Origin of the sequence: Aquamicrobium segne (assembly GCF_042656785.1) — a bacterium.
In the GTDB taxonomy this organism is placed as follows: Bacteria; Pseudomonadota; Alphaproteobacteria; order Rhizobiales; family Rhizobiaceae; genus Mesorhizobium; species Mesorhizobium segne.
Map to the genome: position 1 here is coordinate 1 of NZ_JBHSLL010000011.1, position 57,006 is coordinate 57,006.

The window sequence follows — 57,006 nt, forward strand, 5'->3', positions numbered from 1 at the left end:
TGACGACAATTTCCTCGCTTCAGTCCAACTCGCCGCAATCCGAATATGGATCAAAGAAAATGAGTCGGTGGCCTAGAGCGCCGCGCGTCCTGTCGGACGCACAAAGGACGCTCTAACTCTTTGAATGAGCATCGGAATTATCCAAAAACCGATTCCACTTTTTGGTCCGATGCTCTAACCCGGCGGCCTTTTATCGTCTGCAAAATGCTATGCGGACTTATACAGCCAGACTCCGCAGCACATATTGCAAGATGCCGCCATTCTTGTAGTAGTCCAGCTCATCAAGCGTATCGATGCGGCACAGAATCGGCACCTCCTTGACCGAGCCATCGGCATAAGTCACCTTCGCCACCATTTTCTGACGCGGTTTGATATTTTCCACACCATCGATTTCGACCGTTTCGTCGCCCTTGAGATTGAGCGTGGCCCAGGAAGCGCCATCCTCGAAGACGAAGGGGATAACCCCCATGCCAACCAGATTGGAGCGATGGATCCGCTCGAATGACTGGGCAATCACGGCCCGGATGCCCAGAAGATTGGTGCCCTTGGCCGCCCAGTCACGCGATGAGCCATTGCCATATTCAACACCGGCAAAGACCACCAGTGGCACATTCTCCTTCTTATACTCCATGGCCGCGTCATAAATCGACATCTCTTCCTTGGAAGGATAGTGGATCGTGTAGCCCCCTTCCCTGCCGTTCTCGCCCAGCATGTGGTTGCGCAGGCGGATATTGGCGAATGTGCCGCGCATCATCACCTCATGATTGCCGCGGCGTGTGCCATACTGGTTGAAATCAGCCGCCTTGACGCCATGATCCATCAGATATTTGCCCGCAGGTGAAGCAGCCTTGATCGATCCGGCTGGCGAAATATGGTCGGTGGTGATCTTGTCGCCAAACAGACCCAGGACACGCGCGCCCTTGATGTCCGAAATGGCGCCGGCCTTCTTGCCCATCCCGGCAAAGTAGGGCGGGTTTTGCACATAGGTCGAGCTGTTGTCCCAGGTATAGGTCTGGCTGCTGGGCGCCTGCACCTTCTGCCAGTTTTCATCGCCCTTGAAGACATCCGCATATTTACGGGCGAAAAGCTCGCGGGTGACGTTCTTTTCGATGAACTCCTGAATCTCGGCCGAAGTCGGCCAGATATCACGCAGATAGACCGGATTTCCATCACGGTCCTCACCCAGCGGTTCCGTAGTCAGGTCCTTTGTTACCGTTCCGGCCAGCGCATGGGCAACCACCAGCGGCGGCGAGGCCAGATAGTTTGCCTGCGTATCCGGCGATACGCGCCCCTCAAAGTTGCGATTGCCGGAAAGCACTGCCGCAGCAATCAGATCCTTGTCATTGATGGTCTTGGAAACCGGGGCAGGCAGCGGGCCGGAATTGCCGATACAGGTGGTGCAGCCAAACCCGACCAGATTGAAGCCAACCTGATCCAGTTCCTTTTGCAGGCTTGCTTTTTCCAGATATTCAGCAACCACTTGCGAGCCCGGAGCCAGCGATGTCTTGACCCATGGCTTCGGCTTCAGGCCAAGGCGGTTGGCATTGCGGGCCAGAAGACCAGCGCCAATCAGCACTGACGGGTTGGAGGTGTTGGTGCACGAGGTGATGGCTGCAATCACCACATCGCCATGGCCAAGGTCATAATCTTCGCCCTCAACCGCGTAGCGTTTGGAAAGATCGGCAACCTTCTTGTATTCGGTCTCCATCGCCTGCGCAAAACCGGCAGGAATTTCTTCCAGCGCAACACGGCCTTCAGGGCGCTTGGGGCCGGCCATGGACGGCACAACCGTGCTCAGATCCAGTTCCAGCGTATCGGTAAACACCGGCTCGGCCGAATCAGTATCGCGCCACATGCCCTGCGCCTTGGAATAGGCCTCAACCAGCGCAATACGATCTTCATTGCGGCCGGATATGGTCAGATAGCGCAGCGTTTCGTCATCGACAGGGAAGAAGCCGCAGGTTGCGCCATATTCAGGAGCCATATTGCCAATGGTGGCGCGGTCGGCCAGCGTCATGTTGGAAAGGCCGGGGCCATAAAATTCAACGAACTTGCCGACAACGCCCTTCTTGCGCAGCATCTGGGTGACGGTGAGCACAAGGTCGGTGGCGGTGACGCCTTCCTTCACCTTGCCGGTCAGGCGAAAGCCGATCACTTCGGGCAAAAGCATGGAAACAGGCTGGCCAAGCATGGCGGCTTCAGCCTCAATGCCACCCACGCCCCAGCCCAGAACGCCAAGACCATTGATCATGGTGGTATGGGAATCGGTGCCCACGCATGTGTCGGGATAGGCCGTAGTTGTGCCATCCTCGTCCTTCGTCCAGACCACCTGCCCCAGATATTCAAGATTCACCTGATGGCAGATGCCGGTGCCCGGCGGCACGACGCGGAAATTGTCAAATGCCTGCTGGCCCCATTTCAGGAATTTGTAGCGCTCTTCATTGCGCTCATATTCCAGCTCGACATTGCGGGCAAAAGCCATCGGCGTACCGAATTCGTCAACAATGACCGAGTGGTCGATGACCAGATCAACCGGCACCAGCGGATTGATCTTTTGCGGATCGCCACCAAGTGCTACCAGACCATCGCGCATGGCAGCCAAATCGACCACGGCTGGCACACCGGTAAAATCCTGCATCAGAACACGCGCCGGACGATAAGCAATTTCCACACCGGCAGTGCCCTTGTCAGTCAGCCAGGCAGCAACAGCCTTGATCGACTCCTTGGTGACAGAGCGGCCATCCTCGTTGCGCAGCAGATTTTCCAGCAGCACTTTCATCGAGTAGGGAAGTCGGGAAATACCGGCAAGGCCGTTCTTTTCGGCCTCGGTCAGATCATAATAAACATATTCAGCGCCAGCAGCGGTCAAGGTGCGGCGACAATTGAAACTATCGAGAGATTTGGACACGTGCGACCCCATCTTAAAATCAGTTCAGCCGAGTGGGCAGCGAACTCCGATGGCATGCTCATCACGCGCAAAGGTGCGGGTACGGCCATTTCCGCTGTCCGCTCCCAAGCGCTCGGGCCGTTCAAGGCGGCTCGCGCACCGATCCGGCGCAATATGGTTTCCTTCCCCGACCGCTGGGGTTGGTAAGCTGCATATAGAGATTATTGTAGAATAGTTCTAGACGACATTCAGGTATTTTTGCCACAGCGGAACCTAACGCAATGCAACGAACCACAAAAACCGGGCCCATGCGGCTGATTGGCGATAATCTGAGCGCAGAGCGTGGCGGTGACCCCATCTTTGCTCAAATCAGCTTTACAGTGGAAAGCGGTCAGGCACTGGTCATCACCGGCCCGAACGGTTCTGGAAAATCCACCTTGTTGCGTGTGATTGCCGGTCTCCTGCCTGCCATGGAAGGCCAGATGCGGCTGGAAGGCGCGGGCGACAACTGGCCGACACCGGCAGCAGCCTGCCACTATGTCGGCCATCTCAACGCCATGAAAACAGCGCTGAGCGTGAATGAGAATCTTCAATTCTGGCAGCATTTCATGGGAGAACCCGCTCTTGGCATCGCCGAGGCGCTGGACGAGGTGGAGCTTGGCCATGTCGGACATCTGCCGTTTGGCTATCTGTCCACCGGCCAGAAGCGGCGCGCCGCCCTTGCCCGGTTGCTGACCAGCCACCGGCCCGTCTGGCTGCTTGACGAACCGACCGCCGGTCTCGACAAAGCCTCCGAGACACGGCTGGCTGCCCTGATGAAGCGGCATCTTGATACTTCAGGCATCATCCTTGCCGCAACGCATCTGCCGCTTGGTATCAAGGCTGAGGAACTGCGCATGGGAGATACATGGCGTGGCTGAGACAGTTGCCGATTTCAACAGGAGAACAAGATAATGTGGGCGCTTTTCCTGCGTGACCTGCGCCTTTCCCTGCGCGTTGGCGGCGGTGCGCTGACCGGCATCATCTTCTTTCTTGCCGTCATCGCCACTATTCCTTTCGGTGTCGGGCCAGACCTCAATCTGCTGGCGCGCATCGGCCCGGCATTTCTGTGGATCGGTGCCCTGCTGGCATCGCTACTCGGCCTTGATCGCCTGTTTCAGGCCGACCGTGAAGACGGCTCTCTCGACCTTCTGGTTCTGGAGGCCGACCGCCACATGCTGGCGCTGACCGTATTGATCAAATGCCTGGCCCATTGGGCCGGATCAGTGCTGCCACTGGTCATTGCCTCGCCCCTGCTTGGCCTGTTCATGAATATGGAGCCGCTGGCGATCGGCGCAACCGCCCTGACCCTGCTTGTCGGCACCCCGGCCATCACCTTTATCGGTGCGGTGGGGGCGGCTGTTGCTGTTGCCCTGCCTCGTGGCGGCCTGCTGATCTCGATCCTTGTGCTGCCACTGACCATTCCGGCCCTGATCTTTGGCGTTTCGGCAAGCTATGGCGCCACGCAAGACCCTGCGCCCTTCCTTCAGCCTTTTTTGATCCTTGTCGCGCTGACCCTGTTTCTGGCTGTCATCGGGCCACTGGGGGCTGCGCTGGCGTTACGCCGCAGCAGCGACTGATTGCATGGGACGCTGCCCCAGTCTAAGAAAAACAAACCATGCTGAATGTTCTTAAATCAGAACCAGATTGCAGAAAGACACCTCAGGTGCGACCATGACCACGCATGATCTTTATGTCGCCGCCGCCTATGGCATCACCTTTCTGGTGCTGGCAGGTCTGATCGGATGGGTCTTGCTGGACCAGCACGCGCGCCGTCGCGAACTTGCACAACTGGAAGCAGCAGGCATTCGTCGCCGCTCTGCCAGGAAGGCTGAAAAATCATGAGTCGGCAGCCCCCCCAGACGCGCTCACGGCGGCTGATTTTTCTGCTGCCGCTGGGTGTTTTTTTGACCTTGAGCGGCATCTTCCTGATGCAACTCATGTCAGGGCGCGATATTTCCGAACTTCCCTCGGCCCTGATTGGCGAACCGGCGCCCGAAACTCAACTACCGCCGCTTTCCGGCTCCAATCTGCCTGGCCTTGATTCAAAAGAATTTGAGGGCCAGGTAACTCTGGTCAATGTATTTGCCTCATGGTGCGTGCCCTGCCGCGACGAACACCCGATGATGATGGAACTGGGGCGCGACGGACGTTTTGTCGTGACCGGCCTTAACTATAAGGACAAGCCCGCCAATGCGTTGCAGTTTCTGACCGAGCTTGGCAATCCTTACAGCGCCATCGGCGCGGATGAAAATGGCCGGGCCGGTATTTATTGGGGCGTTTATGGCGTGCCGGAAACTTTTGTTCTCGGCAAGGACGGGCGCATTTCCTACAAGCATGTCGGTCCGCTGACACCTGCCTCCTTGCGTGACAGGCTCATGCCCGAAATCGAAAAGGCGCTGGCGGCGTCTTAACGCAGGTCGCGATCTTTCAGATTCATACGACCTGCTTTAGGTCCTTGTTTTTACGCATGTCTTTATCCTGAAATTGGTTCCCAATTCAGGAGACAGGCTCTAATCTATTTCTTCTTCGCAGCAGGCTCGTCGAGCGAATGGCGCATGATCAGCGGCATCTGGCTCATGGTAAAGGCAATGGTGATCGGCATGGTGCCCCACACCTTGAACGCCACCCAGAAATCGGTTGAAAACAACCGCCAGACCACCTCGTTGAGCAGCGCCAGAAACAGGAAAAACAAGCCCCAGCGCCAGGTCAGCTTGCGCCAGCCCTCAGCATCCAGCCTGAAGGCAGAATCAAACACATAGCCAAGCAGCGATTTGCCAAAAGCCAGCCCGCCCAGCAGCACAGCGCCAAACAGCACATTGACGATTGTGGGCTTCATCTTGATGAAAAGCTCATCCTGCAAATAAAGCGTCAGCGCGCCAAACACCATCACCACCACACCTGAGACCAGCGGCATGATCGGCAAGGTACGGGTCAGCAACCAGGAAATGGCCAGCGCCAGCACGGTCGCGGCCATGAACAGGCCCGTGGCAATAAAAAGCGGCCCGCCAAATTCAGCCAGCGCCGGAATTTTTTCCACCAGCCAATCGCTGCGCGAATTGGCAAAGAAAAAAACCATGAGCGGTCCCAGCTCCAACGCCAGCTTGAGCACGGGGTTGAGGCCTTCCTTTGCCCCCTTGCGCGCTTCAGAAGAAGGATCAGGCTCGAATAAGGGCTGGTTCATTGGCTTGCTGCTACCTGAAAAATTGCGTTTAACATATCGGGTCCGTTAAAGCGTGTCGCAATCTTTCAGATTCACGAAACCCGCTTTAAGCATTTGTTTTTACGCATGATTTTATCCAAAAAGTCTGCAACTTTTTTTTAAAATCATGCTCTAGCCGGTTCCGGCGATGGCTCTGGCAAATTCATTGGCCGAAAATGGTTCCAGATCATCCACACCTTCACCGACACCGATGAAATAAACCGGCAATTTGTGCCTGGCCGCAATGGCCACAAGAATACCGCCGCGCGCCGTACCATCCAGCTTGGTCATCACCAGCCCGTTGACACCGGCAACATTGCGAAAAATCTCCACCTGATTAAGCGCATTCTGGCCGGTGGTGGCATCAACCGTCTGCAACACGGTGTGCGGTGCTTCCGGGTCGAGCTTGCCAAGAACGCGCACGATCTTTTCAAGCTCGGCCATCAGTTCAGCGCTGTTTTGCAACCGGCCAGCCGTATCGATAATCAGCACATCCGAACCTGCCGCCTTTGCCTGTTTAAAGGCATCATAGGCAAGACCGGCAGCATCGGCGCCGAGTTTTGTTGCAATCACCGGCGAGCGGGTGCGCTCGCCCCAGATTTTAAGCTGCTCGATTGCGGCGGCCCGAAACGTATCACCTGCTGCCAGCATCACCGAAAGCCCGCCTTCGGTCAGCTTGGCCGCCAGCTTGCCAATGGTAGTGGTCTTGCCGGTGCCATTGACACCGACCACGAGAATGACATGCGGCTTATGGGCAAGGTCAAGCTCCAGCGGCCTGGCGACAGGGCCTAAAACCTTTTCCACTTCCGCCGCCATTACGGCGCGCACATCCTCATCGGAGACATCCTTGCCATAGCGGCTGGCGGCCAGCGCATCGGTTACGCGCAGCGCTGTCTCAATCCCAAGATCGGCGCGGATCAGCACATCTTCCAGATCCTGCAGCGTGTCGTCATCAAGCTTGCGCCGGGTAAAGACACCGGCAATATTGCCCGAAAGTTCGCGTGAGGAGCGCGACAACCCCTCGCGCATGCGCTGGAACCATGGTTTTTTAGGCGCTTCTACAGGTGCGGCCTGTTCAAGCACCTTTTCTTCCACCTTTTTTGCCACCGTCACTTTTTTGATGACGGGTTTCAGCTCTGGCTCTGGCTCTGGCTCTGGCTCTGGCTCTGGCTCTTCGAGACCAACAATTTCCGGTTCGGCAGGAAAGGCCTCTGTCACGATTTCAGGCAAAGTCTCTGGCGCAAGCACAGCCTCTGCTTCAGGAACCGGTTCCTGCGCTTGTTCCGCCTGCTTGTTGCCGAAGGAAAAAACCTTCTTGATGAAGTTGAACGCCATGAATTTCCTCGACCTCAGGCCGCATATGCGGCACGCGGCACCGCCTGAAGCTGTGCGCCATCATGGCCCGTCACCACCGCTTCGATAATCTCGCCGGGCTGACCTGCCCCGATAGCAGCCAGCGTAAATCCTTCCGTGCGGCCAAGCCCTTCGCGCTCAATCAATATTGACTGAGACGTTCCGGCAAGCAAATCCAGATGGTGGCGATAGGCAGCATCGCCCACCGCCCGCAGCCGTGCTGCCCGCTCCTTCACCACCTCGCGGGCGACCTGCGGCATACGCGCTGCCGGTGTTCCTTCACGCGGGCTGAAGGGAAAGACATGCAGATGGGTCAGGCCACACTCCTCGACAATATCCAGCGAACGCTGGAACATGTCCTCGGTTTCGGTGGGAAACCCGGCAATAATATCTGCACCAAACACAATGTCGGGCCGCAGCTTGCGCACCTGCTCGCAAAAACGGATGGAATCAGCGCGCAAATGCCGGCGCTTCATGCGCTTCAGGGTCAGATCGTCACCTGCCTGCAAGGACAGGTGCAGATGCGGCATCAACCGCTTTTGTGTGGCAATCGCGTCGAGAAGCTCGTCATCGGCCTCAATCGAATCAATCGATGACAGCCGCAACCGCTTCACATCAGGCACTTGCGTCAGAATGGTCTTCACCAGCCGCCCCAGCTTTGGCGCACCCGGCAGGTCAGCGCCATAGCTGGTCATATCAACCCCCGACAGCACCACTTCGGCATAGCCATTGCCCGCCAGCCGCTTCACCTGCTCCACCACGCCCCCCATCGGTACCGAGCGTGAATTGCCCCGCCCATAGGGAATGATGCAGAAGGTGCAGCGATGGTCACAGCCATTTTGCACCTGCACGAAGGCTCTGGCGCGCCCTTCAATGGCATCGACCATATGAAACGCCGTCTCACGCACCGAGAATATGTCGTTGACGCGGGCTTTTTCAAACTGATTGACACCAAAATCCGGCAAGGCGCGATAGGAATGGCTGTGCAGCTTTTCCTCATTGCCCAGAACAAGATCAACCTCATCCATGGCCACAAATTCCTGCGGCCCGGTTTGAGCCGCGCAGCCGGTGACGATAATGCGCGCCTGCGGATTTTCACGCCGGGCCTTGCGGATCGACTGCCGCGCCTGGCGCACCGCTTCTGCGGTCACCGCACAGGTGTTGAAGATGATGGCCCCGCCCTCCAGTTCGCCAAGCCCGGCAGCACTGGCCTCCCGGCGCATCACCTCTGATTCATAGGTGTTCAACCGGCAGCCGAAAGTGACGACCTCTATGCCCTTTGCGTCCTCACCCATCAGGCCAGACCTTCTCCATTGCGCGACCATTTGCCGGTTTCGGGTTCAAAATAGCCGGTAAATTCCATTTCCACCGCACCTGTCAGCACAACATGGTCATCCTCGCGCCAGTCAACCTGAAGCGCTCCACCGGGTGCGGTTAACGACACGCTGCGGCCGGTGCGGCGGGTGCGCGCGGCCGACACGGCGGCAGCACAGGCTGCCGTTCCACAGGCTTTTGTCAGCCCCGCCCCCCGCTCCCAGGTGCGGATTATCAGATGATCAGGCCCGCTCAACTGCGCAATGGTGATATTAACGCGCTCGGGAAACAGCGGATGATGCTCCAGCATCGGCCCGAAGCGGTCGAGTTCATAAGACCACACATCTTCATCCACCCAGAAGATGACATGCGGATTGCCCATTGAAACGGCAGATGGAGAATGCAGCACCGGAGCATCGATCGGCCCGACCTGCAATTCGATCATACGTGTGTCACGAAACTCTTCTGCAAGCGGGATTTCCTGCCAGTCAAAACGGGGTTTTCCCATATCAACCGAAATCGAACCATCTTCGTTACTATGCGCATTGAGAATGCCGGCAATTGTCTCAAAGGTAAAAGCGCTTTTGCCCGTCGCCAGCGCCAGCATCTGCACCACGCAGCGTGTGCCATTGCCACAGGCTTGCGCAAAAGACCCATCCTGATTGAGAATTTCAATGAAATAATCGGTGCCCGGTATGCGCGCATCATAAACGGCCATAATCTGATCGAAATGCATGACAGGATCAGCCGCCAACACCAGTGCGGCCTGCGGTAAGATGCGGTCGGCACGGCCACGCATATCGGCAACAATAATCTTGTTGCCGATGCCGTTCATTCTGGCAAAAGGGGCTAAGCCTGCCATTGGCGTTTTACTTCCAGTCATTTTTATTTTGTGCATGTCTTTATGCCTCAACCTGACCCGGTTTTCGGCCAGCATGGCTTTGCGCGTTATATGGCGGAAATCAGCACCAATTACCAGTGCGCAGCCCCTTGCAAAGGCAACATGGGCACCATGAAGCCATGCCTGCGACATGTAAAAGAGGTCGGACAATTGCCTTTGTGTGCCTCCGTGCGATGATGTAAAAATACAACAGTTGTAAATACAAACCGAATTTTAACCATATGGCGTTGAAATTCTGCCACCTTCACCGGATTGGGTAAGGCTTGAGTTTGGTAACGGGCCTGCGGGCCTGCGGAGGTGGTTATGGCATTTCTAAGAGTAAGCGCAGTTGCGGCAATCGGTGCGGCTCTTTTGGCAAGCGGCTGCACAAGTTCGCGCTTTTCTTCCATGGATACGCGGCCCGAACCGCTTCAGGCTTCCCCCTCCGGCACCGTTTCGTCCGCTCAGCTTCCGCCACCCAGTGGCCCGCAAGCCTCCTATGACCCCTCACAATTTCCCGCCGCTCCCCAGCCAGACCCGCAAATGGCCTCACTGACACCCGGTGGCGGCGCACCTGAAGGAGCCGCAGACCTGACGCCTTCAAGCGTTGCCGGTGTCTGGACCGTCAATCTCAGCGGCCAGAGCTGCAAGGTGGCAACCCCGCAAACCAAATTCGGACAAGGATACCGGGCAGGCCCGCTGCGCTGCCCGGCCCCGGTTGATAATGTGAAATCGTGGAATGTGTCCGGCAAGCAACTGACCCTTTATGATCAGGATGGCGGCGCCCTTGCCCAGCTTTATTCCTCCGGCGGCCGCTTTGATGGCCAGACCACCAATGGCCTGCCCATTTCACTAACCCGCTAAATCAATCTCCCGGAACTGACGGGCAACCTACGGCAAGCATAATATGCGTCTGCAAGACGGTCTCCAGATCCGCGCAACCGTCAGGAAAAATTACCTGCACCGCGTCGAAACCGGGGCGGTTCGCCGTGACGAGGCGCAACTTGTCATTGCCGACCGGCTCGACCGGCTCATTGACGAAATTGCGCAGAAACGGCTGACCCGAAAATCCAGCGCGCTTGGCTGGCTGTTTGCCAAAAGACAAGAGAAAAAAGCCACAATCCGTGGCCTCTACATCCATGGCGGCGTCGGGCGCGGCAAGACCATGTTAATGGATATGTTCTTTGACATGGTGCCAGCACGCAAAAAGCGCCGCGCTCATTTCAATGACTTCATGGCCGATGTGCAAGACCGCATCCAGAAGCACCGGCAGGCGCGCTTGGCTGGCAGCACGTCAGAAGACGACCCCATCGCGCCTGTGGCGCGCGCATTGGCTGAAGAAGCCTGGGTCTTGTGTTTCGATGAATTTGCCGTGACCGATATTGCTGACGCCATGATCCTGTCACGGCTGTTTTCCGCCCTGTTCGAGCAGGGCGTGGTGCTGGTGGCCACCTCCAATGTTGCCCCGCAAAATCTCTACCATAATGGCCTGAACCGCCAGCTTTTCCTGCCCTTCATTGCCATTCTGGAACGCCATGCCGAAGTGTTGAGCCTCGACATCGGCACCGACTACCGGCTGGAAAAACTAAACAGCCTGCCGGTTTACATCACCCCCGCCGATGCAAGCGCCGACGCTGCACTTGATAGCGCCTGGGAGATGATGACCGAAGGCCAGATCAGCCAACCGGCCAGCATTGCTCTCAAGGGCCGCAGCATAAAAATTCCGTGCGCTGCGGGCGATGCCGCTCGCTTCAATTTTGCCGATCTGTGCGAAAAGCCATTGGGCGCGCGCGATTATCTGGCCATTGCCACGCATTATTCCACGATCTTCATCGACCATGTTCCGGTGCTCGATGAAACCCGGCGCAATGAGGCCAAACGTTTTATCCTGCTGATTGACGTGATTTACGATCAGAAATTACGCCTGGTGCTGAGTGCTGCGGCCCCGCCAACCCGCCTTTATACAGGCCGCAACGGCACCGAAGCGTTTGAATTTGACCGCACCATTTCGCGCCTCATCGAAATGCAAAGCCATGACTGGCGCGACATGTGGGCAAACCGCAAAACAACACCGGAAAAGAATGCGGACAAAAATCCTTGAGCCGTCCGCCATTATTTGGCGACAATTTTTGGCTCATAGCTGCTGGACAATAATTAAAACTTCAAAAAATATTGACGTTAACGTAACTCAAACCTGTTCTAAACGATTGAAATTTCAGACTTCAAATTAACCGTTTGAATTTTTTTGGGGTCAGCGCTATGGGTGCAGCGAAATTTTATGGCGCCATCCATGATCCGGTTGCCATTTTGCGCCATCGCGGCGCGCTCACAGCACAAGGAACCGTCCTGATATGGCACGCAAGAAAATTGCACTGATTGGCTCCGGCATGATCGGCGGCACGCTCGCCCATCTGATCGGATTGAAAGAGCTGGGCGATGTTATCTTATTCGACATTGCCGAGGGCATTCCGCAGGGCAAAGGTCTCGATATTGCCGAATCTTCACCGGTTGAAGGCATTGACGCCCGCTATACCGGCGTCAATGACTATGCTGGCATTGAAGGTGCCGATGTGTGCATCGTCACTGCCGGTGTGCCGCGCAAGCCCGGCATGAGCCGCGACGATCTTTTAGGTATCAATCTGAAAGTGATGGAACAGGTTGGCGCAGGTATTGCCAAATATGCGCCGAACGCCTTTGTCATCTGCATCACCAACCCGCTCGACGCCATGGTCTGGGCGTTGCAAAAGTTCTCCGGCCTGCCCAGAAATCAGGTTGTGGGCATGGCAGGCGTTCTTGATTCCGCCCGTTTCCGCTATTTTCTTGCCGAAGAATTCAATGTCTCGGTCGAGGATGTTTCAGCCATGACGCTGGGCGGCCATGGTGACGACATGGTGCCGATGGTTCGCTATTCCACCGTTGCCGGTGTGCCGCTGCCTGATCTGGTCAAGATGGGCTGGACCTCACAGGAAAAACTGGACGCCATTGTCGAGCGCACCCGCAAGGGTGGCGGCGAGATTGTCGGCCTGCTCAAGACCGGCTCGGCCTATTATGCTCCGGCAGCCTCTGCCATCGCCATGGCCGAGAGCTATCTGAAAGACAAGAAGCGCGTGCTGCCTTGTGCTGCGCATCTCAATGGCCAATATGGTGTGAAAGACACCTATGTCGGTGTTCCCGTGGTGATTGGCGCAGGCGGCGTGGAGCGCATTATCGAACTGGAATTCAATGGTCAGGAACAGGCCATGTTCGACAAGTCACTTGCTGCCGTCCAGAGCCTCACCGAGGCGTGTCTGGGCATTGCACCGCAACTTGCCCAAAAATAATCAAGAGAGGCTTGTAAATGAATATCCATGAATATCAGGGCAAGCAGCTCCTGAAAGCCTATGGCGCACCTGTCGCTGACGGTGTTGCCATTCTGTCGGCCTCTGAAGCCGAAGCTGCCGCAAAATCGCTTCCGGGTCCGCTTTATGTGGTCAAGAGCCAGATCCATGCCGGTGGTCGCGGCAAGGGCAGGTTCAAGGAATTGCCGCCCGACGCCAAGGGCGGTGTGCGCCTGGCCAAATCGGTTGAAGAAGTTGTCGCCAATGCCAACGAGATGCTGGGCAACACGCTGGTGACCAAGCAGACCGGCGATGCCGGCAAGCAGGTCAACCGCCTCTATATCGAAGATGGCGCCGATATTGACCGCGAGCTTTATCTGTCGCTGCTGGTTGATCGCACTGTCGGCCGTGTTGCTTTTGTCGTCTCGACCGAGGGCGGCATGGACATTGAGGCGGTTGCCGAAGCCACGCCTGAAAAGATCATCACAATTGCCATCGACCCTGAAACCGGGGTGAGCGACGCCGACGTGAATGCGCTCAATGCAGCGCTGAAACTGTCGGGCGAAGCCGCAGAAGACGGCAAGAAGCTGTTTCCGCTTCTCTACAGGGCTTTTACCGAAAAGGACATGAGCCTTCTGGAAATCAACCCGCTGATCGTCATGGAAAATGGTCGCCTGCGCGTTCTCGACGCCAAGGTTTCCTTCGACGGCAATGCCCTGTTCCGCCATGATGATGTGAAGGAATTGCGCGACGAGACCGAGGAGGATTCCAAGGAAATCGAGGCCTCGAAATGGGACCTTGCCTATGTTGCGCTCGATGGCAATATCGGCTGCATGGTCAATGGCGCGGGCCTTGCCATGGCCACCATGGACATCATCAAGCTCTACGGGGCCGAGCCTGCCAATTTCTGTGATGTGGGCGGCGGTGCTGGCAAGGAAAAAGTTGCCGCGGCATTCAAGATCATCACGGCCGACCCGCGCGTTGAAGGCATTCTGGTCAATATTTTCGGCGGCATCATGAAATGCGATGTCATTGCCGAAGGTGTTGTGGCGGCCGTCAGGGAAGTGGGCCTGAAAGTACCGCTGGTGGTGCGCCTTGAAGGCACCAATGTCGAACTGGGCAAGAAGATCATCAATGAGAGCGGGCTCAATGTCATCTCCGCCGATGATCTGGATGATGCCGCCCAGAAGATCGTCAAGGCCGTTAAGGGAAACTGAACCACGATGTCCATTCTCATCAATAAAGACACAAAAATTCTGGTTCAGGGCCTGACCGGCAAGACCGGTACTTTCCACACGGAACAGGCGCTGGCCTATCATGGCACGCAGATGGTTGGCGGCATTCACCCCAAGAAGGGCGGCGAAAGCTGGACCGGCGCTGCGGGCGACACGCTGCCGATTTTTTCTTCCGTCGCTGAAGGGCGTGAAAAGACCGGCGCCACGGCTTCAGTCGTCTATGTGCCCCCGGCAGGGGCAGCTGCCGCCATTCTTGAGGCCATTGAGGCTGAAATGGAACTGATCGTGTGCATTACCGAGGGCATCCCGGTCATGGATATGGTCAAGGTCAAGGCCCGGCTTGAAAAGTCGAAATCACGCCTGATCGGTCCCAACTGCCCCGGCATCGTCACCCCCGACGAATGCAAGATCGGCATCATGCCCGGCAATATCTTCCGCAAGGGTTCGGTTGGCGTTGTCTCACGCTCCGGCACGCTGACTTATGAAGCCGTGTTCCAGACCACCAATGAAGGTCTTGGCCAATCCACTGCCGTCGGTATTGGCGGTGATCCGGTCAAGGGCACTGAATTCATCGACATGCTGGAAATGTTCCTTGCCGATGAGGCCACGCAATCGATCATCATGATCGGCGAAATCGGTGGCTCGGCTGAAGAAGAGGCTGCACAATTCATCATCGATGAAGCCAGGCGCGGCCGCAAAAAGCCGATGGCTGGCTTTATTGCCGGACGCACCGCCCCTCCGGGCCGCACCATGGGCCATGCCGGTGCTGTCATTTCCGGCGGCAAGGGCGGAGCCGAAGACAAGATTGCCGCCATGGAAGCAGCCGGCATCCGGGTTTCGCCCTCACCGGCACGACTGGGAACAACGCTGGTTGAAGCCATCAAGGGCTAGTGGAATGAATTTGACATTCGACACCTGCTTGATGTCGGCCTCGAGATCGAATGTCAAATTTAGAAATTCCACTAGAATCATAGGCTTGCTAGTGGTTCTGTTGTTTCCAACATTTGCCCCGCGTCCGATACAAATGGGATGCAAATGTTGGAAACGAACCACTAGAGCATGATCCCAAAAAGTTGCAGACTTTTTGGATAAGATCATGCGCACAAATAAAGGCTTGGAGTATGGTAGCGATCTAAGAAAAGCCATCATCCTCCAGGCACTTGCCGGGCGGTCCTCCTGCCCGGCAAATGGCTCCATATAAGGGGCCTAAGGAGGGGACTTGAACCCAAAGGGTGGTATCACCACCCATCCATCGGCAGCAGCGCCGCTAACCGTCAGGAGTTGAAGCAAAGGCTTCAAAGCGACATGTCGAGACAAGACCAGAACAACGATCAATTTTCTCTCACCTCCTTCCTCTATGGCGGCAATGCCGACTATATCGAGGCCCTCCATGCCGCATGGCAGGACGAGCCCTCATCTGTCGATCAGGAATGGCAGGATTTTTTCAGCGCCCTGAAAGACGATGCCTCCGTGGTGAAGAAAAACGCCGAAGGCGCTTCATGGAAACGGCCCGGCTGGCCAATGTCGGAAAATGGCGAGCTGGTTTCAGCCTTTGACGGCAATTGGGGCCTGATCGAAAAAACCATCGGCAAGAAGGTCAAGGAAAAGTCCTCTGACGCCCAAAGCCCGCTTTCCAATGTCGATGTGCATCAGGCAACGCGCGATTCCGTGCATGCCATCATGATGATCCGGGCCTATCGCATGCGCGGTCATCTGCATGCCGATCTCGACCCGCTGGGCATTGCCAACCCGCAGGAAGACTACAATGAATTGTCGCCGCAAAATTATGGTTTTACGGAAGCCGATTATGACCGGCCCATCTTCCTCGACAATGTTTTAGGCCTCGAATATGCCACCGTGCGCCAGATGCTCGACATTCTGACCCGCACCTATTGCTCGACGCTTGGCGTCGAATTCATGCATATTTCCGACCCGGAAGAAAAAGCCTGGATTCAAGAGCGCATCGAAGGCGCCAACAAGGAAATCACCTTTACGAGCGAAGGCAAGAAGGCCATCCTGTCAAAGCTGGTCGAGGCCGAAGGCTTTGAGCAGTTTATCGATGTCAAATACAAGGGCACCAAGCGTTTCGGCCTTGATGGCAGCGAATCCCTGATCCCGGCGCTGGAGCAGATCGTCAAGCGCGGCGGGGCACTCGGCCTGAAGGAAATCGTGCTTGGCATGGCCCATCGCGGCCGCCTCAACGTGCTGTCCCAGGTCATGGCCAAGCCGCACCGCGCCATTTTCCATGAATTCAAGGGCGGCTCTTTTGCGCCCGACGATGTGGAAGGTTCAGGCGATGTGAAATACCATCTGGGGGCCTCGTCAGACCGCGTTTTCGACGGCAATGAGGTGCATTTGTCGCTGACAGCCAATCCTTCACATCTTGAAATCGTCAATCCGGTGGTGATGGGCAAGGCGCGCGCCAAACAAGACAAGCTTGCCGGTCGCAACCGCGAGGAAATTGTGCCGCTCTCTGAACGTGTTCGGGTGTTGCCGCTGCTGATCCACGGCGACGCCGCCTTTGCCGGTCAGGGCGTGGTCGCCGAAATTTTAGGATTATCGGGCCTGCGCGGCCATCGCGTTGCCGGCACTGTGCATTTCATCATCAACAACCAGATCGGTTTTACCACCAATCCGCGTTATTCGCGCTCGTCACCTTATCCGTCTGACGTCGCCAAGATGATTGAAGCGCCGATTTTCCACGTCAATGGCGATGACCCTGAAGCGGTGGTCTTTGCCGCCAAGGTGGCCACGGAATTTCGCATGAAATTCCACAAGCCCGTCGTCGTTGACATGCTGTGCTATCGTCGCTTTGGCCACAATGAGGGCGATGAGCCAGCCTTCACACAGCCGATCATGTACCGCGCCATCCGCACTCACAAGACGACCTTGCAGCTTTATGGCGAGCGCCTGATCTCCGAGGGCCTGATCACACAAGATGAGATCGACGCCATGAAGGCGCAGTGGCGCGAACATCTGGAAAAAGAGTTCGAAGCCGGTCAAAGCTACAAGCCCAACAAGGCAGACTGGCTGGATGGTGTCTGGTCCGGTCTGCGTGTGGCTGACCATCAGGACGAACTGCGCCGCGGCAAGACCGCCGTTCCGGCCAAGACGCTGAAGGAAATGGGCAAGAAACTCACCGAAGTGCCGAAGGATTTCGAGGTCCATCGCACCATTCAGCGTTTCCTCAACAATCGGCGCAACGCCATTGAAACCGGCGAGGGCATTGACTGGGCAACAGCCGAGGCTCTGGCCTTTGGTTCAATCCTGCTCGATGGCAATCACATCCGTCTCTCCGGTCAGGATTCAGAACGCGGCACTTTTTCCCAGCGTCATTCCGTGCTTTACGACCAGCGCAATGAAAACCGCTATATTCCGCTCAACAACCTCTCGGCAGCGCAAGCCGGTTATGAGGTCATCAACTCGATGCTGTCGGAAGAGGCCGTGCTCGGCTTTGAATATGGTTATTCGCTTTCAGCTCCCAAAACACTGACCATGTGGGAAGCGCAGTTTGGCGATTTTGCCAATGGCGCGCAGGTGGTGTTTGATCAGTTCATCTCATCGGGTGAGCGCAAATGGCTGCGCATGTCGGGTCTGGTGTGCCTGTTGCCGCATGGCTATGAAGGCCAGGGTCCTGAACATTCCTCAGCGCGGCTGGAACGTTTTCTTCAGCTTTGCGCCGAAGACAATATGCAGGTTGCCTATTGCTCCACACCGGCAAATTACTTTCACATCCTGCGTCGGCAGTTGAAGCGCGATTTCCGCAAGCCGCTGATCCTGATGACGCCAAAGTCGCTGCTGCGCCACAAGCGCGCCACCTCGACCATTGCCGAACTGTCAGGCGAAAGCTGCTTCCACCGGCTTTTGTGGGATGATGCGCAATATCTTGGTGACCAGCCGATCAAGCTGGTGAAAGATTCCAAGATCCGCCGCGTCGTCCTGTGCTCGGGCAAGGTCTATTACGACCTTTACGAAGAGCGCGAAAAGCGCGGCATTGACGACATCTATCTGCTGCGCGTGGAACAGCTTTACCCGTTCCCGGCCAAGGCGTTGATTACCGAACTGTCGCGCTTTCGCAATGCGGAAATGATATGGTGTCAGGAAGAACCCAAAAATATGGGCGCATGGTCGTTCATCGAACCCTATCTGGAATGGGTGCTTGCCCATATTGACGCAAAGCACCAGCGTGTACGCTATACTGGCCGCCCGGCCGCCGCCTCTCCGGCAACCGGGCTCATGTCGACGCATCTAGCGCAGCTTGCCGCCTTCCTTGAAGATGCACTCGGTCAACAATAACTGGATAAAGAGAACGGACAGGCACAATGGCTACTGAAATTCGCGTTCCCACTCTCGGCGAATCCGTGTCCGAGGCCACGATCGGCAAATGGTTCAAGAAAGTCGGCGATGCGATTGCTGTCGATGAACCGCTGGTCGAACTTGAAACTGACAAGGTGACGATCGAAGTGCCAGCACCAGCCGCAGGCACATTGGTCGAGATCACCGCCCAAGAAGGCGAAACCGTCAATCCTGACGCATTGCTGGGCACGATTGGCGAAGGCAAGGGAGCTGCTGTATCTGCTCCTGCTGCAGCGGCTGCTCCAGCGCCTGCCGCCAGCGAAGCACCAGTCAGCACATCTGCCATGCCGCCTGCCCCATCAGCAGCCAAGCTGCTGGCTGAAAACACGCTGTCGGCCGATCAGATTGCAGGGTCCGGCAAACGCGGTCAGGCGCTCAAGGGCGATGTGCTTGAGGCTGTCGCCAAGGGAATTTCCGCCCAACCCACCCCTCAACCAGCCGCAGCGCCTGCTGTTGCGCGCCCTGCTTCTGCCGCCGAAGACGAGGTGCGTGAAGAGCGGGTGCGCATGACAAGGCTGCGCCAGACCATTGCGCGCCGCCTGAAGGATGCGCAAAACACCGCTGCCATGCTGACCACCTTCAATGAGGTGGACATGAAGCCGGTGATGGATCTGCGCGCCAGATACAAGGATTTGTTTGAGAAGAAGCATGGCGTAAAGCTTGGCTTCATGGGGCTGTTCACCAAGGCCGTCACCCATGCGCTCAAGGAAATTCCTTCCATCAATGCCGAGATCGACGGCACCGACATCATCTATAAGAATTATGCCCATATCGGTGTTGCGGTTGGTACCGACAAGGGGCTTGTCGTTCCGGTGGTCCGCGATGCCGACAGCCTGTCGATTGCCGAGGTTGAGAAGGAAATTTCCCGCCTTGGCCTGGCTGCCCGTGACGGCAAGCTGGCGCTTGGCGACATGCAGGGCGGCACCTTCACCATCTCCAATGGTGGTGTCTATGGCTCACTGATGTCGACCCCGATCCTCAATGCCCCCCAATCCGGTATTCTGGGCATGCACAAGATCGAGCAGCGCCCGGTGGTGGTTGGTGGCGAGATCGTCATTCGTCCGATGATGTATCTGGCCCTGTCTTATGACCACCGCATTGTTGATGGCAAGGAAGCCGTGACCTTCCTCGTGCGCGTCAAGGAAACTCTGGAGGACCCGGAGCGTCTGGTTCTGGATCTCTGATCGGAGGGCTGTCATCCGTGGCGGCAAAATATCTTGTCAGGCATGGCGGCAGGGCAATCTGCCTTGTTGCCATACTCGTTGCCCATATCCCGACAGCGCAGGCCGCCTGTCCGGTCGAATTGTCTGTCTATGAAGACAGCAGCAAAATGGCCGGGATTGATTTCCGGCCCACCGGACACTCCATGGTGGTGACCAACACATTCAGGATGAATTTGCGCAATGGCATCCAGCTTGATGGCATTGTCATGTGGAGCAAGGAAACGCCGCGCCCTTATGCTTCACTGCATTATCAATGCCCCGAAGGCGATGTCACCGGCGAGGAAATTGCCGAATGCACGCTTTGGGAAGGACCGCTCTATGCTGTGGGACAAGACGGGAAGGCCAGCCTGATGCCTGCTGAAGCAACACCGGCCCCGCAAGCGCTGATCCTGCCTGATCTTGGTCCGGCATTGCATCAGGCTGCCATTTTCGGTGAAGATGCAAAAGACATTCCCGAAGATATTTTCAGGCTGAGCGGCTGTCAGGAATAGGTTTTCACCAGCGCGCCATCTGGCCGCTACACCTGTAATATATGGCCTGGCGGCCAGCAGAAAAGGAATAAAACCATGGTTTATGATGTCGTCGTTATCGGCTCGGGCCCCGGCGGCTATGTGTGCGCCATCAAGGCGGCCCAGCTTGGTCTCAAGGTTGCCGTGGTCGAAAGGCGTCAAACATTTGGCGGCACCTGCCTCAATATCGGCTGTATCCCTTCCAAGGCCCTGCTGCACGCTTCTGAAATGTTTGCCGAGGCTGGCCAGTCTTTCGAAGCACTTGGCATTGAAATTCCCGCACCAAAACTCAATCTTGAAAAGATGATGGGCCATAAGGACGCCACTGTTGCGGCCAATGTCACCGGCATTTCCTTTCTGTTCAAGAAAAACAAGATCACAGCCTTTCACGGCACCGGCAAGGTCGTGGCTGCTGGCAAGGTTGCCGTCACCAGCGAAGACGGCAAGGTTGAGGAGATCGAGACCAAAAATATCGTCATCGCCACCGGCTCCGATATTGCCGGAATCCCCGGTGTTGAAGTCGATATTGACGAGACCACCATCGTTTCTTCCACCGGCGCCTTGTCACTACCAAAAGTGCCGGAAAGCCTCATCGTGGTTGGCGGCGGCGTTATCGGGCTGGAGATGGGATCGGTCTGGGCGCGGCTTGGCGCAAAAGTCACCGTGGTTGAATATCTCGACAGCATTTTGGGCGGCATGGACAGCGAAGTAACCCGCCAGTTCCAGCGCATGCTGGCCAAGCAGGGCTTTGCTTTCAAGCTCGGCTCCAAGGTCACCGGCGTCACAAAGGGCGACAAGAGCGCCTCCGTGACCTTTGAGCCGGTCAAGGGCGGTGAGGCCGAGACCATCACGGCCGACATTGTGCTGGTTGCCACCGGCCGCAAACCTTATACGCAAGGGCTTGGCCTTCAGGAGGCGGGTATTGATATGGACGAGCGCGGCCGCATCAGGACTGATGGAAATCTGCGCACCAATGTGCCCGGCATTTACGCCATCGGCGATGTTGTTGCAGGCCCGATGCTTGCCCACAAGGCAGAAGATGAAGGCGTGGCTGTCGCCGAAACCATCGCCGGTCAGGCCGGACACGTGAATTATGATGTCATCCCAAGTGTCGTCTATACCAGCCCGGAAGTGGCTTGCGTCGGCAAAACCGAGGACGAACTGAAGAAAGCAGGCGTCGCCTACAGGGCCGGGAAATTCCCATTCACCGCCAATGGCCGGGCGCGCGCCATGCAGCATATGGAAGGTTTTGTCAAAGTGCTGGCCGACAAGGAAAGTGACCGCGTTCTGGGCGTTCATATTGTCGGCTTCAGCGCTGGCGAGATGATCCATGAAGCAGCCGTGCTGATGGAGTTTGGCGGCTCATCGGAAGATCTGGCCCGCACCTGCCACGCACATCCGACCATGTCGGAGGCGATAAAGGAAGCGGCACTTGCCACTTTCGCCAAGCCGATTCATATGTAACCAGTTGCGTTCTTTACAAACATTCATGAAAAACGGCCCGCCAATTGGCGGGCCGTTTGCTTTTTTAGATCATTTTGCAAGTACAGATGATTACATCTGGCGTCGCATAAATGCGGCTGAAAATCAGTTTACCGGCTCCGGCTGCTCGGGCACAGGCTCTTCTGGTGCCGGTGTTTCCATTTCCGGAGTTTCAAGAGCTGGAGCTTCCGATTCCGGTGTTTCGGGAGCCGGCATCATTTCAGGGGCCGGTGTTTCAGGAACTGGTTCCATTGGCGCCGGTTCCATCGGTGCTGGCGCAGGCTCTTCTGGTGCCGGAGCCGGTTCAACAGGCGCGGGTGCGGGCGCAGGCTCAGCGGGAGCCGGGTCAACAGGGGCCTGGTCAACGGGGGCGGAGTCAGGCGTTTCCTGCGTAACAGCAGGCGGCGCGTCCATCTCCTGTCCAGAATCGGCCAGGATATAATAGGCTGCCAGCGCCAGTATGATGGCGATCAGCACCACAAGCCAGATGCTGCCACTTCCACCCGGGCCACCTCCACCCGGCGGTGGCGGGGTTGAGCTTAAGGGATCGGAGCGCCTGGGGTCGTTGTGATCTGGCGATTGCGGGCCGGGCGTTTGAGGATTAACCATTTTTGTTTGTCCTCCTGAAAAAGGAACTTGCGATCCAGACTAACGCAAAAGACGCCGTCAGGTTGCATGACCCTGCCCGAAAGACTGCAAATAGCTGCTTCAACAAGCCATGATGGCAGTAAAGCCAGCTTGATGAAAGCCTTCGACACACCCTTCAGAACCGGACAAAAAGACATGGCCCGCATTCAGATAGGGGCCAACATCCGTTTAGAGACTGGCATTTTACCCATAATGTGATTGCCGCTGTTACATGCGCGGATGGGCCTGTTCATAAATTTCCATGAGCCGTGCCGTATCGACCCCGGTATAGATTTGCGTGGTTGACAGGCTGGCATGGCCCAGCAATTCCTGAATGATGCGCAAATCACCGCCGCGCCCCAGCAAATGCGTGGCAAAGGAATGGCGCAGCGCATGCGGCGTTGCCGTATCCGGCAGATCAAGCGCTGAGCGCAATTTTGCCATTTCACGCTGGATAATGGCCGGATTGAGCGGCCCGCCGCGGGCGCCACGAAACAGCGGTGTTTCTGCCTCCAGATGGTAAGGGCACAAGCGGCGATATTCGATCACCATTTGCGCCACGACAGGCAATAAGGGCGTCAGCCGCGTCTTGCCGCCCTTGCCAATAATGCGCAAGGCAGTTTCATTGCCTGTGACAATATCCTGCCCGGCAAGGTCAAGAGCTTCAGAAATACGCAAGCCGCAGCCATAAAGCAGGCTCAAAACCGCAGCATTGCGCGCTGCAATCCACGGGATCTCCGTCAATTGTTCACCTGCTGCAGCCACACGCCTTGCATCCTGAACCGTTAAGGGTCGTGGCAAGGATTTTGGCTGGCGCGGCGTGCGCAAGGCTGCTGCGCCCGCCGCATTAACCAGCCCGCGCTTTTCCAGAAAGCGCAGCAATGAACGAATACCGGCAAGGCCGCGCCCCAATGTGCGCGGGCCTGCCCCCGCACTCCGGCGCGAAGCCAGAAAGCCGCGCAGATCAACCGGTTTTAACTCCGCTATGTCGGAAATTGCGGGCGGCTCCCCCAAATGGCCGGTCAGAAATTGCAGAAACTGGCGCGTGTCACGCTCATAAGCGTCCACCGTCAGTGCAGCCAGCCGCCGTTCCCCCGCCAGCGAGGCCAGCCATTCAGTCCGCGCTGCCTGAAGGTCCGGTTTGGCCGAAATCAGAAATTGTTCCTGTGTCTTCATGCGACCATCATCCCCCCATTGGGTTAGGAAGCAGTGAAGCTTGCTTGAAAAACCGTATTTGCCCATCTAGAGCATGATCTTAAAAAAATTGCGGCACGCTTTAGGACAAAAAACCGCGAGGAACTTAAAAGAACCATGGCCAAACTTGAAAATCCCGTCCAGATGGCCGTGATTGGCGCACCCCATGGCATCAAGGGTGAATTGCGCGTCAAAACCTTTACCTCCGACCCCAAGGCACTAGGCGATTATGGCCCGCTTTATACCAGCGATGGCCGCGCCTTCGAGGTGGACAGCATCCGCCCTGCCGGCAACATGGTTGTGGTGCGCTTTGTACAGGTCAAGGACCGCAATGCCGCCGAAGCACTGACGGGGACAGAATTGTTTGTCGATCGCTCAGCCCTGCCGGAACCGGAAGAAGAAGACGAGTTTTATCATGCCGACCTGATCGGCCTTGATGTGCGCGACGAGACAGGCGCCACGCTTGGCAAGGTTTTGGCTGTGCAGAATTTCGGCGGTGGCGATATTCTTGATTTGAAAATTGCAGGCCGCAAAGCTGTGCTCATTCCCTTCACGCTGGCCGCCGTTCCTGAAATTTCCATCGCAAACGGCTTTATCCGTATTGATGCGCTGGCGGCAGGGCTCACTGATGATGACGAGGAGGAAGAGGCTAAAGACATGGGAGACAAGCCGTGAGCTTTTCTGCATCCATCCTGACGCTTTATCCTGAAATGTTTCCCGGCGCACTTGGCCTGTCACTGGCCGGGCGCGCACTTGAAACCGGGGCGTGGTCACTGGAAACGGTGCAAATCCGCGACTTTGCCACAGATCGCCACCGCACGGTCGATGATACACCGTCAGGCGGCGGTGCGGGCATGGTGATGCGCGCCGATGTGCTGGCGCGCGCCATCGATCAGGCAACCCCCCCATCCGACCCGCGCCCGCGCCTGTTGATGAGCCCGCGCGGCCGCCCGCTGACACAAAAGCGTGTGCGTGAACTGGCCAAGGGGCCGGGCGTCGTCATTTTATGTGGCCGCTTTGAAGGCGTCGATCAGCGGCTGATTGAGGCACGGCAATTGGAGGAAGTGTCAATCGGCGACTATATCCTCTCCGGCGGAGAACCGGCAGCTTTGGTGCTGCTCGACGCCGTCATACGCCTGCTGCCCGGCGTCATGGGCAATGAATTGTCAGGGGTAGAGGAAAGTTTTGAAGGCGGCTTGCTGGAACATCCCCATTATACGCGGCCCCAGGAATTTGAAGGCCGCGCCATTCCCGACGTGCTCACATCCGGCAACCATGCCAGAATTGCCGCATGGCGGCGAAAAATGGCCGAAAATCTGACCCGCGAAAGACGGCCAGACCTGCTCAAATAATTATCCGATCGTGCGCTCCAGCACATTTACCCAGTTTTTCCAGGCAATTTTTTCAATCAACTCACGCCCATAGCCTTTGTCGGCAAGAGCAGAAATCAGCGATGGCAGGCCCGCAACATCACCGATAGCGGCAGGAATCGTGGCGCCATCAAAATCTGAACCAAAGCCGACATGATCCTCACCCAGCGCCTCAATCAGCGCATCGATATGGCGAACCATCACCTCAAGCCCGGTATCCGGGTCCATCCGGCCATCTTCACGCAGGAATCCGGTGGCGAAATTTACCCCCACCATGCCGCCGGTTTCACAGATAGCCCCAAGCTGCCACGCTGTCAGGTTGCGGGCATGCGGGCACAGGGCATGAACATTGGAATGGGTGGCAACCAGCGGTGCGGTGCTTAGTGAAGCAACATCGCGAAAGCCCTGCTCGTTCAGATGCGACAGGTCGATCTGGATGCGCAACTCATTGCAGGCTTTCACCAGCGCTTTACCGGCATCCGTAAGACCGGGTCCAATATCGGGCGTTGAATTCATACGGAACGGAACGCCATGGCCAAATATATTAGGCCGGCTCCACACAATGCCAAGCGAACGCAAGCCTGCGGCATGAAACAGGTCGAGTTCGGCAAGGTCTGCGCCAATGGCTTCAGCCCCTTCAATGTGAAAGACGACGGCCAGCCTGTCTTGCGCGATCGCTTGACGAATGTCTGAAGCCTTGGTGCACAGATGAAACGCTTCTGCCCGCGCCAGCCGCAGCAGAATGGAAATCATGGCCATGGTGGAAGAAAGCGCATCACCATAGTCAAGCTCGGCAGCCAGCGGCTCGTCCAATGCAGGCATGGTCACCCGTGTGCGCATGGCTCCTACCGGCGGCGGAAAAACGGCAAACATGCCCCCTGCAAAACCACCCTTTTTGGCGCGCGGCAGGTCAATATGCCAGTCGGATGGACTGCCTTCGACAAACAGCTTGACCTTATCTGGCTCACGCGCCTGATAAAGTTTCATCAGCGTATCATTATGACCATCAAAAACCGGCACCGTTTCTGTCACGTTATTATGTCCTTAAGCCTGTGCAAAATGGATGTTTTGAGCCTGTATGAAGCAAATTAAAGATGCAGACGAAATCTTTAGAGCATTTTTTTGAATACAGATGGCACCATCTGACGCATGCACAATGCGCCTAAAACAAGAGCTTAGAGCATTTCATCCGTTTTTCGTGAAAATAAAAAATGCTTTAGGACAACTTGTCGAGCTGGCGCTGCATGGCTGCAATCTGGTCCTTCAACTCCTGAAGATCGCTGCTGCGTTCACTGTCTTTTGCGCCCGAAGGCGTCTGCTCCGGCTGCGGCCCGGAGGCTGCGGCAATCGGTGGCGTGAACATGCGCATGGCATTTTGAAACAGTTCCATATTGGCCCGCGTCTGCTCTTCCAGCGCCTTCATGGGCAATGGCATCTTCATCATGTCCATGGGCGTTTTGGAAAAAGCATCCTTCATCTGCGCCCGAAACCGCTCCTGCTCCTGCGCAAACGCATTCATGGACTGCTCCAGAAAAGACGGAACGATCATCTGCATCTGGTCGCCATAAAATGCAATCAACTGACGCAAAAACGGGACTGGCAACATGTTTTGCCCATCCTTGTTTTCCAGCTCAAAAATGATCTGGGTCAGCACAGAATGGGTAATGTCTGCGCCGCTCTTGGCATCCTGCACCGAAAATTCCTCGCCACGCCTGACCATGGCGGCCAGATCCTCCAGCGTCACATAGGAACTGGTTCCGGTATTGTAGAGTCGTCTGTTGGCATATTTCTTGATGACCACCGGCTGATCTTTCGCAACCATCAACACACTCTCCCCAATCTGATCCCCAATCCGACCTTGGAATTTACGTAAGCTCTTGCTTACATTATTTTTGTCTACTGAGTGGCACGATAAGCCCAAATGCCTCCCGGTTCCATGAAATTTTGTGCGGTGCGAAAACAACAGCGGCCATGAAATGCTGCGCAGCATTTTTCTGCAGCTTTCTTTTTCCCGGCATTCCCCCGCACTGGTCCGGCTGGCCGCCACAATTTCCGATTTGACAGCTATCGTGAAAAGAGCAACAAAAATCATATAATCTTCGTGTAGAGTGCTTTTCACAAAGGCCGGAGAATTTCATGACTGCTTCCCCATCCATCGTTATCGCCAGCGCCGCACGCACTCCCGTTGGTTCGTTCAACGGTTCTTTTGCCAATATGCCGGCCCATGAGTTGGGCGCCACAGTCATTCGCGAGGTTCTGACACGCGCCGGTGTTGACGCAACAGAAGTCGATGAGGTGATTTTGGGGCAGGTGCTGACCGCCGCTCAAGGGCAAAACCCGGCACGTCAGGCTTCCATGCTGGCTGGCATTCCCAAAGAGGCATCGGCATGGGGCCTTAATCAGGTCTGTGGCTCGGGCCTGCGCGCAATCGCCCTTGGCATGCAGCAGATCGCGCTTGGCGATGCGCGCATCGTGGTGGCCGGTGGGCAGGAATCCATGTCGCTCTCGCCCCATGCCCAGCATTTGCGCAGCGGCGTGAAAATGGGTGATTACAAGATGATCGACACCATGATCAAGGATGGCCTGTGGGATGCTTTTAACGGCTATCATATGGGCATCACGGCTGAAAATGTGGCGCGTGAATTTCAGATTTCCCGCGACGAGCAGGACCAGTTTGCCCTTGCCTCCCAAAACAAGGCGGAAGCAGCCCAAAAGGCAGGCCGTTTCCAGGATGAAATCGCCCCGGTTACCGTCAAGAGCCGCAAGGGGGACACCATCGTCACTGATGATGAATATATCCGCCATGGCGCCACCATCGAGGCCATGCAGAAGCTGAGGCCCGCCTTTGAAAAGGAAGGCACGGTAACAGCCGCCAACGCCTCCGGCATCAATGATGGTGCTGCCGGTGTGCTTTTGATGAGTGAGGAGCAAGCGCAGCGACGCGGCATCACGCCACTGGCGCGCATTGCCTCCTGGGCAACGGCTGGCGTTGACCCGGCCCTGATGGGAACCGGCCCGATCCCTGCTTCAAAGAAAGCACTGGAAAAAGCCGGATGGACGGTAAACGAACTCGACCTGATCGAGGCCAATGAGGCTTTTGCAGCGCAAGCCTGTGCGGTCAACAAGGGCCTTGGCTGGAATCTGGACAATGTCAATGTCAATGGCGGCGCGATCGCCATCGGTCACCCGATCGGTGCTTCGGGTGCACGCATTCTCAATACGCTGGTCTATGAAATGAAGCGCCGGGGCGCAAAAAAAGGACTGGCCACGCTGTGCATCGGCGGCGGCATGGGCGTTGCCATGTGCCTTGAGGGATTGAACTGATCCTTGAAGGCAGAAGCAATAATGGGGGTAAGGGCAGGTCATGACAAGACGATAGGGGAAAAACCAGTCGGCCTTTGACCCCTCTCGCGATTGCGGACTGCTCTGACAATGGAGGGCCATGAACATGAGCAAAGTCGCAATCGTCACCGGCGGAACCCGTGGCATCGGCGCAGCTACTGCCGTCGCATTAAAGGAGGCGGGCTACAAAGTGGCAGCCAATTATGCAGGCAATGACGAGGCTGCCCGCAACTTCCACAAGCAGACCGGCATCGCCACCTATAAATGGTCGGTCGCTGATTATGATGCCTGTGCAGCGGGCATTGCCCAGGTTGAAACAGACCTTGGCCCCATCTCGGTTCTGGTCAACAATGCCGGTATCACCCGCGACGCCATGTTTCATAAAATGACACGCGCACAATGGGACGAGGTGATTGGCACCAATCTCAGCGGCGTCTTCAACATGACCCACCCGCTATGGGCTAGAATGCGCGCACGCAAATTCGGACGCATCATCACCATTTCTTCCGTCAACGGGCAAAAGGGCCAAATGGGGCAGGCCAATTATTCGGCGGCCAAGGCCGGTGATATCGGTTTCACCAAGGCGCTGGCGCTGGAAGGCGCGCGCGCCGGCATTACCGTCAATGTCATCTGTCCCGGCTATATCGCCACCGATATGGTGATGACCGTACCCGAAAAGGCACGTGAGGCCATTATTGCCCAAATTCCGGTCGGGCGGCTGGGCGAAGCAGAAGAAATTGCGCGCTGCGTGGTTTTTCTGGCCTCTGAAAATTCCGGTTTCATCACCGGGGCAACCCTGAGCGCCAATGGCGGCCAATATCTAGTCTGATCCTATCATAGCCTTTTACACAGCGCCTGTGCAGTACCTGTGGATTTCTTGTGAATAGGCTGTGTGTTTAAGGTGAGCAACGCAGTCGAGACAAATCAAGATCAGGCAATTCGTATCTGATTTGTTCAAATTTTGTTCCGATTCAAGCCTGTCTCTCGAACTGGGAACCAGTTTCGAGATAAAGACATGCGTAAAAACAAAATCTTAAAGCGGGTCGTGTAAATCTGAAAGATTACGACACGCTTTAACCATTACAAACGATCACAAGACCATACAGATTCCTGTTCAGGATCAGGAGCCGCTTGCAGGATCACAGCACAAAGGGTTGAATTCCTGCTTTCACCCGGCTCTATAAATGCCTATGTGTCATCGGGTTGGAGACCCGCAGCCCAAAACGCCACTCCCGGCCATTTTTGGGCTGCCGAGACTTTTGCAGGCGCATGACCATTCATCCCAAAACACAAGACCCCCTCATTCTTTCAGGACGCGATGTTACTGCGGTGCTGGGGCCGACCAATACCGGCAAGACGCATCTGGCCATTGAGCGCATGGTGGCGCATGAAAGCGGCATTATCGGCCTGCCGCTGCGGCTACTGGCCCGCGAGGTCTATGCCCGGCTGTGTGAAAAGGTCGGCGCGGCCAAAGTGGCGCTCATCACCGGCGAAGAAAAAATCCAGCCTGCCGGGGCGCGTTATTCTGTCTGCACGGTGGAGGCCATGCCGCGTGAGACGGATGCAGCCTTTGTCGCCATCGACGAAGTGCAACTGGCCGGTGATCTGGAACGCGGTCACATCTTTACCGACCGTATCCTGCATCTGCGCGGACGCCAGGAAACCCTGTTACTGGGTGCGGCCACCATGCAGGGCATTTTGCAAAAACTGCTGAAAGGCGTTTCGGTCATCACCCGCCCGCGCCTGTCGCATCTGGCCTATGCGGGTTCAAAAAAGCTCACCCGCCTGCCGCGCCGCACAGCCATTGTCGCCTTTTCGGCCGATGAGGTCTATGCCATTGCCGAATTGATCCGCCGCCAGCAAGGCGGTGCTGCCGTGGTGCTGGGCGCGCTTTCGCCCCGCACCCGCAACGCACAGGTGGCGCTGTATCAGAATGGTGATGTTGATTATCTGGTGGCAACCGATGCTATCGGCATGGGCCTTAATCTTGATGTCGATCATGTGGCTTTTGCACAGGATCGCAAATTCGACGGCTATCAGTTTCGTCAATTGACCGCCGCCGAGCTTGGCCAGATTGCCGGACGCGCCGGGCGCCATATGCGTGACGGCACATTTGGCGTGACCGGCCGGGTTGCCCCCTTTGACAATGATCTGGTCAAAAAGATCGAAGAGCACAATTTCGAGCCGGTCAAGGTTCTGCAATGGCGCACAGCCCGGTTTGATTTCAGCAGCCTTGATGCACTGCGCCGATCCATCGAGACACCGGCCCCCGTGGAAGGGCTTTCGCGAGCCTTGCCCGCCGTTGATGCACAGGCGCTGGAATTTCTCGCCCGCGACGACGACATCCGCAAGCTGACCAACAATTCCCGCCGCGTTGCCCTGTTGTGGGATGTGTGCGCCCTGCCCGACTATCGCCGTATCTCGCCTGCCCAGCATGGCGATCTGGTTGCCGCCATCTATACAGACCTTGCCCGCCACGGTCATGTCGATGAAGATTACATGGCCGAACAGGTGCGCCGCGCCGACACCACCGAAGGCGATATTGACACGCTGTCTGCCCGCATCGCCCAGATCCGCACCTGGACTTTTGTGTCAAATCGGCCCGGATGGCTGGCAGATCAGGCACATTGGCAAGAAAAGACACGCGAAATCGAAGATAGATTGTCAGATGCGTTACATGACAGGTTGACGAAACGCTTTGTAGACCGCAGGACTTCCGTGCTTATGCGCCGTCTTAGAGAAAATACCATGTCCGAAGCCGAAATCAGCCCTGCCGGTAGTGTCCTTGTCGAGGACCATCATGTGGGAGAATTACAAGGGTTCCGCTTTACGGCGGACCAGAACGCCGGTGGCGAAGCTGCCAAGGCGGTGCGTGCCGCCGCCCAAAAGGCGCTGGCCACCGAGTTTGAGGCGCGTGCCGAACGGTTCGCCGCCTCCGGCAATAATGATATTGCACTTGGCTCAGATGGCATCTTGCGCTGGATCGGCGCGCCCATCGGCACACTGGTGGCAGGCGAAGACATATTGCGTCCGCGCCTTGTTCTGCTGGCCGATGAGCAACTGACCGGCCCGGCCCGCGACAAGGTGGCTGGCCGCGCCGAGCGCTTTGTCACCTTCCAGATTGAAACCCTGATCAAGCCGCTGATCGACCTGAAGGCTGCCGAGCAACTGACCGGCATTGCCCGCGGCATCGCCTTCCAGTTGACAGAAAACTTCGGGCTGCTCAACCGCCGCGACATTGCAACCGAAATGCGCTCGCTCGATCAGGAGGGCCGCGCTGCCCTTCGCCGTCTGGGTGTGCGTTTCGGCGCCTATCATGTGTTTATACCGGTGCTGTTAAAGCCCGGCCCTGCCGGTCTGATCACCCTTTTGTGGGCCTTGCACAATGACGGCAAGGACAAGCCCGGCTTTGGCGATGTGGTCAATGCACTGGCTACTGGCCGCACTTCACTAGTCGTGGAGCCAGGTTTTGATCGCAATTTCTACCGTCTGGCCGGTTATCGCAGCCTTGGTCGACGGGCGGTGCGTATTGATATTCTGGAGCGTCTGGCTGATCTGATCCGCCCTGCCATCAACTGGAAACCCGGACTGGGCCCGCGCCCCGATGGCGCCTTTGACGGCGGAAATTTCATCATTACCCCGCCGATGCTGTCGATTCTTGGCGCAACGGTCGAGGATATGGAAGAAATTCTTAAAGGTCTGGGCTACCGCGCCGAGCCTAAACCTGCCGATGCGGTCAAGGCCAGAATGGAGACGCTGGACGCTGCCGCGCAGGCCGCCGCAGATGCCAAGGCAGCAGAACAGGCCCAACAGGCAGAACAAGTCGCCGCCAGCAAAGACGAAACGCCAGCACCTTCTCAGGAAGCTGCCACACCCGTTGAAGAGACCCCAGCCGAACCGGTTGCGGCAGAGGCTGGCGATGCACCGATTGCTGCGCCTGAAACATCAGACCCCGAAACATCAGACATGGTGGCGGAACCTGTTTCTGAACCCGTCTCTGAGCCGGTTCCTGAACCCACTGCCGAAGCGGCTGTTGAGCCTGTCGCTGAAGATGCTTCGGCTCAACCCGCACAACAAGAGGCCAAACCTGCCGAGGAGCCAAAGCCGGTTCTGATCTGGCGCCAGGCCCGCTTCGATCGCCAGCATCAACGGCCCGGCAGTCGTCCTGCCCGAAATCAACAGGCCCGGCGTGGCCAGCAGGCACAGGCCGGTGAAAAGATAGAAGGCGCAGACACCCGCAAGGAAGGTGGTCGTCGCTTCGAGCGCAATCGCAAATCAGGCAAGCCCGGAGATCAGGACAACCGGTTCGAGCGCAAGGGCAACAAGCCGAATGCGAAAAGTGGCAATAATCCGAAATTTACACCACGCAAGCACGAGGAACGCCCGGCTCGTATCGACCCGGATTCTCCCTTTGCCAAGCTCGCCGCCCTGCGCGACCAGCTCAAGAAGTAATTTGGGCAGCCAATGCTAGCAGCCGGGCGTCAGCGCATCGATAAATGGCTGTTTTTTGCCCGTGCCGTCAAATCACGCTCGCTGGCTGCCAGGCTGGTGACTGGCGGGCGGGTGCGCATCAATCGCGACAAGATAACGCAGGCTTCCGATCAGGTGAAGCCGGGTGATGTGCTCACCATCACGCTTGAGCGCCGCATCCTTGTCTGGAAAGTGCTGGCGCCTGGAACACGACGTGGCCCCGCAGTTGAGGCTCAAACACTTTATGAAGACCTGTCGCCTGCTCCGTCAAAAGAAGAGACGCCGGATATTGCAGCACCCTTGCGCGACAGTGGCAGTGGCCGACCGACCAAGAAAGAGCGCCGCCTGACAGACCGCCTGCTGGGCCGGGACTAAAACCGGGCTACCTTCAGCGCATGACCAGAGCAGTTGATGAGGGACGTTGTGGCGCATGTCGCTTGCCTTGAAAGCATGAGATAAAGGCGTTACCTCAGCCTCAATAATGCGTCCTGAAACCGATCTGCCGGGGATGCTGCGGAGCCTTGCATGACCTACGTCGTCACCGACAATTGCATCAAATGCAAATACACCGATTGCGTTGAAGTGTGTCCGGTTGACTGCTTCTATGAAGGCGAGAACATGCTCGTCATTCATCCCGATGAATGTATCGACTGCGGCGTGTGCGAACCCGAATGTCCGGCTGACGCCATCCGCCCCGACACCGAGCCGAACCTTGACCAATGGCTTGTGCTGAATGCTGAATATGCCGATAAATGGCCGAATCTGACGACCAAGAAAGAACCGATGCCGGACGCAGAAGAATTCGACGGGCAAACCGGCAAGCTGGAAAAATTTTTCTCGGCGGAACCCGGCAGCGGCGACTGAGCCTCTCCTTATCTGCCAGAGCATTTTGTTTGGCTGCATTTATGCGCCCGGCAAAATGCACGACGCTTTAGCGTGTGCAGCAAAATCTTGATTCTTCCCCTGTTTTGTGTTACCCCTCAGGCACCATGCCCGTGACACAACGTCGATTGATGGCGCAACGCCCTAATCACTGAAAGGTGAATTTCCCAGCCTGGGACAGAGCAATCTGGACCATGAGGTCGTTTTGCGCCTGACAGGCCATCTCTTCATCCACGCCTCATCACTCGGGAATTCACTGTTGCGCGGCACTACCGGCTGATCCGGTCCTACTGTGTACGGTCGGCGTATCGCCGACCACAACAAGGAGTTTACGGCGTAATGGCAACCAGCATCCCGCAGAAGAAATCTGCTTCCACACGTCAAGGATTCAAAAGCGGCGAATTCATTGTTTATCCCTCACATGGCGTCGGCCAGATCGTAACCATCGAAGAGCAGGAAGTTGCCGGACACAAGCTGGAACTGTTTGTCATCGATTTCCAGAAAGACAAGATGCGGCTGAAAGTTCCGGTGGCCAAGGCAACATCCATCGGAATGCGCAAGCTGGCTGAAACAGACTATGTCGAGCGCGCATTGAAAGTGGTTCAGGGCCGCGCCCGCGTCAAGCGCACCATGTGGTCACGCCGCGCTCAGGAATATGACGCCAAGATCAATTCCGGTGATCTGATCCTGATTGCCGAAGTTGTGCGCGACCTTTACCGCGCCGACAGCCAGCCCGAGCAGTCTTATTCCGAACGTCAGCTTTATGAAGCAGCTCTCGACCGCATGGCGCGTGAAGTTGCCGCCGTCAACCGCGTGTCGGAAACCGAGGCAGTCCACCTGATCGAGATCAATCTCAACAAGGGCCCCAAGCGCGGCGCCAAGGCCGACAATGAGGAAGCCGAGCAGGAAGAAGAAGCCGCCTGATCTGATTCAGCAAACACATTTAAAAAAACCGCGGATCTTGTGACTCGCGGTTTTTTATTTTTACGCATAATCTTGTCCAAAAAAAATCTGCAACTTTTCGGGATCAAGCTCTTATAAGCACATTGCGATCTTTCAGATTTGCTTCCCGCATTGTGGCGTAGCCAAAAATACTTTCCAGAAACTCGCCCAGCCAGCGCCGCAACTGCATGTCCCAGATCAGGCGGCCATCAAGATGGTCGCGACCGGGCTGTGCACCGGGAAGCGTGAAACGCTGCGCGCCATGAACCACCCAGCGCTGCATCATCACTTGTGTCAATTCAGCATGAAACTGAATCCCATAGGCATTTTCACCATAGCGAAAAGCCTGATTGGGATAGTTTTCTGAAGTGGCAAGCAAGGTGGCATCTGCAGGCAGGCTAAAACCCTCAAGATGGAACTGATAGACCATTTCAGGCCAGTCCAGCAGGTCTTGTCCCGGCTTTGTGGCTTTGAGCGGATACCAGCCGATCTCCACCAGACCATTTTCATGGGCCTCCACCTTGCCCCCCAGATGATTGACAAGCATCTGCGCCCCCAGGCAAATGCCCAGAAACGGCTTGTTTTCCTCCAGCGGCACACGCATCCACTCGGTTTCGCGCTTCACGAACTCATCAGGATCATTGGCGCTCATCGGTCCGCCAAACACGACAGCGCCGGCATGGGCGGCAAGCGTTTCAGGCAGTTGGTCGCCGAGCGGCGGGCGGCATATGTCAAGATCAAAGCCGCGCTCGACAAGCATTTGCCCAACCCGGCCGGGGCTTGATGTTTCCTGATGCAAAACAATCAGTATTTGAGGGCGGGGCCTGGCTAGCATTTAAACAGAATCATCTTGGAATTTAACGGATTATGCCTCGGCATCACTTTTCATCAAGGTTTTTTGATGTCTGAAAGGCGAGCCGCGACCTTGCGGCGGGCGGCAATGCGATCTTCCCGCTCCACGTCAAGCAGTTCGGCAACACGCCAGACCGTATTGTCTTCAAGCTCATGCAACTCGCCATCGGCAAAAACGATCTCCCACATCAATTCAATAAAAGCCTTGCGCCCTTCATGATCAAGATGACGGTTCAGCACGCTGGTAAAAGCGTAAAAATCGACCGATTCCCGTTCTGCCTCTGCACCTGCCTGAACCAGTTCATCCAGTTCCTTGCCACTGACAGCATAGCTTTTGCTCAATATGGCCTTGAACCGCTCCCATTCGACATCCTGCCGTTCTCCATCAACATTCATGACGTGATAAAGCAAAGCAGAAGCCGCCACGCGCGGATCATCATGATGATCGTGCCGGTCTGGAGTACCCGGAAGGGTTTTCAAAAAAGACAGGAAACGCTCAATCATCAAAACAACCTGAATTTTTCTGGTTCGGGTTCACGCTCTTCATCCGGGTCAACGCCCGGATCATCCGGCAAACGCGGTGTCATGTCCTGCTGCGCTACCTGTTCGACATCCGGCGGCAGTGGAGGCACCGATGACGATGGCTCCGGTTCCATTTCCGGTTTTACAACGGTTTTTTCGGGAGAAACTGTTGTCTCCGGCACCGATTTCTCAAGCGAGGACACAGGACTGACCACATCCACCGGGGTAATTTTTTCGATGATCTCAGGTTCGGCAATTGTTGTTTTTTGCAGTGGCGCTTGCACAGCAACAGCCGGAACAACCGAAGCCAGTGTCTCACTTGCCTGTTCCTGCCCATTGTCGATCAGCCTGCCCAGTTGCTCAACCGGTGCGCGCCATTCAAAAGCATCCAGCCTGCCGGTCACAGGCGAGACAGGCGCCCATTGTTCAGCAACAACGCCATCGGCCACCCAGGCAAGATCGCGCGGTGCACGCACAGCTCCCGACAGCCACTGGCGCACCTTGCCCTCATCGCCGGTTTCAGCCTCTTCAATATCGGCGAGCAACAAAAAGGCCCCTTCACGTGCATCCAGATGAATGGCAGCTTCTGCCTCGGCACGCGCCGTGCGATAGTCATTGGCGTCAAACGCCACGCGCGCGACGACAAGAGCAGCCTCGGCACTATCTTTCTGCAAAGCCTGCAATTTGCGCGCCCGCTTCATCCGATCTAACACCGCATCGCCGGAGCGGGCATGAATATAAAGCTCGGCCACTTGCGGATGCGGCGTTGCCCGCCAGACCTGCTCCAATATTTTTGAAGCCTTGCGTATAGCGTCATTGTGCAGCAGTGCTTTGGCGGCAATAAGAGCTGCCGGCACAAATTCAGGTTGCAGCCTGTTGGCTTCCAGTGCGGCATTCTTTGCCGCTGCCGGGTCACTCTGCTCCAGTTCCATCGCCTTGGCGGTCAGCAGAACCGCTCGCTGGCGATTGGCGGCATCGGGTGCAATGCGCTTTGTCGATTTTTGCGCCGCCACCAGTTCCAGCGCCCCATCCCACTGGCTGCGGGCAGCCAGTTCCTCAATGGTTGATTCCGTTGCCCAGTTAAGTTGCGGCGCAACAGCAGCAGCACGTCCCGCATAAATTCGCGCCGCATCGCGATCCCCCAGCCGTCCAGCCTCAAGATACAGGCCGCGCAGCCCAAGAAGGCGTGTTTCAGGGTCATCAACCATCGCTTCAAACTTGCGGCGCGCCCCATCATGGTCGCCTTCTAAAAGAGCTGTCTGCGCTTCCAGAAGATGGATCAACGGCTCCTGATCGGCATGGATCAACCGGGCGGCTTCCTTGCCCTTCACCCGCGCCAGCCCCGCATCACCCGCCCCGGCCGCAATCAGGCCAGTGGACAGCGCCTGATAGCCCCGGTCGCGGCGACGCACCCGAAAATGGCGGGCAATAGCATGGGGACTTTGCCAGATTGAGCGAATCAGCCACCAGAAAATCATGGTTGCCGCAACCACAGCCACAACAGCAACGGCTGCCGTCATCAGGGTCAATTGAATGCGGTAATTCTCAAAATTGAGAACCATCTCGCCCGGACGGCCCGCCAGCCAGGCAAAACCGATACTCATTGCCAGAACAACAAAAAGATAAAACAGAATGCGGGCCATCTGTTATCCTTCGCTTTCGCTCATGGTTTGCGAGATCAGCGCATCGACAGCCGCCTGCGCCTCCATATGCGCCTTCAACAAGCCTGCAAATTCCGCCCCGGCAGCTTTGACCGGATCGGACAAGGTTTCATATTCACCAAGCGCTGCGGCATAGTTATTTTCCCTGACATCGGCTTCCAGCCGTGCCACGGTCTCAGGCGCCCCGGCCCCTTCGACAGCCCCGATGGGCCGCACCTTGACCAGCGACTGTGCGCTGGCGATCAGGCGCTGGGCAAAACCGGCATTTTCATCAACGGGATTGTCTGCCGCCACCATGGCGTCAGCCGCCGCTTCAACCTGCGCTTCAATCTGACTGCGGGTAGCCACGCCTTGTTGCGCCTGCCCGCGCAAGAGGGCAAGCCCGGAGGGGTCAAAAGACACGCTATCAGGTGCAATGGCGACAAAAGTTTCCAGTTCAGCCTCAAAGGGCGCCCCGCGTTCCAGCGCCGATTTCAGTGCCGATGCCGCAATGGCCAGCGCAATTTTCGGCTGATCGGCCAACTCTTCCTGCTTGCGAACAACAACGCCAAGCGACTGATCCAATGCCCCTATGCGGCTTTGCTGTTCCTTCACGGCCTCATCAACCGTGCCCAATTGCTGTTCCAGCCCGGCAATCCTGTCATTGAGGGGAGCAAGATCAACCGGCGGCGCTGAAGATATGTCGTCAAATGCAGCAATCCGGGTCTCGACCTGTTCAATTTTTTGCGACAACGCCGCCAGCATTTCACCATTGTCCCCGGCTGGCGCATTCGTTCCAACTGTCTCTTTGAGATCTGCCAAATCACTTTCAAGCAGGCTGACCTGGCTGTCGAGATTTTTGATCTGCTGTGCTGCACCATCATCGCTGCGCGCGGCTGCAAGCTCAGAAATCTGCTCCTGCAATTGTGCGATCTGGTCACCATGATCGGCAGGTGCATCTTGTTGTGGTGTGTTGACAAGCCCCGCATATTGCAGGCCCGCCGCCCCGGCCAGCGCGATGATACCGCCGACAACACCGGCCGCCAGCAGACCCAGACCATGCCGCCCTGCAGGCACTGACGCAGATACAGGCTCAGGCCCTGACACAGGCTTCGGCTCAGGTTCCGGCTTGGGTTCCGGCTTGGGCTCCGGCCTAGGCTCCGGTGAGGGTGGCGGCTCTTTTGAAATGCCGGGTTCTTCTATCCGTGCGGTCTTTGGCGCTGGTGATGTTTTTGCCTTCACCTCTTGCGCCTGCCCCTTTTCAGGCGGGACCGCCTTGGACTTTGGCAAAGCCGCATCTTCGGCACGGGCGACCTGATCTGCGTCCAGATCAATCGTCACCGGCGCGCGGCTGCTGCCTGAATGTCGCGTTCTCGGCGTCTTGACCATGCCGGCTCCTCATTATGCGTCCGTGTTCAGGAAAAAAATCTAGCATATCTCAAGGCAGTAAAAAGAGGCGCTGTAATGACACACCCATTATGGGGCTGGTAAAAGCGCCAGCAAGGCATCTTGCGAAGGCTGTCTGGCAATATTCACCCTCTTCATAAATTCTGCCCCCAAAGCTTCTGCAATACGCTTTGACAAGGTTAAAACCTGCGCTTTTTCAAACAGAATTTGCAGGTTTTCACGTTGTAAAAGCGCCCGCATGGCAAGTGCCGCCTGCGCCGAATATAGCATGATGGCCCCGACTGGCTGGCCGCCCAGACACGCATGAATGCTTTCATCCGTATAATCCAGCATCACAGTATCATAAGTCTCCAGCGCCTTGATTTGAACGCCCGATGCCGCCAAACGTTCCTCAAAGCCTGTAAAACGCACCTTTCCGCACAAATAGACCAGTTTGCCCGAAGAAGCGGCAATGATACGCTCAGCCAGGGTTATTGCATCACCCTGCCCTTCCTCGACATGAAAAAAGCCTGCCTGCCGCGCAGCCTGCGCCGTGCGCGCGCCCACCGCATAGCAGGGCAGATGCACCAGGCTTTCAATCAATTCGGGAGCAGCATGGCGCAAGGCATTGATGCTGGTCACAGCCACGCCCTGTTGCCGGGCAAGCGCAGGCGCATCAATTTTGAGGGCGCAAATGCGCGATAGCGGCAGCATAATAGGCGCAAAGCCCAGCCCGGCCAGCCGGGCGGCTGTCTGGCCAGCCTCCGGTTCGGGCCGGGTGACCAGAACCCGGATCAGAACCAGCCCTCAAAAAACTGTGTGCCAGCCTTTTCACGCACATCTGCACCGGCTTTCAGGCCGATGGCCGCGGCCTCTTCAGCGCGGCCTTCTGCGCCAATCTCATGGCAGATGGTGCCGTCGGGGGTAATGATGAGGCCCCTGAAACGCAGTCTTTCTCCTTCAATCACCGCATGACCGGCAATCGGCGTGCGGCAAGAGCCATCAAGCGCGCCTAAAAAAGCGCGCTCACATGCCAGCGCCTGTCCGGTTTCCTCATCATGAATCGGCGCCAGAAGACGCATCACCTTCTCATCATTTTCACGGTGTTCGATGCTGATGGCGCCTTGTCCCGGGGCCGGCAAAAAACTGTCCAGCGGCATGATGGCGGTGGCGATATGCTCCATTTTCAACCGCCGCAAGCCAGCCAGCGCCAGCATGGTGCCCGAAACAACACCATCTTCCAGCTTGCGCAACCGACTTTGCACATTGCCACGAAACATCACCACATCAATATCAGGGCGCATCCGCCGAATCAGCGCCTGCCGCCGCAGCGAAGACGAGCCGAACTTCACACCTTGCGGCAAATCCATGATCGACAGCGCAGACAGGCTGATAAAGCTGTCACGCACATCTTCACGTGGCAAGAACACCGGCAGCACCAGCCCCGGCGGCAATTCGGTGGGCATATCCTTTGAGGAATGCACCGCAATATCAATGCGCCCGTCATAAAGCGCATCTTCCAGTTCCCGGGTAAACAGCCCCTTGCCACCTGCCTCCGAAAGCGGACGGTCCTGAATCGTATCGCCAGTGGTGGTGATGGGCACAATCTGGAAACTGTGCTCCTCCAGCCCATGGGCCGCCATCAGCCTGTCGCGCGCCTCATGCGCCTGTGCCATAGCCAGCGGGCTGGCGCGGGTTCCAATCTTGAGCACGGCTTGCCTCTTCTTCATTGCGGTTTGCATCGCACGCAGTCCATGATAACCCGGCGATATTCATGATCGACCTTCTCCTATCGGGGAAAAGCGTCAGGAGCAACTTTGAGGATCGTGACACGTTGATACGCGTATTGGGCATTGAAACAAGCTGCGATGAAACGGCTGCAAGTATTGTGGCGCTCGATCATGCACAGGCCAGGCCCAAAATCCTGTCCAATGTGGTGTTAAGCCAGATTGCCGAACATGCCGCCTTTGGCGGTGTGGTGCCTGAAATCGCAGCGCGCGCCCATGTCGAGGCGCTGGACGGCATCATTGAGGCAGCGCTGGAAGAAGCAGGCGTTACGCTGGAGCAGGTGGATGCTGTTGCCGCCACCGCAGGCCCGGGCCTTGTCGGCGGGCTGATTGTTGGCCTGATGACGGCCAAGGCCATTGCGTCCGCCACCCAGAAGCCGCTGCTCGCCATCAACCATCTGGAAGGTCATGCGCTGACTGCCCGCCTGAGCAACGGGCTTGAATTTCCCTATCTGCTGCTGCTCGTTTCCGGCGGCCACACCCAGATCCTGCGCATTGGCAATGTTGGCGATTATCAACGCTGGGCCACCACCATAGATGATGCGCTGGGCGAGGCTTTTGACAAGGTGGCCAAAATGCTGGCGCTGCCCTATCCGGGGGGGCCCAATGTCGAAAAAGCAGCCGCATCCGGCGACCCGAACCGCTTTGCCTTTCCGCGTCCGTTAAAAGGCTCAGCCCAGCCCGATTTTTCCTTTTCCGGCCTTAAAACCGCAGTGCGACAGGCAGCAAGCGCCATTGCACCGCTCTCTGATCAGGATGTGGCCGATATTTGCGCTTCATTTCAGGCGGCCGTGACCGACACGCTGGCTGACCGTGTCAAACGTGCGCTGGTGCGGTTTCGCGCCGACTACCCAGACAGAAAAACACCTGCGCTGGTGGTGGCAGGCGGTGTTGCCGCCAATCACGCAATCCGTACAATGCTGGAACAGCTCTGTGCTGCTCATGGTTTTTCCTTTGTCGCCCCGCCGCATATATTATGCACCGATAATGCCGCCATGATCGCCTGGGCGGGGATTGAACGGCTGAATGCGGGAATGGCAGATCCTGACGCCTTTGATTTTGTGCCGCGCTCACGCTGGCCGCTGGATGCTGCATCCACACCCGTCATCGGCTCCGGCAGACGCGGAGCCAAGGCATGAGGGGACCAGAAAAAACACCGAAAACAACCATTCTTGGCGGCGGTGCATGGGGCACCGCACTGGCGCTGGCGGCCCTTCATGCCGGCCATCATGTGCGCCTGTGGGCGCGCGATGGGGAGATAGCAAAAGCCATCACAAAGGGTAAAAATCCGCGCTATCTGCCCGGTATTGCCTTTGACACAGGCATTGAGGCGACCACCGATCTGCAAACAGCTCTTGATCAGACCGATTGCGTTTTATCAGTCACGCCAGCGCAATCATTGCGTATGGTTCTCAATGAAATCAGGGCGCATATGCCTGCAAACATCCCGCTGGTGTTGTGCGCCAAGGGCATTGAGCGTGAAACCGGCGCTCTTTTGTCCGCCATTGTCACCGAAATCCTGCCCAAAGCACCGGTTGCGGTACTGTCTGGCCCCAGCTTTGCCACAGATGTTGCGCGCGGCCTGCCCACAGCCGTGGTGGTTGCCGCCCAAGATGATGCGCTGGCCATGGATCTTGCCGCCCGTTTTTCAGCTCGCAATCTGCGCTGTTATGCCAGCACGGACATAATCGGCGTTGAACTGGGCGGGGCCTTGAAAAATGTTTTTGCCATTGCAGCCGGGGCTGTGGCCGGTGCTGAACTGGGCGCCAGCGCACAGGCTGCCATGGTCACACGCGGCTTTGTCGAATTGCGCCGTCTGGGAGTCGTATTTGGCGCCCAGCCTGAAACACTGATGGGTCTTTCAGGCCTTGGCGATCTCTTGCTGACCTGTTCTTCCACCCAATCGCGCAATTTTGCCTATGGGGTGGCGCTGGGGCGCGGTGAGGTGCTTGAAGGGCTGCCACTGGCGGAAGGTGTGCCCACGGCTGCCATTGCCGCGCGCCTTGCTGCCCAGCATGGTGTGGAAGCTCCCATTCTCTCGGCGGTTGCCGCCATCCTTGCCGGTGTCATCACTGTTCATGAAGCGGTGGAAGCGCTGATGACCCGCCCGCTCAAACACGAAAACTTAATTTAGGAATTTTTTGACATGCTGTTTGCTTTTCTGTGCAAAGACAAGCCCGGTGCATTGCAACTGCGCCTTGATACCCGCCCCGCCCATCTTGAATGGCTCAATGGGCTGAATGCCGCTCAAAAAATTGCTTTTGCCGGACCTTTCCTTGATCAGGATGGCAAGCCGGATGGCAGCCTTGTCGTGGTGGAGGCAGCCAACCAGGCTGAGGCCGAAGCCATGGCCGCCAATGACCCTTATGCCATAGCCGGTCTGTTTGAAACCGTGGATGTGCGCGCCTGGAACTGGACCGTCAACAAGCCTGAAAGCTGAAAAGGAGACTGCCTGCCATGAATTACTGGCTGTTCAAATCCGAGCCCTTTGCATTCTCGTTCGATGAATTGAAGGCAAAGGGCGCAAAAGGCGAGGAATGGGACGGCGTGCGCAATTATGCGGCGCGCAACAATATGCGCGCCATGCAGATCGGCGATCTCGGCTTTTTCTATCACTCCAACAAGGGGCTGAATGTTGTCGGCATTGTCGAGGTCTGCGCCTTGGCTCATCCCGACAGCACCACCGATGATCCGCGCTGGGAATGCGTTGACATTCGCTATGTGCGCGAGATGCCCAAACCTGTCAGTCTTGCCGATGTAAAAGCCAATCCACGCCTGACGGATATGGCGCTGGTGCGGCTCGGGCGCTTGTCGGTGCAGCCGGTCACACGGGCAGAATGGGAGGAAGTGTGCCGCATGGGCGGCCTCGTTCCGGCCCCATGAAATTAAGCCCCCAAACGGCCGAAAACTTCATCCGCGCCAATACAGCGCTGCTTTCTCCACCCCATGTGCCACAAATTGCCCTGCATCTTGCGCAGGAAGCCCACGATCTGTGGCAGAAAACGGAAGAAGAACTGGCTAGAATCGGCCTGCCACCCCCTTTCTGGGCTTTTGCCTGGGCGGGCGGGCAGGGCCTTGCGCGCTATATTCTCGACCATCCCGAAATTGTGCAGGGCAAAAAGGTGCTGGATTTTGCAACCGGCTCAGGAATTGTAGCCATTGCCGCAGCAAAGGCTGGCGCTTCCAGCGTGGTGGCCGCCGACATCGACCCGTTTTGCCAGACAGCCGTTTTCCTCAATGCACAGGCAAATCATGTCTGCCTCATTTTTGACGGCTCAGACCTCATCGGCGCAGATCATGGCTGGGATGTTGTTCTGGCCGGTGACGTATTTTACGAAAAACCTTTTTCTGAGCGCCTGATACCGTGGTTTGAGGCGCTCACATTGCGTGGCGCAGAGATTTTTGTAGGTGATCCCGGCCGCTCCTACCTGCCGAAATCCGGGCTGGAACAGCTTGCCCTTTATGAAGTGCCGGTAACGCGCGCACTGGAAGACACTGAAATCAAACGCACCATTGTTTGGCGCTTCAGCAAGGCTTCTATCTGACCACCTTGAGCACCGTATGCCGCGACAGATAGGGTAACAATCGCTCCATGTCGCGGCGGCTAATTGCAACACAGCCTTCCGTCGGCTCATAAGCGGAGCGCGCCAGATGAAAGAAAATGGCGCTGCCGCGCCCGCGCTTGCGCGGAGCAAGATTCCAGTCCAGCACCAGACAGGCATCATAAAGCCGATCAGTGCGCTGCATGGTCTCATGGCTGGCCGGATAAGGCAGCTTTACCGGGCGGTTGTAATTGCGGTCACCGGGCGTATCGCACCAGCCCAGCGCAGCGGTGGTGGAGCGCATCGGCAAGGGTGTGCGCCGCGCCCCGGCAAAGCGCGCATTGCGAAAATAACCTGAAAGGATGCGCATGCTGGCCAAAGGTGTTGCGCCATCCCCCTCACGCTTGTTTGAGGTGATGCCGCCCTTGCCCAAAGCACAGGCAATCACCAGCGGTCCGGCCCGCAAAATCCCTTTTGAAGGCTGCCCCGGGCGCGCCCGCACCACCAGCGTGGCAAGGCTGCCGGGAAAAGTTTCCTTTGCGGCCTTGCGTCCGCTCAATTTCCTGTATGATCTGGCCACAAACAAATCAGCACAACTGGACGTTTATACTTACTCACCTTCCGCATAAAACCAGCCCGGTCAAGCCTGAAGGACCGGGAAAAAGAACGGACTGATCCATGGCCCCACGCACCTTGTTGATTGTCGATGATGATGATGATTTGCGCCAGACACTGGTCGAGCAATTGTCGCTTGACGAGGAATTTCATGTTTTGCAGGAAAAAAATGCCGTCAAAGGCATGGCCAGTGCACAAAACGAACAGATCGATCTTCTGATCATGGATATCGGGTTGCCCGATATGGATGGGCGCGAGGCCGTCAGGCAGTTGCGCAAAAGCGGCTTCAAGGCCCCCATCATCATGCTGACCGGCCATGATACCGATGCCGATACGATTTTGGGACTGGAAGCGGGCGCCAATGACTATGTGACCAAGCCGTTCCGTTTTGCCGTTCTTCTGGCGCGCATCCGCGTTCAGCTTCGCCAGCACGAGCAGAGTGAGGACGCCACCTTCACGGTCGGCCCCTACATCTTCAAACCCGGCCAGAAGCTGCTGACCGAACAATCAGGGGCAAAAATCAGACTGACCGAAAAAGAAGCCGCCATCATCAAATATCTCTACCGTGCCGACCAGCAGGTCGTCACCCGCGACGTGTTGCTGGAAGAGGTGTGGGGTTATAATTCAGGCGTCACCACCCATACGCTTGAAACCCATGTCTATCGCCTGCGCCAGAAGATTGAGCGCGACCCTTCCAACGCTGCCATTCTTGTGACCGAAAGCGGCGGCTACAAGCTGGTTCCTTAAGTATTTTGGGGTTAATGACGATTACACATATAAACCCCGGTTTTTTACAAGCCCCGGTTCTTTACGAGAAGGAAAAACGACCTGCTGTCGATATGGGGACATGATTGATGGCGCTGGATGATGACATTGACATCCTGTCTGGCGTGGACCTGTTTGCCGATTTTACGCGCGAACAGTTGCGTCTGCTTGCCTTTGGCGCAGAAACCACCTCGCTTGCCGCTGACCGCAAGCTCTATCGTGAGGCCGATGAGGCAGATTGCGCCTATATCATCATCAGCGGCCGTGTTGCGCTTTACCATGAAAACGACCCGCAACGCACCGCAATCACCACCGCCGGAGCTGGTGAAATTTTAGGCGAAATGGCGCTGATTGCCGACACAAGGCGCATGACCAGCGCCTATGTGCTGACCGACACACAGGTGTTACGGCTCAGCCGATCCATGTTTCGGCGCATTTTAGAAGAATATCCGGAAGTCGCTGTCCATCTGCATGCGCGCATTTTGCAACAGTTTCAGGCGCTGATTGAACGTATCGAGGGCATGGCCCCGCACTTTCTGGATTAAAGCGTATCTCTGAAACTGGGAACCAGTTTCAAGAGACCGGTTCTAAAAATCGAACCGTGCAAGCACCGGCACATGGTCCGAAGGCCGTTCCCAACCGCGGGCTTGACGCAAAATCTCATAGCCGGAGAAATTCGGCACCAGATTTTGCGATGACCACACATGATCCAGTCGTCGGCCACGGTCAGACGCATCCCAGTCACGGGCACGATAGCTCCACCATGTGTAGATTTTCTGCTCGTCCGGGATATTGTGGCGCATCAGATCCACCCATTCACCGGCCTTGCGCATGGCTTCAAAACTGCTCGTCTCAATGGGTGTGTGGCTGACCACTTTCAAAAGCTGCTTATGCGACCACACATCGTGTTCACGCGGCGCAATATTCAGGTCCCCGACCAGAATCGAGCTTGACGTCTCATCCTGCTCGGCGCGGATCTTGCGCATTTCCTCGACAAAATCGAGCTTATGGCGGAATTTTGGATTGATTTGCGGATCAGGCTCATCACCCCCTGCCGGCACATAAAAATTATGCAGCAAGATCTGGCGCGGCCCCGCCTCCAGCCTGACCGAAAGATGGCGGCTGTCATCAATCTCGCAAAACCGCCGTTTTTCAACGATTTCCAGCGGCAGCCGCGAAATGGTGGCAACGCCGTGATAGCCCTTCTGGCCGTGAATGGCGATGTGCTCATAGCCCAGCTTGCGCAATGGCTTGAACGGAAACTGATCGTCCGGACATTTGGTTTCCTGCAAGCACAGCACATCCGGCTGGTATTCTTGCAGAAAATGCTCGACCAGCGGCATACGCAGGCGCACAGAGTTGATATTCCAGGTGGCAAGGGAAAATGACATGGCCGGAACATGTCAGTCACAGGCAGAAAATTCAAGCCGAAGCGCGCTCTGCTGCACGCCTGGCCCGGATTTCCACAGATGCTGCGAATAGTATGTGACGCGCCCTACGGAGCCTTGCTGTTAAGCACCCGGTTGGCGCGATAATCGATGGTGAAAGTGTCGGCGGCAAAGCGCACACCTTGCTGTACATTGAAGATCATCACCGTGGTGTCCTTGCCCTGCGCATCGGTGATCGTCCACTGGCGCAGTTCATAAGTCTGCGGATCAAACATCATGGTGATTGTGGCATTGCCGAACACGGATTTATCGGCAAGCTGAATGGTGGTCAGATCAGATTCCTGACGCACGCTTTTCACCTTGTCGCCCGACAGGTCGATGCGTTCATCCAGCAGAAGTTTGAGCGGCGTTTTCGACAGCGGATAAAGGTCTGACGTGCGCAGTTTCTGATTGAGGATAACCACCGACTTGCCATCGGAAATCACCCTGAAATTCGATGATCCGTCATAGTTGAAACGGATTTTTCCCGGCCGTTGCAGGAAGAATTTTCCGCCGGTCTGCTCGCCCTTGGGGCCAAATTGCACGAATTCGCCGGTCATCGACTTCACGGCTGAAAAATGATCGGCAATGGCCTGCGCGGCATGAGGTGTGGCGGCGCGCGCGCCAGAAACAAGAGGAAAGCCGGAAGCTGCCCCTAAAACACCGATCCCCGCACAGGCAAGACCAGCCTTTAACAAGCTGCGGCGCGAGAAAGCGGTTTCAACCGTCGTGGCATAAGTCTGATATGTCATGTGTCTTACTCTCGTCGGCCCTTCAAATATCCTTATCCGCATTTATCTGGGCTTAAATTTGGCAGTCGGGCTTTCTGGCGCTTTAAAAAACATCCTCTTCGGTCGGCACAAGAATTTCGCGCTTTCCGGCATGGTTGGCGGCGCTGATCACACCTTCTTCTTCCATGCGCTCAATGATCGAGGCGGCACGATTATAGCCAATGCCGAGACGGCGCTGAATATAAGAGGTCGAGACCCTGCCATCGCGCAACACCACCGCAACCGCCTGATCGTAAGGATCGTCGGAATCTTCAAAATTTCCACCACCCGAACCCGTGCCGGAAGCCATATCGTCTTCCTCATCCTCTTCGGTAATGGCATCCAGATATTGCGGCACACCCTGCAATTTAAGATGCGCCACCACTTTTTCCACCTCGCTGTCGGAAACAAAGGGGCCATGCACACGCTGGGTGCGCCCGCCACCGGCCATATAAAGCATATCACCCATGCCCAGCAGTTGCTCAGCGCCCTGTTCGCCCAAAATGGTGCGGCTATCGATCTTGGAGGTGACCTGAAAGGAAATGCGGGTCGGGAAATTGGCCTTGATGGTGCCGGTGATGACATCCACTGAAGGGCGCTGTGTGGCCATGACAACATGAATACCGGCCGCACGCGCCATCTGGGCAAGGCGCTGTACCGCGCCCTCGATATCCTTGCCCGCCACCATCATCAAATCGGCCATCTCATCGATGATGACGACAATATAGGGCATCGGCTCAAGGTCGAGATGCTCGGTTTCATAGATCGCCTCGCCGGTCTGGCGGTCAAACCCGGTCTGTACCGTGCGGGTAATCTGCTCGCCTTTCTTGTGCGCCTGCGCAACCCGCGCATTGAAGCCGTCAATATTGCGCACACCCAGTCTCGACATGTTGCGGTAGCGGTCTTCCATTTCCCGCACCGTCCATTTCAACGCCACCACGGCCTTTTTCGGATCCGTCACCACCGGGGTCAAAAGATGTGGAATGCCGTCATAAACCGACAGTTCCAGCATTTTGGGGTCGATCATGATGAGACGGCATTGCTCGGGCGTCATGCGGTAGAGCAGCGACAGGATCATGGTGTTGATGGCCACAGACTTGCCCGATCCGGTGGTACCTGCCACCAGAACATGAGGCATTTTGGCAATATCGACGATCACCGCCTCGCCATTGATGGTCTTGCCCAGCGCCAGAGCCAGTTTTGCCTTGCTGGTTTCAAAATCACGGCTGGCAAGGATTTCACGCAAATAAACTGTTTCGCGCCGTGCATTGGGCAGTTCGATGCCAATGGCGTTGCGGCCCGGAACCACCGCCACACGCGCTGCAATTGCGCTCATCGAGCGGGCAATATCATCAGCCAGACCGATCACGCGGCTTGATTTGATGCCGGGGGCCGGCTCCAGTTCATAAAGCGTGACAACCGGGCCGGGGCGCACCTGAATGATCTCGCCGCGAACGCCAAAATCTTCCAGCACCCCTTCCAGCAGCCGCGCATTCTGCTCCAGCGCATCCGCGGACAGGCTGGCGTCACGCACCACATTGGGCGGGTTGGACAGGAAATGCAAAGACGGCATTTCAAAATTGTCGCTGCCGATCAGCGAGGCCTGCGCCTCCCGTTGCACACGCGCACCTTGCACCGGGCGCGGTGCCGGGGCTGCAACGCGCGCGCCCCCTTCAGGCAAAGCGCCATGCTCAACATGGTCTTGCGCGGGCTGTGCAAAAAATTCCGGCTCAATGCGCGCTGCATAATCGCCATTGATCATGCCCGCTTCTTCCATTTCAGCATTTTCCACCCGCAAAGCCGCCTCACGCCAGGCACTGCGGCGCAAAGTTTTTGGCAAGCAGTCCTCATCATGACGCAGAGGCTTGTGGCGACGCAGCCAGCCACGCGCCGACATCCACCAATGCGCCAGCATTCCCAGCACAAGGCTGCTGCGGGGTTCAAAATCATCATCACCGTCGTCTTCAAACGCGGGGCTTGTATCGATGTCCTCGTCGTGTTCTTGTTGAATGGCAAAACCATTGCGCCGTTTGATCAGGCCCGAACCATAGGCAAACAGCCAGAGCGCCGGGGCTGCAAACACCACAATCACACCAGCCGCAAACAGCCCGGTCGGATAGGTGCCGGTGAACATGGCAGGGATTTTCAGCACCATATCGCCCAGCACACCGCCCAGCCCGCTTGGCAATGGCCAGGTGGGGGGCGCGGCAATGCAGCCGGCAATGGCAGCGGCAAGCAGGCAAAACCCGAACCAGCTTAAAGCGCGGCGCGGTTTGGCGTCCACGCCACGGCCTGAAAACAGCAAAAAGCCCCAGATCGTGGCAGGCACCAGCGCTGCCACTGATGACAGGCCGAAAAACTGCATGGCAAGGTCGGAAAACACCGCGCCCGCATAGCCCATGGCGTTGGTGACGCTGTTATCTGTGGCGTGGCTGAAGCTCGGGTCAGCCACATTCCATGTGGCCAGCGAAGCAATGCAGAAGACAACCAGCGCCAGCAGCAGCAATCCAGTCAGCCGCCCGGCCTGCCTGCGCATGAATGCCTGCAAGCCGCCATAAGCCGTTTCTTCCAGCGCAAGATGTGCGGGCGCCCCTGATCGCATCACTCGTCCTCATCAATCATCATGATCCGGCATGAGCAGCCGGACAGATTTGTGAGGGTAGATTAGCCAGATGGGGTTAAAGGTGCATTAACCATGCAGCTGAATACAGACAGCAAAAGAACAAAAGAAAAAACCCGGCAGTTGCCTGCCGGGTTTCTTTGTTCAAACCGAAAACTCGATCTTAGAACGAACGCTGGAAGCGGAGGTAACCACCCCAACCATCCTTCTTGCCGCTGATCTTGTTGCCATTCCAGTCATAGTCATAACCGGATGCGTAGACAACTTCCGGACGGATGTTGAAGCCGGGAACCAATGCGTAGTTCACACCAACAGCGGCACCGAAGGTTTCGTTGTCGTCATAGGCGAGTTGGAAGTCCAGAGCAGCCTTGTCGCTGAACTGATACTTACCACCACCCCAGACAGCCCAGTCGCCGCCCCAGACACCGTAATAGCTGCTCTTGCCATCCAAGTCCCAAGCGCGATCGTAGTTGTAGTCCTGAAGACCAGCCATGACCCAGAGGCTCAGAGCATCATTGACGTTAAAGTCAACGCGCAGCTTACCGGCAACTTCACCGTAGTTGGAGTCGTAACCGACAACACCGGAGACCTTGCCCCAGCCCTGCGTGAACGAGGCGCCAGCCACGACATGCGGGACGTAGGAGTCGATCGTGTATTCAATACCCGAACCTTCTTCAACACCGATGGTGGCGGAGAAGCCGTTGCCGCCGTCGAAGGTGTAGGCGATCATGTGGGTCTTGCCAGGCGTGTAGGTAACGCCGATGTCATCATTGATGACCGAGCCAGCCGAATCGGTCAGCGTCTCGAACAGCGAGTCGGTATAGGCAATGGTCAGGCCGCCAAGCTGAATGATGGCATGCTCAAGCGACCAGGCGTCCCGGGTGTTCGAGAAAGGACCGAACTCATCATCATCCTCCGGATCGATGTAGGAATCTTCAAAAGAATCACGCTGATAGAGAGTGGAGATGAAGCCACGCAGAGTGCCGTATTCGGTTTCCGAACGGGCATCAAACGTCACCTGGGCGCGCATGCGCTTGAAATAGGTGTCGTGTACCTTGTCAAAGTTCTTCTTGTCGATGCTCTCGATACCGCTGACATCACCAACGCCGATGTCGTAGCGCAGATAACCGCCGATCTTGAGGCAGGTTTCGGTGCCCGGGATATAGAAGAAACCAGCGCCGTAAACGTCGCAGATGCGGACGTATTCAGCAGGCTCAGGCTCGGCAATGACGATAGCGTCGGCGGCGCGTGCGCCGGAAACTGCGACGAGAGCCGCAGCGGAGCCGAGAAGAAGGCTCTTGATGTTCATTTTCTGACCTCCAGTCAAAATTTTAAAATCGGGTCTGGGTTATTTTTCTGAAGGACAGTAAGCTGCCCATCCCCACGGTGAAAAAGACGCGCAGCGCGCTTCCTCTTCAAAACCGACATTACCCATCCGGCCTTTCCGTTCAACCAGGAACGCAACCTGCGGCAAGCTGAAAAGGCCATATCCAAAAGCACTGTTGCACAAACGCCACGCTTTTATCGGGTCCAGAAAGGTTTTGTTAACTTTTTTCCCCCGCCCCGGCCCGTTTCAGGGCCCAAAACCCCGACTCACCCATATGTGTGCACACAACCTGCTGCACGTGAGCGTCAATGCGCGTTACGGCGCGCGCCGCAGGCGGATCAGACCCTCCTGGGCGACAGAGGCAATCAGGGTTCCATCACGGGCAAACAGTTCGCCACGGGTAAAGCCACGCCCGCCGCGTGTCGAGGGGCTGTCTTGCGTATATAAAATCCAGTCGTCCAGCCTGTTTGGGCGATGAAACCACATGGCATGATCAAGGCTGGCGGCTTGAATCTCGCTGTCAAACACCGCCCGGCCATGGGCAAAGGTGGAGGTGTCAAGCAGGGTCATATCCGACAGATAGGCCAGCACCGCACATTGAAGAACACGGTCATCAGGCACCGAACCCGTGGTGCGTATCCAGATGTTCTGGCGCGGCTCCAGCTTTTCCCGGCTTGTATAATGCTCCAGCATCACCGGCTTCATTTCCAGCGGCCGGGGGCGCTGCCAATAGCGGCTGACCCATTCGGGCACATTCTTGCCAAAACGTTCCAGCAATTGCGCCTGTGACAGGAGCAGATCAGGCTCGGGCACATCCAGCGGCATCGGAATCTGGTGTTCCAGCCCGATCTCATCTTTCTGAAAAGAAGCCTCCAGCGAAAAAATGGCATGACCGTGCTGGCTGGCCACCACACGGCGCGTGGTAAAAGAGCCGCCATCACGGATGCGCTCTACCGTATAGATAATCGGCACTTTGATATCACCCGGCAACATGAAATAAGCATGCAGCGAATGGATATGGCGGTCTTCTTCCACGGTACGGTGGGCCGCCACAAGGGCCTGCGCAATCGTCTGGCCGCCAAACACACGCTGCCAGTCGCTTTCGGGGCTGCGACCCCGAAACAGATTGTGCTCCAGGCGCTCAAGATCGAGAATGGAAATGAGTTCATCCATGGCTGTTATCATGAGCGTGGCTCCTTGCGATTACTAACCATCTCCGACAGGATGGGCGCAAGGTCAAGCTTGCCATAAAATGCCGGGCAGCAGAATAAAGAGATTAGGGTCAGGAACACGCAACATGGCCAAAGCCGCAAAATCTTCTGCCAATCAGATGCCGGATGAGCAAAAGCTGGATGTGCTGGTGGCCGGTGCCGGTTATGTGGGGCTGGCCAGTGCGGTTGCCATCAAACATGCCCGCCCCGGCCTGAATGTGGCTGTGGTCGATGCAGCCCCTGCCGATGCCTGGCAAAAAGACAATCGCTCTTCGGCCATTGCTGCTGCTGCCTGCCGGATGCTGGAGCAGCTTGGGCTGTGGCATGAGGTGGAGCCACAAGCTCAGGCCATCACCGAAATGATCATCACCGATTCACGCACCGGCGACCCTGTGCGTCCGGTGTTTTTAACCTTTGACGGCGAGGTCGCACCGGGCGAGCCCTTTGCCCATATGATTGCCAATCGCGATCTCAACCGCGCTTTACGCAACCGCGCCGCAGAATTGGGTATCACCATTCTTCAAGGCGTCGGTGCAGAGGGTTTTGAGGTGGGTGGCGGCGGCATGGATGTGCAATTGAGCGACGGTTTGCGCCTGCACACCCGGCTGCTGGTTGCAGCCGACGGGGTGCGCTCAAAACTGCGCGATCTGGCTGGCATCAAGACTGTGCGCTGGAATTATGGCCAGTCGGGCATTGTCTGCACGGTTGCCCATGAGCGCCCGCATCATGGCCGCGCTGTCGAGCATTTTTTCCCCGGCGGTCCCTTTGCCATTCTACCCCTGAAAGGCAATCGCTCCTCGCTGGTATGGGCGGAAAACACACAGGAAGCCGAAAGGCTGATCCATGGCGATGAGATGGTGTTTGAGGCCGAGCTTGAGCGCCGCTTCGGGCTGGAACTTGGCGAAATCCGCGTCGAGGACAAGCCGCGCGCCTGGCCGCTTGGTTTCATGCTGGCGCGCAGTTTTGTGGCGCCACGGCTGGCGCTGGCCGGAGATGCCGCCCATGGCATTCACCCCATAGCCGGACAGGGTCTTAATCTGGGTCTTAAAGATGTGGCGGCCCTTGCCGAAACTATTGTTGAGGCCGACCGGCTGGGGCAGGATATTGGCGCGCTCGATGTGCTGGAGCGCTACCAGCAATGGCGGCGCTTCGACACGGCTCAAATGGGCGTGACCACCGACATTCTCACAAAACTGTTTTCCAATGATGTGGCCCCCTTGCGCACGGCCCGCGATTTTGGCCTTGGGCTGGTGGAGCGCCTGCCGCGGCTGAAAAATTTCTTTGTCAAACAGGCTGCCGGACTGACCGGCACCACGCCAAGGCTGTTAAAGGGTGAACCGCTTTAAGAGCATGATCTTATCTGACGGATGATGCGCCCTATATATACAGGGTCAGGACCTATATAGGTAGAACAAGGAGACATCATCATGAACCGTCACGCTATTGCGCATTGGCAGGGAACGCTCACCGAAGGCACAGGCACGCTTGATGTGCAAAGCGGCGCTTTTGCCGGACAGCCCTATTCGTTCAAAGGGCGGTTTCAGGATGAAAGCGGCAAATCAGGCACCAACCCGGAAGAGCTGATTGCGGCGGCCCATGCCGGTTGCTTTGCCATGCAGCTTTCGCATTTTCTGGCCGAAAACGGCACACCGGCAGAAGACCTCAAGGCTGAAGCCGTGATCACTTATGGGCCAGCGGCAGGCGGCGGCTTTGAAATTACCCAAAGCGACCTGAAACTGACAGGCAAGGTGCCCGGCATTGATGAAGGCAAATTCAAGGAACTGGCAGAACAGGCCAAATCCGGCTGCCCGGTTTCAAAAGCGCTGGGGGCAATCAAGGTAACACTTGAGGCAAAACTGGCTTAGCCGCTTTAAGCTTTTGTTTTACGCATGATCTTATCTAAAAAGTCTGCAACTTTTTGAGGATCATGCTCCAAGCGCATCCAGCCGCTCGGTCAGTTGGCGCACCTTGTCTTCCAGTGCAGCAAGGCGCGCCTCCAGTTCAGCGTCCCCCGGCACTGTGACGGATGCAGGGGCGGCTAAAAATGCCGCCATATCAACCGGCCCGCATAAAAGATGCACGAAACGATCTTCGCGCTGGCCCGGAGCACGCCCGATTTCCTGAACCAGCGGCGGGCGCTTGCCAATCAGCATGTCAAGCTCGCCGCGCAATTCCTCGGCACTGGCAAAGCGGGACAAGCGCTCGGTGCGCGCCAACAATTCATGCAGGGTTTGCGGGCCGCGCAGCATCAAAAGACCAAGCAGCGCGGTTTGCGCCACGGTCAGCGAAAATTTCTGCGCCATCAAATGTTCATAGCGCTCGACACGTGAGGCAAAAATCTGCCGCACCAGCCCTTTTTGCTCCAAAATTTTCAAGCCGCGCACCACATCGGCAGATGACAGCGCCATGACCGGTTCACGCGCCGTTTTCTGGTTGGCTGCCGCAACAAGCGCATTGGCCGTGAGCGGATAGACGTCTGGCGTCAGCAGCTTTTTTTCAATGAGGCAGCCCAGAATCCGGGCCTCAAGAGCGCTGAGCGCAGGAAATTCTTCGCCATCCATCGTATTTTGTCACCCCTTGGGCACGCCGGGTCAGACGCGGCGCTCCACCATCATTTTCTTGATTTCGGCAATCGCCTTGGCCGGGTTCAGCCCCTTGGGGCAGGTCTGGGTACAGTTCATGATGGTGTGGCAGCGATACAGCCGAAACGGGTCTTCCAGATTGTCCAGACGCTTGCCGGTGGCCTCATCGCGCGAATCAATCAGCCAGCGATAGGCCTGCAACAACACGGCCGGACCCAGATAACGGTCGCCATTCCACCAATAGCTCGGGCAGGCTGTCGAGCAGCAGGCGCATAAAATGCACTCATAAAGCCCATCGAGTTTTTCGCGATCCTCATGGCTTTGCAGCCATTCCTTGGCTGGCTCTGGCGAAACCGTTTGCAACCACGGCTCGATCGAAGCGTGCTGGGCATAAAAATTGTTGAGATCAGGCACAAGGTCCTTCACCACCGGCATATGCGGCAGCGGATAAACCTTGACCGGGCCGCTGATATCGTCTGCGCCCTTGGTGCAGGCCAGTGTGTTGCCACCATCGATATTCATGGCGCAGGACCCGCAAATGCCTTCACGGCAGGAGCGGCGCAAGGTCAGCGTCGGGTCAATCTTGTTCTTGATCCACAGCAGGGCATCCAGAACCATCGGACCGCAATCGTCCATATCGACGAAATATGTGTCCATGCTCGGGTTCTTGTCGTCATCGGGCGACCAGCGATAGATACGGTATTCACGCAGATTGGTTGCACCTTCCGGCTTCGGCCAGGTTTTGCCCGGCACGATCTGCGAATTTCTGGGGAGTGTGAGTTCGACCATTTTTCAGATCCTCAATAGACACGCGCTTTGGGCGCGATCCTGGCCGGGTCGATGCCGCCATCTTCAGGCTTGACCTGCGGCTCTACATGCACCGGACGATAGCTGAGCGTTACCTTGCCGTCAGGGCTTAGACGCGACAGCGTATGCTTGCGCCAGTTGACATCATCACGCTCGGAAAAATCCTCACGCGCATGCGCACCACGACTCTCTTTACGGGCTTCGGCGCTGTAAACCGTGGTGATGGCGTTGGCCATCAGGTTTTCCAGTTCCAGTGTCTCGACCAGATCGGAGTTCCAGATCATCGAACGGTCCGTGACCTTGAGATCCTTCATCTCGCCCCAGATCTGCGAAATCCGCTTGCAGCCATCTTCAAGCGTTTCCTGTGTGCGAAACACTGCCGCATCTTCCTGCATGGCGCGCTGCATCTTTTCACGCATCACCGCAGTCGGGGTCGGGCCATTGGCATGACGCAGACGGTCAAAGCGATCCATGATCTTGTCGCAGGCCGCCAGATTGAGCGACGGCACAGGGGCCTTGGCATCGACCA

The 57,006-nt window shown here is 56.9% G+C and carries 56 protein-coding genes (1 of these 56 only partly in view); 32 read left to right on the plus strand and 24 right to left on the minus strand.

Annotated features, from left to right (window positions below):
* Nucleotides 1–217 precede the first annotated feature (217 nt).
* A complete protein-coding gene (gene acnA / locus ACFPLB_RS02620) occupies nt 218–2,908 on the minus strand; it encodes an aconitate hydratase AcnA (protein WP_378227719.1) in 2,691 nt (896 codons plus the stop codon).
* Between acnA and ACFPLB_RS02625 the strand changes: the two genes are divergently transcribed.
* The 5 genes from ACFPLB_RS02625 (at nt 2,909) to ACFPLB_RS02645 (ending at nt 5,340) form a co-directional block, all read left to right on the plus strand.
* Complete coding sequence (locus ACFPLB_RS02625) at nt 2,909–3,094, plus strand: hypothetical protein (protein WP_378227720.1); 186 nt, start codon at nt 2,909–2,911, stop codon at nt 3,092–3,094. It begins immediately after the preceding gene.
* 101 nt (nt 3,095–3,195) lie between these two features.
* A complete protein-coding gene (ccmA, locus tag ACFPLB_RS02630) occupies nt 3,196–3,807 on the plus strand; it encodes a heme ABC exporter ATP-binding protein CcmA (protein ID WP_378227825.1) in 612 nt (203 codons plus the stop codon).
* A gap of 33 nt (nt 3,808–3,840) precedes the next feature.
* Nucleotides 3,841–4,506, plus strand: a complete 666-nt coding sequence (gene ccmB / locus ACFPLB_RS02635) for a heme exporter protein CcmB (RefSeq protein ID WP_378227721.1) — start codon at nt 3,841–3,843, stop codon at nt 4,504–4,506.
* A gap of 94 nt (nt 4,507–4,600) precedes the next feature.
* A complete protein-coding gene (gene ccmD / locus ACFPLB_RS02640) occupies nt 4,601–4,771 on the plus strand; it encodes a heme exporter protein CcmD (RefSeq protein WP_378227722.1) in 171 nt (56 codons plus the stop codon).
* Nucleotides 4,768–5,340, plus strand: a complete 573-nt coding sequence (locus ACFPLB_RS02645) for a DsbE family thiol:disulfide interchange protein (RefSeq protein WP_378227723.1) — start codon at nt 4,768–4,770, stop codon at nt 5,338–5,340. The genes ccmD and ACFPLB_RS02645 overlap by 4 nt, the downstream gene beginning before the upstream one ends.
* A gap of 104 nt (nt 5,341–5,444) precedes the next feature.
* Here ACFPLB_RS02645 and ACFPLB_RS02650 read toward each other — a convergent pair whose 3' ends face one another.
* The 4 genes from ACFPLB_RS02650 to dapF form a co-directional block, all read right to left on the minus strand.
* Entirely contained in the window at nt 5,445–6,110 is a 666-nt protein-coding gene (locus ACFPLB_RS02650) for a septation protein A (RefSeq protein ID WP_378227724.1), read from the minus strand.
* 150 nt (nt 6,111–6,260) lie between these two features.
* Entirely contained in the window at nt 6,261–7,463 is a 1,203-nt protein-coding gene (gene ftsY, locus ACFPLB_RS02655; protein WP_378227725.1) for a signal recognition particle-docking protein FtsY, read from the minus strand.
* A 14-nt stretch (nt 7,464–7,477) separates the two neighbouring features.
* Entirely contained in the window at nt 7,478–8,776 is a 1,299-nt protein-coding gene (mtaB, locus tag ACFPLB_RS02660) for a tRNA (N(6)-L-threonylcarbamoyladenosine(37)-C(2))-methylthiotransferase MtaB (protein WP_378227726.1), read from the minus strand.
* Nucleotides 8,776–9,657 (minus strand): diaminopimelate epimerase, encoded by an 882-nt coding sequence (gene dapF, locus ACFPLB_RS02665; protein WP_378227727.1) that lies wholly within the window; start codon nt 9,655–9,657, stop codon nt 8,776–8,778. The genes mtaB and dapF overlap by 1 nt, the downstream gene beginning before the upstream one ends.
* 342 nt (nt 9,658–9,999) lie before the next feature.
* On the opposite strand from dapF, the gene ACFPLB_RS02670 reads away from it, so the two are divergent.
* From ACFPLB_RS02670 to lpdA, 9 genes are all read left to right on the plus strand, one after another.
* The gene (locus ACFPLB_RS02670) at nt 10,000–10,539 is read left to right on the plus strand and encodes a protease inhibitor Inh/omp19 family protein (RefSeq protein WP_378227729.1); all 540 of its coding nucleotides are present in this window, start codon (nt 10,000–10,002) and stop codon (nt 10,537–10,539) included.
* A 43-nt stretch (nt 10,540–10,582) separates the two neighbouring features.
* A complete protein-coding gene (gene zapE / locus ACFPLB_RS02675) occupies nt 10,583–11,776 on the plus strand; it encodes a cell division protein ZapE (protein ID WP_378227731.1) in 1,194 nt (397 codons plus the stop codon).
* 250 nt (nt 11,777–12,026) lie between these two features.
* A complete protein-coding gene (gene mdh / locus ACFPLB_RS02680; protein WP_378227733.1) occupies nt 12,027–12,995 on the plus strand; it encodes a malate dehydrogenase in 969 nt (322 codons plus the stop codon).
* 17 nt (nt 12,996–13,012) lie between these two features.
* Complete coding sequence (gene sucC, locus ACFPLB_RS02685; protein ID WP_378227735.1) at nt 13,013–14,209, plus strand: ADP-forming succinate--CoA ligase subunit beta; 1,197 nt, start codon at nt 13,013–13,015, stop codon at nt 14,207–14,209.
* A gap of 6 nt (nt 14,210–14,215) precedes the next feature.
* Entirely contained in the window at nt 14,216–15,118 is a 903-nt protein-coding gene (sucD, locus tag ACFPLB_RS02690) for a succinate--CoA ligase subunit alpha (protein WP_378227736.1), read from the plus strand.
* Between the two features lie 414 nt (nt 15,119–15,532).
* Nucleotides 15,533–18,523 (plus strand): 2-oxoglutarate dehydrogenase E1 component, encoded by a 2,991-nt coding sequence (locus ACFPLB_RS02695; protein WP_378227737.1) that lies wholly within the window; start codon nt 15,533–15,535, stop codon nt 18,521–18,523.
* A gap of 26 nt (nt 18,524–18,549) precedes the next feature.
* Nucleotides 18,550–19,767 (plus strand): 2-oxoglutarate dehydrogenase complex dihydrolipoyllysine-residue succinyltransferase, encoded by a 1,218-nt coding sequence (odhB, locus tag ACFPLB_RS02700; protein ID WP_378227738.1) that lies wholly within the window; start codon nt 18,550–18,552, stop codon nt 19,765–19,767.
* Nucleotides 19,768–19,784: 17 nt separating this feature from the next.
* The gene (locus ACFPLB_RS02705) at nt 19,785–20,297 is read left to right on the plus strand and encodes a hypothetical protein (RefSeq protein ID WP_378227739.1); all 513 of its coding nucleotides are present in this window, start codon (nt 19,785–19,787) and stop codon (nt 20,295–20,297) included.
* A 75-nt stretch (nt 20,298–20,372) separates the two neighbouring features.
* Nucleotides 20,373–21,779 carry a dihydrolipoyl dehydrogenase gene (gene lpdA / locus ACFPLB_RS02710; RefSeq protein ID WP_378227740.1) on the plus strand — a complete coding sequence of 469 codons (1,407 nt, stop codon included), beginning with the start codon at nt 20,373–20,375 and terminating at the stop codon, nt 21,777–21,779.
* A 123-nt stretch (nt 21,780–21,902) separates the two neighbouring features.
* Here the strand turns inward: lpdA and ACFPLB_RS02715 are convergent, their stop codons facing one another.
* Nucleotides 21,903–22,406 carry a hypothetical protein gene (locus ACFPLB_RS02715; RefSeq protein ID WP_378227741.1) on the minus strand — a complete coding sequence of 168 codons (504 nt, stop codon included), beginning with the start codon at nt 22,404–22,406 and terminating at the stop codon, nt 21,903–21,905.
* 66 nt (nt 22,407–22,472) lie between these two features.
* On the opposite strand from ACFPLB_RS02715, the gene ACFPLB_RS02720 reads away from it, so the two are divergent.
* Nucleotides 22,473–22,643, plus strand: a complete 171-nt coding sequence (locus ACFPLB_RS02720) for a hypothetical protein (protein ID WP_378227743.1) — start codon at nt 22,473–22,475, stop codon at nt 22,641–22,643.
* A gap of 9 nt (nt 22,644–22,652) precedes the next feature.
* On the opposite strand, the gene ACFPLB_RS02725 is transcribed toward ACFPLB_RS02720, so the two are convergent.
* Nucleotides 22,653–23,600, minus strand: a complete 948-nt coding sequence (locus tag ACFPLB_RS02725) for a tyrosine recombinase XerC (protein WP_378227744.1) — start codon at nt 23,598–23,600, stop codon at nt 22,653–22,655.
* Nucleotides 23,601–23,735: 135 nt separating this feature from the next.
* Here ACFPLB_RS02725 and rimM point away from each other — a divergent pair, with 135 nt between their 5' ends.
* Nucleotides 23,736–24,293: a ribosome maturation factor RimM gene (gene rimM, locus ACFPLB_RS02730; RefSeq protein WP_378227745.1), complete on the plus strand. Its 558-nt coding sequence runs from the start codon at nt 23,736–23,738 to the stop codon at nt 24,291–24,293.
* Complete coding sequence (trmD, locus tag ACFPLB_RS02735; protein ID WP_378227746.1) at nt 24,290–24,970, plus strand: tRNA (guanosine(37)-N1)-methyltransferase TrmD; 681 nt, start codon at nt 24,290–24,292, stop codon at nt 24,968–24,970. The genes rimM and trmD overlap by 4 nt, the downstream gene beginning before the upstream one ends.
* Here trmD and ACFPLB_RS02740 read toward each other — a convergent pair whose 3' ends face one another.
* Both ACFPLB_RS02740 and phaR read right to left on the minus strand, forming a co-directional pair.
* Entirely contained in the window at nt 24,971–26,020 is a 1,050-nt protein-coding gene (locus ACFPLB_RS02740; RefSeq protein WP_378227747.1) for a dipeptidase, read from the minus strand.
* Between the two features lie 184 nt (nt 26,021–26,204).
* Nucleotides 26,205–26,810, minus strand: coding sequence for a polyhydroxyalkanoate synthesis repressor PhaR (phaR, locus tag ACFPLB_RS02745; protein WP_378227749.1), 606 nt, complete (start codon nt 26,808–26,810; stop codon nt 26,205–26,207).
* Between the two features lie 314 nt (nt 26,811–27,124).
* Here phaR and ACFPLB_RS02750 point away from each other — a divergent pair, with 314 nt between their 5' ends.
* The 6 genes from ACFPLB_RS02750 (at nt 27,125) to ACFPLB_RS02775 (ending at nt 34,606) form a co-directional block, all read left to right on the plus strand.
* The gene (locus ACFPLB_RS02750) at nt 27,125–28,312 is read left to right on the plus strand and encodes an acetyl-CoA C-acetyltransferase (protein ID WP_378227750.1); all 1,188 of its coding nucleotides are present in this window, start codon (nt 27,125–27,127) and stop codon (nt 28,310–28,312) included.
* Nucleotides 28,313–28,436: 124 nt separating this feature from the next.
* Complete coding sequence (gene phbB, locus ACFPLB_RS02755; protein WP_378227751.1) at nt 28,437–29,159, plus strand: acetoacetyl-CoA reductase; 723 nt, start codon at nt 28,437–28,439, stop codon at nt 29,157–29,159.
* A 440-nt stretch (nt 29,160–29,599) separates the two neighbouring features.
* Nucleotides 29,600–32,782 (plus strand): helicase-related protein, encoded by a 3,183-nt coding sequence (locus tag ACFPLB_RS02760; RefSeq protein ID WP_378227752.1) that lies wholly within the window; start codon nt 29,600–29,602, stop codon nt 32,780–32,782.
* A gap of 12 nt (nt 32,783–32,794) precedes the next feature.
* Entirely contained in the window at nt 32,795–33,175 is a 381-nt protein-coding gene (locus ACFPLB_RS02765) for an RNA-binding S4 domain-containing protein (RefSeq protein ID WP_378227753.1), read from the plus strand.
* A gap of 150 nt (nt 33,176–33,325) precedes the next feature.
* On the plus strand, nt 33,326–33,664 hold the full coding sequence (gene fdxA / locus ACFPLB_RS02770; RefSeq protein WP_378227754.1) for a ferredoxin FdxA: 339 nt from the start codon (nt 33,326–33,328) through the stop codon (nt 33,662–33,664).
* A 357-nt stretch (nt 33,665–34,021) separates the two neighbouring features.
* Nucleotides 34,022–34,606, plus strand: a complete 585-nt coding sequence (locus ACFPLB_RS02775; RefSeq protein ID WP_378227755.1) for a CarD family transcriptional regulator — start codon at nt 34,022–34,024, stop codon at nt 34,604–34,606.
* 103 nt (nt 34,607–34,709) lie between these two features.
* Here ACFPLB_RS02775 and ACFPLB_RS02780 read toward each other — a convergent pair whose 3' ends face one another.
* The 6 genes from ACFPLB_RS02780 to hemC all read right to left on the minus strand — a co-directional run bounded on the left by ACFPLB_RS02780 (nt 34,710) and on the right by hemC (nt 40,754).
* Nucleotides 34,710–35,459: a glutamine amidotransferase gene (locus tag ACFPLB_RS02780; RefSeq protein ID WP_378227756.1), complete on the minus strand. Its 750-nt coding sequence runs from the start codon at nt 35,457–35,459 to the stop codon at nt 34,710–34,712.
* 53 nt (nt 35,460–35,512) lie between these two features.
* Nucleotides 35,513–35,980 (minus strand): tellurite resistance TerB family protein, encoded by a 468-nt coding sequence (locus ACFPLB_RS02785; RefSeq protein WP_378227757.1) that lies wholly within the window; start codon nt 35,978–35,980, stop codon nt 35,513–35,515.
* Nucleotides 35,980–37,641 (minus strand): heme biosynthesis protein HemY, encoded by a 1,662-nt coding sequence (locus ACFPLB_RS02790; RefSeq protein WP_378227758.1) that lies wholly within the window; start codon nt 37,639–37,641, stop codon nt 35,980–35,982. The genes ACFPLB_RS02785 and ACFPLB_RS02790 overlap by 1 nt, the downstream gene beginning before the upstream one ends.
* Before the next feature lie 3 nt (nt 37,642–37,644).
* Nucleotides 37,645–39,027 carry a COG4223 family protein gene (locus ACFPLB_RS02795; RefSeq protein ID WP_378227759.1) on the minus strand — a complete coding sequence of 461 codons (1,383 nt, stop codon included), beginning with the start codon at nt 39,025–39,027 and terminating at the stop codon, nt 37,645–37,647.
* 87 nt (nt 39,028–39,114) lie between these two features.
* On the minus strand, nt 39,115–39,828 hold the full coding sequence (locus ACFPLB_RS02800; protein WP_378227826.1) for a uroporphyrinogen-III synthase: 714 nt from the start codon (nt 39,826–39,828) through the stop codon (nt 39,115–39,117).
* Complete coding sequence (gene hemC / locus ACFPLB_RS02805) at nt 39,819–40,754, minus strand: hydroxymethylbilane synthase (protein ID WP_378227760.1); 936 nt, start codon at nt 40,752–40,754, stop codon at nt 39,819–39,821. Before hemC ends, ACFPLB_RS02800 begins: the two co-directional genes overlap by 10 nt.
* A 107-nt stretch (nt 40,755–40,861) precedes the next feature.
* Here hemC and tsaD point away from each other — a divergent pair, with 107 nt between their 5' ends.
* From tsaD to ACFPLB_RS02830, 5 genes are read left to right on the plus strand one after another with little or no spacing between them, the layout of a single operon-like run.
* Nucleotides 40,862–41,950, plus strand: a complete 1,089-nt coding sequence (gene tsaD / locus ACFPLB_RS02810; protein ID WP_378227827.1) for a tRNA (adenosine(37)-N6)-threonylcarbamoyltransferase complex transferase subunit TsaD — start codon at nt 40,862–40,864, stop codon at nt 41,948–41,950.
* Nucleotides 41,947–42,945, plus strand: a complete 999-nt coding sequence (locus ACFPLB_RS02815) for an NAD(P)H-dependent glycerol-3-phosphate dehydrogenase (protein WP_378227761.1) — start codon at nt 41,947–41,949, stop codon at nt 42,943–42,945. The genes tsaD and ACFPLB_RS02815 overlap by 4 nt, the downstream gene beginning before the upstream one ends.
* A 12-nt stretch (nt 42,946–42,957) precedes the next feature.
* Nucleotides 42,958–43,251, plus strand: a complete 294-nt coding sequence (locus ACFPLB_RS02820; protein ID WP_378227762.1) for a YciI-like protein — start codon at nt 42,958–42,960, stop codon at nt 43,249–43,251.
* A gap of 17 nt (nt 43,252–43,268) precedes the next feature.
* Nucleotides 43,269–43,694, plus strand: coding sequence for an EVE domain-containing protein (locus tag ACFPLB_RS02825; protein WP_378227763.1), 426 nt, complete (start codon nt 43,269–43,271; stop codon nt 43,692–43,694).
* Nucleotides 43,649–44,356: a class I SAM-dependent methyltransferase gene (locus ACFPLB_RS02830; protein WP_378227765.1), complete on the plus strand. Its 708-nt coding sequence runs from the start codon at nt 43,649–43,651 to the stop codon at nt 44,354–44,356. The genes ACFPLB_RS02825 and ACFPLB_RS02830 overlap by 46 nt, the downstream gene beginning before the upstream one ends.
* On the opposite strand, the gene ACFPLB_RS02835 is transcribed toward ACFPLB_RS02830, so the two are convergent.
* Nucleotides 44,349–44,912 (minus strand): L,D-transpeptidase family protein, encoded by a 564-nt coding sequence (locus ACFPLB_RS02835; protein WP_378227766.1) that lies wholly within the window; start codon nt 44,910–44,912, stop codon nt 44,349–44,351. The two genes, ACFPLB_RS02830 and ACFPLB_RS02835, sit on opposite strands and share 8 nt — an antisense overlap.
* 119 nt (nt 44,913–45,031) lie before the next feature.
* On the opposite strand from ACFPLB_RS02835, the gene ACFPLB_RS02840 reads away from it, so the two are divergent.
* Together ACFPLB_RS02840 and ACFPLB_RS02845 are read left to right on the plus strand one after the other, a co-directional pair.
* Nucleotides 45,032–45,715 carry a response regulator transcription factor gene (locus ACFPLB_RS02840; RefSeq protein ID WP_378227768.1) on the plus strand — a complete coding sequence of 228 codons (684 nt, stop codon included), beginning with the start codon at nt 45,032–45,034 and terminating at the stop codon, nt 45,713–45,715.
* A 107-nt stretch (nt 45,716–45,822) separates the two neighbouring features.
* On the plus strand, nt 45,823–46,278 hold the full coding sequence (locus ACFPLB_RS02845) for a cyclic nucleotide-binding domain-containing protein (RefSeq protein ID WP_378227769.1): 456 nt from the start codon (nt 45,823–45,825) through the stop codon (nt 46,276–46,278).
* 42 nt (nt 46,279–46,320) lie between these two features.
* Here the strand turns inward: ACFPLB_RS02845 and ACFPLB_RS02850 are convergent, their stop codons facing one another.
* From ACFPLB_RS02850 to tesB, 5 genes are all read right to left on the minus strand, one after another.
* Nucleotides 46,321–47,124, minus strand: a complete 804-nt coding sequence (locus tag ACFPLB_RS02850; RefSeq protein ID WP_378227770.1) for an exodeoxyribonuclease III — start codon at nt 47,122–47,124, stop codon at nt 46,321–46,323.
* 104 nt (nt 47,125–47,228) lie between these two features.
* Nucleotides 47,229–47,912, minus strand: a complete 684-nt coding sequence (locus ACFPLB_RS02855) for an outer membrane lipoprotein carrier protein LolA (protein WP_378227772.1) — start codon at nt 47,910–47,912, stop codon at nt 47,229–47,231.
* 82 nt (nt 47,913–47,994) lie between these two features.
* Nucleotides 47,995–50,532 (minus strand): FtsK/SpoIIIE family DNA translocase, encoded by a 2,538-nt coding sequence (locus ACFPLB_RS02860; protein WP_378227773.1) that lies wholly within the window; start codon nt 50,530–50,532, stop codon nt 47,995–47,997.
* Nucleotides 50,533–50,713: 181 nt separating this feature from the next.
* A complete protein-coding gene (locus tag ACFPLB_RS02865) occupies nt 50,714–51,859 on the minus strand; it encodes a porin (protein ID WP_378227774.1) in 1,146 nt (381 codons plus the stop codon).
* A gap of 333 nt (nt 51,860–52,192) precedes the next feature.
* Complete coding sequence (gene tesB / locus ACFPLB_RS02870; protein ID WP_378227775.1) at nt 52,193–53,062, minus strand: acyl-CoA thioesterase II; 870 nt, start codon at nt 53,060–53,062, stop codon at nt 52,193–52,195.
* A gap of 112 nt (nt 53,063–53,174) precedes the next feature.
* Between tesB and ACFPLB_RS02875 the strand changes: the two genes are divergently transcribed.
* The gene (locus ACFPLB_RS02875; protein WP_378227776.1) at nt 53,175–54,434 is read left to right on the plus strand and encodes a ubiquinone biosynthesis hydroxylase; all 1,260 of its coding nucleotides are present in this window, start codon (nt 53,175–53,177) and stop codon (nt 54,432–54,434) included.
* An 81-nt stretch (nt 54,435–54,515) separates the two neighbouring features.
* Entirely contained in the window at nt 54,516–54,953 is a 438-nt protein-coding gene (locus ACFPLB_RS02880; protein ID WP_378227777.1) for an OsmC family protein, read from the plus strand.
* Nucleotides 54,954–55,013: 60 nt separating this feature from the next.
* Here the strand turns inward: ACFPLB_RS02880 and ACFPLB_RS02885 are convergent, their stop codons facing one another.
* The 3 genes in view from ACFPLB_RS02885 to sdhA are tightly spaced (at most 30 nt apart) and all read right to left on the minus strand, a layout consistent with a single transcriptional unit that may run on beyond the window.
* Nucleotides 55,014–55,649: a YceH family protein gene (locus ACFPLB_RS02885; protein WP_378227779.1), complete on the minus strand. Its 636-nt coding sequence runs from the start codon at nt 55,647–55,649 to the stop codon at nt 55,014–55,016.
* Nucleotides 55,650–55,679: 30 nt separating this feature from the next.
* A complete protein-coding gene (locus ACFPLB_RS02890; RefSeq protein WP_378227780.1) occupies nt 55,680–56,459 on the minus strand; it encodes a succinate dehydrogenase iron-sulfur subunit in 780 nt (259 codons plus the stop codon).
* Between the two features lie 11 nt (nt 56,460–56,470).
* Nucleotides 56,471–57,006, minus strand: the final stretch of a protein-coding gene (sdhA, locus tag ACFPLB_RS02895; RefSeq protein WP_378227782.1) for a succinate dehydrogenase flavoprotein subunit. The gene runs 1,273 nt beyond the window's last position; only the last 536 of its 1,809 coding nucleotides appear in the window; the start codon falls outside the window, past its right edge — the gene reads right to left on this strand; it ends in the stop codon at nt 56,471–56,473.

Bases quoted from the DNA above. Each gene is read 5' to 3' on its own strand.
- ACFPLB_RS02850 (WP_378227770.1), bottom strand. From the start codon at position 47,124: ATGTCATTTTCCCTTGCCACCTGGAATATCAACTCTGTGCGCCTGCGT.
- ACFPLB_RS02780 (WP_378227756.1), bottom strand. From the start codon at position 35,459: ATGCTAGCCAGGCCCCGCCCTCAAATACTGATTGTTTTGCATCAGGAA.
- ACFPLB_RS02795 (WP_378227759.1), bottom strand. From the start codon at position 39,027: ATGGTCAAGACGCCGAGAACGCGACATTCAGGCAGCAGCCGCGCGCCG.
- ACFPLB_RS02820 (WP_378227762.1), top strand. From the start codon at position 42,958: ATGCTGTTTGCTTTTCTGTGCAAAGACAAGCCCGGTGCATTGCAACTG.
- ACFPLB_RS02875 (WP_378227776.1), top strand. From the start codon at position 53,175: ATGGCCAAAGCCGCAAAATCTTCTGCCAATCAGATGCCGGATGAGCAA.
- ACFPLB_RS02725 (WP_378227744.1), bottom strand. From the start codon at position 23,600: ATGAAGACACAGGAACAATTTCTGATTTCGGCCAAACCGGACCTTCAG.
- ACFPLB_RS02880 (WP_378227777.1), top strand. From the start codon at position 54,516: ATGAACCGTCACGCTATTGCGCATTGGCAGGGAACGCTCACCGAAGGC.
- phaR (WP_378227749.1), bottom strand. From the start codon at position 26,810: ATGGTTGCGAAAGATCAGCCGGTGGTCATCAAGAAATATGCCAACAGA.
- ACFPLB_RS02775 (WP_378227755.1), top strand. From the start codon at position 34,022: ATGGCAACCAGCATCCCGCAGAAGAAATCTGCTTCCACACGTCAAGGA.
- ccmD (WP_378227722.1), top strand. From the start codon at position 4,601: ATGACCACGCATGATCTTTATGTCGCCGCCGCCTATGGCATCACCTTT.
- odhB (WP_378227738.1), top strand. From the start codon at position 18,550: ATGGCTACTGAAATTCGCGTTCCCACTCTCGGCGAATCCGTGTCCGAG.
- dapF (WP_378227727.1), bottom strand. From the start codon at position 9,657: ATGGCAGGCTTAGCCCCTTTTGCCAGAATGAACGGCATCGGCAACAAG.
- fdxA (WP_378227754.1), top strand. From the start codon at position 33,326: ATGACCTACGTCGTCACCGACAATTGCATCAAATGCAAATACACCGAT.
- mtaB (WP_378227726.1), bottom strand. From the start codon at position 8,776: ATGGGTGAGGACGCAAAGGGCATAGAGGTCGTCACTTTCGGCTGCCGG.
- zapE (WP_378227731.1), top strand. From the start codon at position 10,583: ATGCGTCTGCAAGACGGTCTCCAGATCCGCGCAACCGTCAGGAAAAAT.
- ACFPLB_RS02645 (WP_378227723.1), top strand. From the start codon at position 4,768: ATGAGTCGGCAGCCCCCCCAGACGCGCTCACGGCGGCTGATTTTTCTG.
- ACFPLB_RS02650 (WP_378227724.1), bottom strand. From the start codon at position 6,110: ATGAACCAGCCCTTATTCGAGCCTGATCCTTCTTCTGAAGCGCGCAAG.
- ACFPLB_RS02765 (WP_378227753.1), top strand. From the start codon at position 32,795: ATGCTAGCAGCCGGGCGTCAGCGCATCGATAAATGGCTGTTTTTTGCC.
- ccmB (WP_378227721.1), top strand. From the start codon at position 3,841: ATGTGGGCGCTTTTCCTGCGTGACCTGCGCCTTTCCCTGCGCGTTGGC.
- ACFPLB_RS02855 (WP_378227772.1), bottom strand. From the start codon at position 47,912: ATGACATATCAGACTTATGCCACGACGGTTGAAACCGCTTTCTCGCGC.
- ccmA (WP_378227825.1), top strand. From the start codon at position 3,196: ATGCGGCTGATTGGCGATAATCTGAGCGCAGAGCGTGGCGGTGACCCC.
- ACFPLB_RS02720 (WP_378227743.1), top strand. From the start codon at position 22,473: ATGACCCTGCCCGAAAGACTGCAAATAGCTGCTTCAACAAGCCATGAT.
- tesB (WP_378227775.1), bottom strand. From the start codon at position 53,062: ATGATAACAGCCATGGATGAACTCATTTCCATTCTCGATCTTGAGCGC.
- lpdA (WP_378227740.1), top strand. From the start codon at position 20,373: ATGGTTTATGATGTCGTCGTTATCGGCTCGGGCCCCGGCGGCTATGTG.
- hemC (WP_378227760.1), bottom strand. From the start codon at position 40,754: ATGAAGAAGAGGCAAGCCGTGCTCAAGATTGGAACCCGCGCCAGCCCG.
- ACFPLB_RS02695 (WP_378227737.1), top strand. From the start codon at position 15,533: ATGTCGAGACAAGACCAGAACAACGATCAATTTTCTCTCACCTCCTTC.
- ftsY (WP_378227725.1), bottom strand. From the start codon at position 7,463: ATGGCGTTCAACTTCATCAAGAAGGTTTTTTCCTTCGGCAACAAGCAG.
- ACFPLB_RS02830 (WP_378227765.1), top strand. From the start codon at position 43,649: ATGGGAGGAAGTGTGCCGCATGGGCGGCCTCGTTCCGGCCCCATGAAA.
- ACFPLB_RS02860 (WP_378227773.1), bottom strand. From the start codon at position 50,532: ATGCGATCAGGGGCGCCCGCACATCTTGCGCTGGAAGAAACGGCTTAT.
- ACFPLB_RS02885 (WP_378227779.1), bottom strand. From the start codon at position 55,649: ATGGATGGCGAAGAATTTCCTGCGCTCAGCGCTCTTGAGGCCCGGATT.
- sucC (WP_378227735.1), top strand. From the start codon at position 13,013: ATGAATATCCATGAATATCAGGGCAAGCAGCTCCTGAAAGCCTATGGC.
- phbB (WP_378227751.1), top strand. From the start codon at position 28,437: ATGAGCAAAGTCGCAATCGTCACCGGCGGAACCCGTGGCATCGGCGCA.
- ACFPLB_RS02715 (WP_378227741.1), bottom strand. From the start codon at position 22,406: ATGGTTAATCCTCAAACGCCCGGCCCGCAATCGCCAGATCACAACGAC.
- ACFPLB_RS02750 (WP_378227750.1), top strand. From the start codon at position 27,125: ATGACTGCTTCCCCATCCATCGTTATCGCCAGCGCCGCACGCACTCCC.
- ACFPLB_RS02790 (WP_378227758.1), bottom strand. From the start codon at position 37,641: ATGGCCCGCATTCTGTTTTATCTTTTTGTTGTTCTGGCAATGAGTATC.
- ACFPLB_RS02845 (WP_378227769.1), top strand. From the start codon at position 45,823: ATGGCGCTGGATGATGACATTGACATCCTGTCTGGCGTGGACCTGTTT.
- ACFPLB_RS02890 (WP_378227780.1), bottom strand. From the start codon at position 56,459: ATGGTCGAACTCACACTCCCCAGAAATTCGCAGATCGTGCCGGGCAAA.
- rimM (WP_378227745.1), top strand. From the start codon at position 23,736: ATGGCCAAACTTGAAAATCCCGTCCAGATGGCCGTGATTGGCGCACCC.
- ACFPLB_RS02670 (WP_378227729.1), top strand. From the start codon at position 10,000: ATGGCATTTCTAAGAGTAAGCGCAGTTGCGGCAATCGGTGCGGCTCTT.
- mdh (WP_378227733.1), top strand. From the start codon at position 12,027: ATGGCACGCAAGAAAATTGCACTGATTGGCTCCGGCATGATCGGCGGC.
- ACFPLB_RS02785 (WP_378227757.1), bottom strand. From the start codon at position 35,980: ATGATTGAGCGTTTCCTGTCTTTTTTGAAAACCCTTCCGGGTACTCCA.
- sucD (WP_378227736.1), top strand. From the start codon at position 14,216: ATGTCCATTCTCATCAATAAAGACACAAAAATTCTGGTTCAGGGCCTG.
- ACFPLB_RS02825 (WP_378227763.1), top strand. From the start codon at position 43,269: ATGAATTACTGGCTGTTCAAATCCGAGCCCTTTGCATTCTCGTTCGAT.
- ACFPLB_RS02840 (WP_378227768.1), top strand. From the start codon at position 45,032: ATGGCCCCACGCACCTTGTTGATTGTCGATGATGATGATGATTTGCGC.
- ACFPLB_RS02760 (WP_378227752.1), top strand. From the start codon at position 29,600: ATGACCATTCATCCCAAAACACAAGACCCCCTCATTCTTTCAGGACGC.
- ACFPLB_RS02815 (WP_378227761.1), top strand. From the start codon at position 41,947: ATGAGGGGACCAGAAAAAACACCGAAAACAACCATTCTTGGCGGCGGT.
- ACFPLB_RS02865 (WP_378227774.1), bottom strand. From the start codon at position 51,859: ATGAACATCAAGAGCCTTCTTCTCGGCTCCGCTGCGGCTCTCGTCGCA.